Genomic DNA, 57,671 nt, shown 5'->3' on the forward strand with positions numbered 1-57,671 from the left:
GCCTGGCCGAGAAGCTGGCCGAGATGACCCCCGAGGGGCTGAACCGCGCCTTCTTCACCAACTCGGGTTCCGAGGCCAACGACACCGTCATCAAGATGGTGTGGTTCATGAACAACGCGCTGGGACGGCCGGAGAAGAAGAAGTTCCTCGCCCGCAACAAGGCCTATCACGGCATCACCGTCGCCTCCGGCTCGCTGACCGGCCTGCCCGCGAACCACAAGGATTTCGACCTGCCGGCGATCCCGGTCACCCACATGACCTGCCCGCATTTCTGGAAGTTCGGGCTGGACGGCGAGACCGAGGCCGAGTTCACCGCGCGCCTGCTGAAGGAGCTGGAGGACACGATCCTTGCCGAGGGCCCCGAGACCATCGCCGCCTTCATCGGCGAGCCCTGCATGGGCGCGGGCGGGGTCATCACGCCGCCGGAAGGCTACTGGCCGGGCGTCGCCGAGATCTGCGCGAAATACGACATCCTGCTGGTCTCCGACGAGGTGATCAACGGTTTCGGCCGTCTCGGCACGCCCTTCGGCTGCCAGAAATACGGCTTCATGCCCGACATCCTGGTGACGTCGAAGCAGCTGACCTCGTCCTACATGCCGCTCGCCGCGATCATGGTGAACGACAAGGTCTACAACGCGATCGCGGATCACACCGCCAAGCTCGGCACCTTCGGCCACGGCTACACCGCCTCGGGCCATCCGGTGGCCTGCGCCGTGGGCCTGGAGAACCTCAAGATCATCGAGGAGCGCGATCTGATGGGCAACGCCGCACGGCTGGAGCCCATCTTCCAGGCGGGCCTGCGCGAATTCGGGGATCATCCGTTGGTCGGCGAGGTGCGCGGCACGGGCCTGATCGGCGGGCTGGAACTGGCCGACAAGACGACGAAGCAGCCCTTCGGCAAGTCCGGCGCGCTCTGCGCCCGCGTCGCGAAGGCTGCGCAGAATGCCGGGCTGATCTGCCGCAACGTCTACGACACGGTGGCGCTCTGCCCGCCGCTGATCGTCACCGAGGACGACATCGCCCAGATCTTCGCCCGGCTGCGCGCCGCGCTCGACCAAGTGGCCGAAGAAGCGAAGGCCGAAGGTCTGCTCTGACTTGGCGCCGGTGCTGTCCTGCGGCAGTGCCGGAACCTGACATTTGCAGCGCGGAAATCCGCCGCGCTGCATCTCTGCTTGATGGATGCCAGCCTCGACCTGCCGGGGCGGGCCCCCGCAGTTCTGCCGGTCCTGCCCCAGCATCCGGCGGCAAGCCGGAACGACATGCCGGCCAGCGCACATCCTGCGCCACGCCGGTCCTGCCGTCCGTGCAGCTGCATCCCAACTTCGTCCGGTAGACCGGCAGGGTGCCGCGCGAAGTCATGCTGGCCTGCTCCGCCCCAGCGGATGGCCTCCCGCACGTTGCGGACGACGGTGGTGCCGTTGGCGTATGTCCACGCGATCCTGCCCCGTCCTGTTCTGTGCAGGGCCGGGCTGGGACGCGTCGGCCAGCCTGCAGGAACCGCTTCGCTGCCTCGGCATCGTCCGTTGCGATGCCGTCGCCATGGCGGTTCATCGGGCCGATATTGCATTGTGTCCGCGAGCCGCCCGAGCGGCGCGGCAGTCCAGTGTTCCGGCGCGGCGGCGGAATCTCGGCTCCGGTCCGCTTCGGAACCCACGCCAGAGATGTCTGGCGCGGTCTCCTGAGCCGTCAGCGCGGGCGCGGCGTCCGGGTTGCCGCCGTTGCCGCTGCCTGGCACCGGCAAGGAGCCGCGATCTCACAGGCGTTCCAGTACGGCATGTTTTGCAGAAGTCCCCGACGTTCCGGATTCACGTCGTGAATCCGGTCGGTGAAGGCCCCGCCTTGACGCATCCTGAGCCTGCCCGCCACCGCACTGCCGTCCGGAAATCCTGCAATGCCGCGCGGAAGCGGCGCGGCTCGCTGCTTGTCTGGCTGGAAAAGGACATGGCCTGGCTCGCGCAGGAGGCCTGCAAGCCCCGGCGCCCGCCTGTCTGCTCTCAATGAGGCGGATCGGCAGACGGTCCGGGGAGTCCGGACCGGTCTGCGCCAGCGGGAAATCCTCCGGGGGAGGCTCTGAGGGCCGTTCGGGCGGAACCTTGCCCGGCGAATGCCATCCAGGTTTGCCTGATGGCGAAGGTCCTCTTCGGCCTGCCGCTCCGCCAGGTCGGGCTATGGGAACGCCACCGGTCCGTGCGACCACGGCGCGGCGGCATGGAATCCAGCATCCTCGCAATGGCGGGGCTGGACTGGCCGCTTGCCGACTTCTCCATGCTTAGCCGTCGTCTGAATGAGACGCGACCGTGGCCCTGATGGCGCCACGAAAGCCCGGTCAAAGAGTGGCTGGCCGGGAAGCACGGCACGCACCGCTACCGCAAGTGCCGCGGAGTCCATCTGGCGATGGGTACCGACACAGGCGACATCCGGGCGGTGGAATTCACCTCCAGCCGGGCGGAGGACTGCCCCATGCTGACCGGGCTGCTGGGCGGGATCCCGGCAGGCGGGGAAATCAGCACTGTCACCGGTAACGGCGGCTTCGACACCCGCGGGTGCCGCTCGGCGATCTTCGCGCGCGGCGGCTAGAGGCGCCCGGGCATTCCTCCGGAGTTGCCAGCGGATGCGCCATCGGTTCGAGCACCGCTGGCGACGGCAGTCATGCCCTTGCTCCGGTCCGCCGCAACGACCGCCTCCGGAAGGAGGACTGCCCCGAAGCCCTGGTCCGCAACGACATCCTGCGGGCGGCCCGGCGCGTGGGCCGCGCTCACTGGGCTTTCGCGGCGCCACTGGCGCTACGGTTCCGGCTTACTCCGGAAACATTGGTCCGGCTGCCATGTCCGGAGCAGGATCGGGGCCAGGATGAGGGACCTGAAACCCTCCGGCGACCGGATTGCCTCCAGGTGCCCTGCCCGCCGGACCGCCGGGTTCCGCATCGGCATCATTCGCGGCTGCGCTCGGACCGATGGCTCTGGCCGCTCATTCATGAACCGCCTCGACGCCTTCGGCACCGCCGGGATCCAAGGCGTGGTCCGACTTCGGCCAAGGAAAAGGAGCATCACGTCCTCACGTCGGCTTCTGCAAGAACGCGCTCCGTGGCTGTCGCGCTACACTGCCTCCGATTCCGCCAGTCCGCCAGTTTCCGTGCGGGACCTGCCCTTTCGGGACGCAGCGCGCAAACGGCCGTCAGGGCAGCCCTTCGCCCGGCCCGAAGGCATCGCGCCACTGCGCCGCGAACTGCGCGCGGCGCTGGCGGTCGATCCCGACGAGCAGCGTCGGCGACAGCGCGATAGGGCGCATCGCGCTCTGCTGCAGGCCGCTTTCGGCCGGGGCAGCGGCATGGATCAGCCCGGCCCGCGACAGGGCAGTCTGGCCCTCGGGCGAGAGCAGGAAATCGAGCAGGGCCGCGGCGGCCTCGGGATGGGCGGCATGGGCCGGGATCATGTAGCCGCGCGACAGGAACAGCGTGTAGTCCTCGGGCAGCACCACCCCGACATTGCGCGGCGCCGCGGCCGCCACGTAGGAGCCGAGCACGTTGTAGGCGATCAGGAACCGGCCCGCGGAGACGTCGCGGATCAGCTCCGCCGAGCAGCAGGTCGCCACCCCGCCGGTGCGCGCGAAGGCTTCGAGCAGCGCGCCGTAGGTGGTCGCCTGCAGGCTGTCGGTGAAGGCGAAGAGATAGCCCAGCCCCGAGGCCTCGATGTCATAGGTGGCGATGCGTCCGCGATAGGCGTCGGGCTTCTGCCGCATCAGGTCCAGGAGCGCGAAACGGTCGCGGGGCACGTCCGCGGGCGGCACCAGATCGCGGTTGTAGATCGTCACCGCCGGTTCGCGGGTCAGCCCCCAGAGCTGGTCGCGCCAGCGCAGCGACGGCGGCAGGGCGGCGGTGAGCGCCGAGCGCCGGGTCGCGGCGCAGGCCCGGTTGACCAGCTCCACCATCTGCTGCACCGCGGAGGAGAACACCGCATCCGCTCCCGCCCGGCCCGCGGCGCAATCGGCGCTCGACTGCGCATAGAGCGCGTTCGAGCCCCATTGCTCGTAGCGGACCGACAGCTCGGGATGCCCGGCAAGGAAGGCCTCCAGAACCGGGCGGAAGATCCGCGCATCGGTGGTCGAGCGCAGCAGCATCCAGGTCGCGCCGCTGCCGACCTGCATCACCGCCTCCTGCGCGCGCAGGGGCAGCGCCAGACAGGCCAGGAGAAGCGCCAGCCGGATCATGCGTCCGCCTCCGCTAGCGGCAGCACCAGCGCTACGCGGAACCCGTCCGCGCCGCGCGCCATCTCCACCCGGCCGCCGAAGGCCCCGGCCACTGCCTTGACGATCGACAGGCCCAGCCCGGCGCTCTGCCCGCCCGAGGCCGCGGCGCGTTCGAACCGGCCGCCCAGCCTGTCCATGAGGTCGCCGGGCGGACCCTCCCCGGCATCGCCGACCCAGAGCCGGGCCTCGCCGTCCGCCGCCTCGACGCCGATCCGCACCGGCGGCTTGCCGTGGCGCAGCGAATTGGCCAGCAGGTTCTTCGCCGCCTCCTGCAGCGAGAAGGCATCGGCCAGAACCGTCACCGGCGCCTCGCCGATCAGCAGCGCGACCTCGGCGCCGGGAGAGAGCAGCTCGGGATCGGCGCTGTCGAGCACGTCCAGCGCCACGTCGCGCAGGTCGACCGGCTCGCGCGCCACCGCCTCGGTGCGGTGGATCACCAGCGCGCGGGACAGCATCTGGTCGAGCAGCCCGCCGAGGCTGCGCGTCCGCGCCAGGAGCTTTGCCGTGGCGCCGCGCAGCCGCTCGGGGTCTTCCTCCTCCACCGCCAGCTCGGCCTGCGCCCGGATCGCCGCGACCGGCGTCCTGAGCTGGTGCGCGGTGTCGGAAATCAGGCTGCGCATCGCCTCCAGCTGCCGGTCGAGCCGCGCCATGAAGCGGTTCATTGCCTCCAGCACGACCGCGACTTCGGCCGGGACGCCGGCCGGCTCCATCGGCGTCAGGTCATGCGGGTCGCGCGCCGAGAGGTCGCCGGCCATCGCCACCAGCGGCCGCATGGCCGATCGGATCACGAAGACCGAGATCAGCAGCAGCGCCAGCCCGGCCGCGCCCACGGTCAGCAGCGCGCTGCGGCTGAGATCGATCGCCATAGCGTTGCGCGCGCGCATGGTCTGCCCGACGGTCACGGTCACCCCGCCCGAAAAGTCGCGCTCGGCGAAGCGGCGGGTGACCTCGACGAAGCGCGCGGGCTCGCCCTGCATGTCGGCATCGAAGAAGACCGGCTCCACCCCGCGGCTGCGCAGCCGCGGACGCGGCGCGTCCTCCTGCCCGGTCAGCAGCTCGCGCCCAGGGCCGCGCACGGCATAGGAAATCCGGTCGTCGGGCGCCTGCGCCAGCAGCTGGAAGGCCGAGACCGGCAGCGCGGTCAGCGGCACCCCGTCCTGGATCGAGATCGATTCCGCGATGTCGTTCGCCGCGCCCAGCAGCAGCCGGTCATAGGCGGTCCGCGCCGCCGCCCGCCCGTTCGCCCAGGAGACCAGCGCCACCAGGATGCCGCCGACCAGGAGCAGCGACAGCACCGCCCCCGTGACCCGCGTCAGCAGGCTCTGCGGCTCAGCCATCGAGGCAGATCCGGTAGCCGAGCCCCCGCTGGGTGACGATCGCGACGGCGGAGCCGGCCAGCCGCTTGCGGAGCCGCGCGATGTAGAGCTCGATCGCGTTCAGCCCGACATCGGCATCGTCGAAGGTGAAGAGCTGGCCGTAGAGGCGTTCCTTGCTCTGGACCTGGCCCGGATGGCGCATCAGCACGCCGAGCAGCACCGCCTCGCGCCGGGTCAGCTGCAGCCGCTGGCCGTCGAGTTCCGCTCCGAGCGTGGCCGGCGAGTAGCGCAGCGGCCCCAGCACCAGCTCGTCGGATTTCTGCTCCGCCTCGCGGCGGACGATGGCGCGCAGCCGCGCCTCCAGCTCGCGCTGGTCGAACGGCTTCACCAGGTAGTCGTCGGCTCCGAGATCGAGCGCGCCGACCCGGTCCTCCACCGCGCTGTTCGCCGTCAGCATCAGCACCGGCGTGCGGTCGCCGCGCCCGCGCATCGCGCGCAGCAGTTCCGTACCGGTGCCGTCGGGCAGGTTCACGTCCAGCACCATCGCGTCATAGGACTGCACGGCAAGGAAGTCCTCCGCCTCGTCCACGCAATGCGCCAGGTCGCAGGCCACGCCCGAGCGCCCCAGCTGCGCAGCGACCGCCTCGGCCAGATCGGCGGCATCCTCGACCATCAGCACGCGCATGGCGGACCGTTTCCCTTTCCAGAACTGAACAGGTTTTTCACACGTGACAGGTTCACGACAGGTTCATCCCCTAGTGACCGCATACCCCGGTGTCGCGCAACCGCAAAGCGCATGGACCGGGGAGGGAGCGGGGAGAGGACCCCGCCCCGGAGAAAAGAGTTCGGAGGAGGACACCATGACTCTCGAAAAACTGCGCCTGTCGGCGGCCGCCCTTCTGATCGGGACCGTTGCGGCCCTGCCCGCCATCGCCGACGATTTCGCGCCGGAAAACCCCGAGTGCATCGCGCCCGCCAACCCGGGCGGCGGCTGGGACTTCACCTGCCGCCAGGTCGGCAAGGAGCTGCAGGATCTGGGCCTGATCTCCAAGACCATGCAGGTCGTCAACCTCGCCGGCGGCGGCGGCGGCGTGGCCTTTGCCGAGGTGGTCAACAAGCGCGGCGACGACAATGACCTGATCGTGGCCGCCTCCTCGGCCACCGCAACCCGCCTGGCGCAGGGTGCCTATCCGGGCAACAGCATCGACCAGGTGCGCTGGCTCGCCTCGATCGGCGCCGATTACGGCGTGATCGCGGTTGCCAAGGACAGCAAGGTCCAGACGCTGCCCGAGCTGCTGGACATGATCAAGCAGGACCCGCGCTCGGTTTCCGTCGCAGGCGGCTCGGCCGTGGGCGGCTGGGACCACCTGAAGGTCCTGATCGCCGCGAATGCCTATGGCATCGAGGACGTGCGCAAGGTGAAATACGTGGCCTTCGACGGCGGCGGCGAGGCGGTGACACAGCTGCTGGCCGGGTCGGTCCAGGCCTTCACCGGCGACCTGTCGGAAGCCAAGGGCTTCGTCGACTCGGGCGACATCCGGGTGATCGCGGTGCTGGCGCCGGAGCGGCTGGACGGAGAATTCGCCGAGTTCCCGACCGCGCGCGAGCAGGGCGTCGATGCGCTCGGCGCCAACTGGCGCGGCTTCTACGCGCCGGGCGGCATGTCCGACGCGGCCTATGACGGCTGGGTCAAGATGATTGCCGACCTCTACGCCTCGGATCAGTGGAAAGAGACCATGGCAGTCAACGGCCTGGCGCCGCTCGACCTGCAGGGCGCGGATTTCCAGGCCTTCGTCTCCGACTCCGTCGCCCAGATCCAGTCGATCTCCCGCGAGATCGGCATCATCAAGTAAGCGCTCTCCTCCCCTAGCCTAGCTTGCTTGATCCCAGGGGGGCGGCTTCATCCCGGCCGCCCCCCGCTTTCCATCCAACCGTCGCACAGGAGATCTCCCATGAGTGATCGCATCTTCGGCGTGTTCGGCGTCCTTCTGGCCATCGGCTTCGCCTTCGCAGCGCTGCAGATCGAGGAAAGCTTCCTTTCCGATGCCGTGGGCCCGAAGGCCTTCCCCCTCATCATCGCCGCCATCCTCGGCATCAGTTCCGCCGTGATCGCGCTGAAGCCCGATGCCGAGCCGCACTGGCCCGCCCTGCCGCGCCTGGCCGAACTGGCCGCGGCGGTGGTCATGATGCTCCTCTACGCGCATTTCCTGCCCGTGATCGGCTTCGTCTTCGCCACCGCGCTTGCCGCTGCCTACCTGTCCTGGCGGCTGGGCAACACGCTGCTGCTCGCGGCCGCCACCGGCATCGGCACCTCGGTCGGCATCTACGTGATCTTCCACCTCGTCCTCGGCCTGTCGCTCGCGCGCGGCCCGCTCGGCTTCTGAGGAGACCCCGATGGACATGCTTTCCCATCTGGCCGACGGCTTCGGCGTCGCGCTGACCTTCCAGAATATCGGCCTGGCGCTGCTGGGCTGCTTCCTCGGCACGATCATGGGCGCGCTGCCGGGCCTCGGCCCGTCGAACGGCGTCGCCATCCTGATCCCGCTGGCCTTCACGCTGGGCCTCGGGCCCACGCCGTCGCTGATCCTGCTGACCAGCGTCTATTACGGCGCGATGTACGGCGGCCGGATCTCCTCGATCCTGCTGGGCATTCCAGGCGACGAACCGGCGATGATGACGGTGCTCGACGGCCATCCGATGGCCAAGAAGGGCAAGGCCGGCGAGGCGCTGAGCCTTTCGGGCATCGCCTCCTTCGTCGGCGCCTTCATCGCCACCTGGGGCCTGATCCTTCTGGCGCCGCAGCTGGTGAAGATCGCGCTGCTCTTCGGACCGGCGGAATATTTCGCGCTCTTCGCGCTGGCCTTCATGACGCTGGGCGGCGTGAGCTCGACCAACCAGGCGAAATCCGCCTTCGCCGCCATGCTGGGCCTCGGCCTCGCCATGATCGGCGTCGACACCCAGACCGGCGTGCCCCGCTTCACCTTCGGCGAGGTGCATCTCTATGACGGGCTCGACTTCCTCGTCGCCATCGTCGGCCTCTTCGCCCTGTCGGAAGTCTTCATCTTCCTCGAGGAGCGCCACGGCAGCTCGGACGCGGCCGGCAAGAAGCTGGAGATCGGCCGCCTGACCCCGCCGATGTCGGTGCTCAGGGCCTGCACGCCCACCATGCTGCGCACCTCGGTTCTGGGCTTCATCGCGGGCGTTCTGCCGGGCGCGGGCGCAAGCCTCGGTTCCTTCATCAGCTACTCGATGGAGAAGCGGCTGGTCGACAAGAACAAGACCTTCGGGACCGGCGATCCGCGCGGCGTCGCAGCGCCGGAAGCGGGCAACAACGCCGCCGCAGGCGGCGCGCTGGTGCCGATGCTGGCGCTCGGCGTTCCCGGCTCGGGCACGACCGCGGTGCTGCTTGCGGTGCTGCTGAGCCTCAACATCACCCCCGGGCCGCTGCTTTTCGCCAACAACCCTGACGTGGTCTGGGGCCTGATCGCGGCGCTCTTCATCGCCAACTTCATGCTGCTGGCGATGAACATCCCGATGGTCGGCATCTTCACCCGCGTGCTGATGGTCCCGCCGAAGGTGCTGATGCCCATCGTGGCCATGGTCAGCTTCGTCGGCATCTACGGCATCTCGGGCTCGACCTTCGACCTCTATGTCATGGTGGCCTTCGGGGTTGGCGGCTGGCTGCTGCGCAAGTTCGACGTGCCGCTGGTGCCGATCATCCTCGGAACCCTGCTGGGCAACGCGATGGAGAACAACTTGCGCCGCGCCATCACCATCGACGACGGCAACTGGTGGACCCTGGTCGACAGCCCGCTGGCCATCGCGCTCTGGGCCATCGCCATCGTCGGCTTCGTCCTGCCGCTGGTCATCGGCGCCCGCGTCAAGGCGAAGATGCACGAGCGCGGCGACGAGGAAGGCGCGATCGCCGACTGACGCAGATCCGCTCCCGCGGAAACGGGAAGGCCCCGGAGCGCTGCCACGCTCCGGGGCCTTTTTCGTTCCGGGCCCGCGCCAGGTCAGAGCGCGATGCGGTAGCGGTAGAAGCCGCCCTCGGCCGCGCCGACGGGAGAGATCTTCACGCCTTCGACCTTGTCCGCGAATTGCTGCCCCGCAGGGCCGGTATCGAAGACCACGGTCGTGTCCTTCAACGGCAGGAAGGACCAGTTGCCGTCGGCCTCGGGGCTAACCGTGCCCTGCTCCACGATGTAGCGCACGATGACGTCGCGGTTGGTGTCGGGCGCCTCGAAGACCACGTTCTCCTGCATCGCGCCGGGGAAGTTGCCGCCGCCGCCCGCACGGTAGTTGTTGGTGGCGACGATGAAGTCCTGCGCCGGATCGATCGGTGCGCCGTTGAAGGACAGCTCCGCGATGCGGTTCGCCTCCGGGTTCTCCAGCTCGCCCTTCGGGCCGTATTTCGATGGCTGGCTGAGGTCGATCCGGTAGGTGACCCCGTCGATCACGTCGAAATTGTAGCTGGGGAAGGACGGGTTCAGCAGCGCCGCGTCCTTCGAGCCCGGCATCACCCGGTTGAACATGCCCGCGCTGCGCTCCAGCCACTCCTTGACCGTGGCGCCGTCGACCTTCACCGCCCGCACCGTGTTCGGGTAGAGGTACAGGTCCGCCACGTCCTTGATGGCGATGTCGCCCGCGGCCACGTTGGTATAGTAGTCCGGGCCGCCGCGCCCGCCGGCCTTGAACGGGGCCGCCGCCGACAGGATCGGCAGGCCCTCCCATTCGGTGCCCTGCATCATCTGCGCGATGTACCATTCCTGCGCCTTCGACACGATCTGGACCGAGGGGTCGTCGGCGACCAGCGCGAAATAGGAATAGAGCGGCGCATCGGTCTTGCCGACAGGGCGGCGGATGTAGTCGAGCGTGGCGGCATGGGAATTCTCCACCGCCTCGAGGATCGCCGGATCGCTCTCCACCGTGGGGGTGACGGTGCGGTCCTCGCCGCGCAGGTAGATCGGCCGCGCCTCGGCCTGTGCCTCGGCAATGCTCCATCCGTCCTCGCCGCGTTCGAGCAGCAGATCGACCAGCCCCATGTGCGAGCCCCAGAACCCGGCCATCACCGCGGGCTTGCCGTGGATCGTGCCGGCTGCGGCATCGACCGCTTCGAAGCCCTCGAAATCCGCGCCCGGGAAGACCAGGTGGCTGTGGCCGGTGAAGATCACGTCGATCCCCTCCACCGCCGCGAGCGGCACGGCGGCGTTCTCCATCCCCGGCTCGTGCTGCGCCGGCCCGATGCCCGAATGGCACAGCGCGACGACGATCTCGGCGCCTTCGGCCTTCATCACCGGCACCCAGGCCTCGGCCGCCTCGACGATGTCGCGGGTCTGCACCTTTCCTTCCAGATGGCCGCGGTCCCACTGCATGATCTGCGGCGGCACGAAGCCGATCACGCCGATGCGGATCGGCTGGGTCTCGCCCGCCCCGTCGGTCAGCTGGTGGTCGAGGATGACATAGGGCGGGACCAGCGTCTCGTCCTTGTCAGGGGTCTCGCCCAGGGCGGTGGCGACATTGGCCGAGACCACCGGGCAGGCCGCGCCCGCCAAGGCCGCCTCCAGGAAGGGCAGCCCGTAGTTGAACTCGTGGTTGCCCAGCGTCGAGGCATCGATTCCCAGCGCGTTGAAGGCATCGATCGCCGGATGGGTCTTGCCGCCGTCCATGCCGCGTTCGTAGGCGATGTAGTCGCCCATCGGGTTGCCCTGAAGGAAATCGCCGTTGTCGAAGAGCAGCGCGTTGGCGGCCTCGGCCCGGACCTCGGCGACCAGCGACGCAGTGCGCGCCAGCCCGACCGTGTCCACCGGCTTGTCGGCGTAATAGTCGTAGGGAAACACGTGGACATGGATGTCGGTGGTTTCCATCAGCCGCAGATGCGCCTGGTTCGACTGGGCGCGCAGCGCGAAGGGATGCAGCGCTATGGCGGCTCCGGTCGAGGCAAGGAAGGTTCGGCGGGTCAGGCGCATGTCGGGCTCCTCTTTCGGGAATCGCGTCGGTCCCGGCGCGGCTGCGGGACCTGCGCGCAGAGTCCCCCGGCAGGCCGCCGCTGTCCAGAGACCCTGTCGCCACGTCCGGTCGCGGATGCGCGGGGAGCCCCGGCTGCGGCCCGGCCCGGCCTTCCGCGGCGGCAGGAAAATTTACAAATTAGCATAATTTGATACGTGTCATGGCATCGCGATTTTAAAATGTGTTTACTCGGACTGCGCATTTCCCCGCGGCAATCGTGCTGCGGAGCGCTGATTGCTTGAGGGGGGATAGGACAATGGCAACCTATGCATCCGCACTACATACATTTTCGGTCAATGACCTGACCGCCACATTTTCGGGGCTGCAGTATCTTGACTATATGTCGATGCTCGACAGCTCCGGATCGGCAGTGGTCCCGTTCGTCGACCATGACGGCGACATCCTGTACGGAATCGACAACGAATTCGGCTTCTACGTCAGCGACTTCATCGGCGCCGAAGCCAAGGAGCTCGACGGCGATTTCGGCGAGGGCTACGCCGGAAACATCTACGACATCGACGGCAACACGGTCGGCCTGGCGGTCCATAACGCGCCGACAGACGTGTTCCTGTCGGGTGCGCCGCTCGGCACCTGGTCGATGGGCCTCGGCGGCGTGACCGTGAAGGCCTCGACCGAGCACTACGCGACGATGGTCTCCGTGCTCTCCGACCAGACATATCCCGACGATCCCGACGCGCTCGGACCGCTCGACAACGATCTCAAGCTGCTCGACCTGAAGCCGAACGAACTGGGCGTCTTCGAAATGGGGCCGCTGCACGAGCTCTACCTGAAGGAAGTCGTCACCGCGCTGCAGGGCGCGATGGACAGCACAGACCCCGGCCTGAACGCGGTGATGGCCGACCTGGACTTCGACCGGGACGGCGTGATGGACACCTACCGCATCACCAAGGCCGCCGTGCAGTATGACGCCGACGGCGACGGCACCGCCGAAGAGCACCTGGTCGGTGCGGTCGACCTGGGCAATGACGGCACAATCGACCTGCAGGACAAGGTGCTGAACGGCTATGGCGGCGATGCCGACATCGCCGACGTGCTGGAGGCCAACGAGTCCAGCGTCACCTACAACATCGCCTACGGGCAGGACTATTCCGTCACCGTCAAGGATGACGGCAAGCTGCTCTACCGCTGGGGCGAGGCCGTGAAGCGCCCGAACGACATCCGCATGGAGGTCGACATCGCGCTGCCCGAGGACTGGACGCGCGACGAGGACGGCAACGGCGTGGCCGACAGCCTGGAGGACGGCTCCGGCGGCTACGTGATCACGAAGGCCGAACTGGTGGTGACACATACCATCACCAACAACCCCAACGACCAGATCCGGCCGGAGGATTTCGAGAACGAGGCCGCCACCGGACGCCTGCCCTCCTACTACGTGGTGACCGATCCGGACGACGCGGCGAACACGCTCTGGGTCTCGCCGGTCGACAGCTATGACGGCACGGGCGCCGCGCTGCCGAGCTACTTCGTGCTCGACGCCGGCGGCCATATCGACCTGGCTGCCGGCGGCACCGCCGTCTACGATCCGGCGGGCGTGCTGGTCGGCTACCGCAACGAGGATGCCGAGGGCAATGCGATCGGCACCGTGCTGCGCGACCTGTCGCTTGCCGCGCTGGCGGCGGCGGCGGATCTCGACTTCTCGACCGCCGACATGGAGCAGGGGCTTACAGCGGCCTGGTACACCACGATCGACCGCGAACCCTTCGAATGGTCCTATGACGTCTATCCGGACAATCCCTATGCGAATGTCTACGAGAGCTTCCGGACCGCCGAGGATGCCGCTGCCGCGGGCTTCGACGAGGATGCGCTTGTCTCCGGGCCGCGCTGGCGCCTGACCCCGAACAAGTTCGGCCAGGATCTGCCGGGGCTGGAAATCCCGCTCGAGGAGAACAGCGAGCCGCCGTTCCAGTCCGACAACATCAAGTATGACACCGGCGACCTGACCACCACGACGATCAACCTGCTCGACTGGGCGGGCGACTCGCCGCTGGCCAGCAGCGCAGGCTGGATGACCATTGCGCCGGAGACGCTGGACGTCGATGCCGACGGCATCATCGATGCGGGCTGGTCGATGGTGAACGGGATGTACGGTGCCGGCGATGCCGTGCCGGACGGCCTGATCCTCTCGGCGGTGACGCCGAACGGGGTCAACCTGGAGCAGGACTGGCTCGACACCGCGATCTACATCAAGGGCGACCAGCAGGATGCGGCCAAGCTCTATGACATGCAGCTTCTGGTCGAATACCAGACGGCCTACTCGTTCAACGAGGACCAGATCGGCGCCGTGCAGCGCGTGACCGGCCTGGACCACAATGTCAAGACGGTGGCGTTCGAGGGGGCGGGCAGCTTCCTCAACCCGGTCGTCTTCGCGACACCGGCCACCATGCACGGCCAGCAGGCCGCGACGGTGGAGTTCACCGAGATCACCTCGACCGGGGCCAGCTTCTACATCCAGGAGCCGGACGGCTATGACGGCATCCACAACCCCGAGACCGTGACCCTGCTGACCCTCGAGGAAGGTGCCTGGTCGCTCAGCGACGGCAGCCTGCTGCAGGTCGGCACGACAGTGTTCGAGGGCGGCGCGACCGACGAGTTCCACTGGGTCAGCTTCGGCACGGCCTTCGAGGAAGCGCCCGTCATCATGCTGCAGGTTCAGACCGACAACGGCGTTCAGTGGGACATCGCCCGGGTGGGCAATGTCACCGAGACCGGCTTCAGCTATGCCATCCAGGAGGCCGAGGCCTATACCGGGCGGCACATGCGCGAAATCGTCGGCTGGGCGGCGCTCGACGCCGCGGATGCCGGCGGCGTGGTCGACTGGGGCGGCGTTGCCGTCCAGGCCTTCGACACCGGCAAGGCGGTCTCGGCCACGCCGACGGACTTCGCCTTCGACGCGGAGGTCGGGACCGATCCGCTGGTGGCCGGCATCCTGGCCAGCTATTTCGGCCCGGACACGGCGAACCTGCGGCTTGCAGGCCTGACCGACGACACCGTCGTTGCCACGGCCCAGTTCGTCGTCAGCGAGGAAACCACCCTCGACGACGAAACGGCCCACCTCGCCGAGACGGTCAACGGCTTCGCCTTCGAGATGGACGGGCTGCTGACCGGAATGGCCTACGGCGCGGACGAACTTGTCTTCGCCTGACGCCGGCCAGGCCGGAAACCGGAAGGGGCGGCTCCGTGCCGCCCCTTTTCCATGCCGGGGTCGCGGCGGATCACCAGGGCCGGAAGGTCACGATGGTATGGGTGCGCTCGATGCCGTCGATGCCGAGGATCTGCTCGTTGATGAACTTGCCGATATCGGCATCCTCCGGCGGGTAGAGCTTCATCAGCAGATCGTATTCGCCGCTGGTCGAGTAAAGCTCGGAATGCAGTTCCTTGAGCGCGATCGCATCCGCCACCTTGTAGGTGGTGCCGGGGCGGCAGCGGATCTGGATGAAGAGCGCCTGGGTCATGTGTCCTGTCCTTCCATTGGGCGGCCGGCCGGTCCGGCCCCGCGCCGCGGCGGCGCGCCTGCCCTCCTCCCCTATCGCAGGAGAAGCCGGTCGATCCAGCGCCTTCTGGCGGCCGGCTGCGTCCCGGCCGGAGTTTCGGGGCGGCACCTGCGGGCCCCCGGTTCCCCGGGGGCGAGGTGCAGTGCTTCCGGACGGCAGGCGCCGAGATGAACCTGTCCCCTGCCTCCCCGCCAAGTCCCGGCAGCTTCCCGCCGCCATCTGACCCTGCCGGGACCGGCGCGGCACGCGCCCCTGGCGCTACATGCTCGCGGCCTCGCTGAGTTTCGGGTCGCGCAGCAGGTCCAGGGCCGCGGCGTGGCCCATCGGTCTTGCGTGCAGGAACCCCTGCAGCCGCTGTGCCCCGAGCCCCAGAGCGAATTGCCGTTCCCGTTCGGTCTCGATCCCTTCCATGGTCACCGCCAGCCCGAGATCGGCGCCGAGCCGCGCGAGCGAGCCGACGATCGTGGCGGCCTTGGGATCGGCCAGCGGGTCGCCGGCAAAGCGCAGGTCGATCTTGATGCCTTCGAACTTGCACAGCGGCAGCAGCCCGTGCGCCGAGAACCCCTTGCCGAAATCGTCGAGATGGATCGCGATGCCCGTCCCGGCGAGCCGCGAGAGCGTATCGACCGCCAGCCCGTGCCGGTCGTGGAAGATCGTCTCTGTCACCTCGACGGCGATGTCGCGGGGTCCCAGCCCCGCCTGGTCCAGATCGGCGCGGAAGCGGTCGAGGAAATCGGCGCGCGCCAGGGCCGGGGCGGTCACGTTGACCGAAACCTGCACCGGCGAGCCCTGGTCGCGCAGCGCCCGGGCGAGCGCGCAGGCCTGCCGGCGGATGCAACAGTCGAGCTCGTTCAGCAGGCTGGCGTCGCGGGCGAGGCCGAGGAATTCCTGCGGGGGGACGGCGACGAACCCGCTGTCCTGCCACCGCGCCAGGGTCTCGAAGCCGACCGGCGCGCCGGTCCGGGCGCAGAAGACCGGCTGGAACACCGCGCCGACCTTCGCCTCCTCGACATCCCGCTTGAGCAGGGCCGAGAGGCCGAGGCGCCGCTGCGTGCGTCCGTGCATGGCCGACTGGTAGACCTGCAGGCCGGAGGCGCGCTCCTTGGCCAGGTACATCGCCTCGTCGGCGCGGTTGACGAGCTGCTCGAGCGCGGCGGCCGGTCCGGGTCCGGAATGGGCGACGCCGATGCTGCAGGCGACCTTGAGCACGCCCGCGACATCGGGGCCGATCTCCACCGGGAGACCCGAGACGAGCGGTGCCAGCTTGCGGCGCAGCGCGAAGTGCTCCTCGCGCGGGCCGAGCACCTGGAATTCGTCCCCGCCGGCCCGCGAGACCAGGCAGGGCGGCGGAAACGCCGCCTGCAGGCCGCGGGCGACCGCCTCGATGGCGCTGTCGCCGGCGGCATGGCCGTAGACGTCGTTGATGGTCTTGAGATTGTCGAGATCGAAGAGCAGCAGGCTCAGTTCGCCGCCCTGCCCCGCCGTGTCCAGCCAGCGCCTGGCGGCCTCCTCGAAGGAACGCTTGTTCAGCAGGCCGGTCAGCGGGTCCTGGCGGGCCAGGCTGGTGACCCGTTCCAGCGTGCGCTCGATCCGGCGGGCCATCCGGTTGAAGGACACGCCGAGGGCGCGCAGCTCGGAGGGCGCGAAGCGGGACATCTCGCCGACGGCGATGCCCTCCTCGCCTGCCGCCATCTTCTCCGCGGCGGCCGCGACCTCGTTGAGCGGGCGCGAAATGAAGGCGGCGGCGGCGATCGCCACCAGCGCGGACAGCGCCAGGCCGGACGAGAAGACGAGGATGGCCGATTTGCGCCCGGCGACGATCGTGGCATGGACCTCCGAGACCGGCTGCGGCACCAGCACATGCCAGCCCGAGCCGCCCACGGAGGCGACGCCGGCCACGACATTTTCGTTCAGCGCAGGCGAGAAGAAGACCCGGATCCCGGGCGTGCGCGCATCGAGGAGCTGCCGGATGCTCTCGACCCGGCCGAGATCCCTGGCCTCCCGCACCCAGGCCGGGTTCGGATGGGCGATGATGCGTCCGGCCGCGTCGATGATCGCCATGTGGCCGCCCTGGCCGAAGACGATCTTGTCGGCGATGCGCTTGAGGAAGCTGCCGTTTACGCTGGCAAAGACGATCCTGTCCCCCAGAGCCTGCGCCAGCAGGAACTGCGGATCGCCGCCTGCCCCGATCCAGACCTCGGACAGCGGCGGAGTGCCCTCGGCGATGCGCCGCTTCAGTTCGTCCAGAAGCTCCGGGGGCACCCGGTCCGGCAGCTTGACGCCGGCCGGGCTGAAGCCGCGGAGCAGCTGCCCGGTCTCCGCGTCGATCACGCAGAAATGCGAGAAGGCCTGCGACTCCAGAAGGTCGCCCGCGAAGGACAGGTCGGCGCCGCGGTCGATCGAACTCACGATGGCGGCAAAGGTCGCCGTGACGTTTTCCTGGTAGACCGAAAGCGTTTCGGCCGCCGCCTGGGCAAGAACCAGGTGCCGTTCGCGGGCGCGCTCCAGCTCGGCCTCGAGAGCTGTCGAGTGGGGCCAGAGCCAGAACACGAGCAGCGGCAGGCCGCAGGCGAGGAGGAACGACAGCGCCAGGATTCTCCGGAGGGTCATGGCGCATCTCCTCGTGGCCGTTCGATCTGCTCCGGATGCGAAATTCCTCCAAACTGGTTAACCGAATGTTTACGGAACTTGCCGCAACGGCAAGAAATCCTGCTGCCGCGCAACCTTGCGCCGGTTGGCCGGACGTCAGTGGTCGCCCTCAGCCCTCAGCGAGCTGCCAGAACCCGTATTTCCGGCCATGGTCCTGCCGGAGCCCGGCGACATAGGCCGCGTGATCGGGGAAGGCGCCGAAATCGCCGACCGCCGCAGCCGCGGCGGCGCAGTCGGCCAGGTGGCGCGCGGCGTGGCGGTAGCGCTTCGACTTGCCGCCCGCCAGCGTGTCGCCGATCATCGCGCGGCGCAGCAGGGTTGCGGCCAGCGGATGCTTCGGCTCCAGCGCGTCGGCCGCCGCCGAACAGGTGTCCCAGGCATTGCCGTCAAGCTCCGCGGCGCGCGCGACCACCAGCCGCGCGGCCCGGTCATGGGCCGGCCAGCGCACCAGGAAATGCAGCGCGCCGCCCAGATGCGGATGCGCCTCCGCCAGGTCCAGTGCGGCCTCCTCGGCCTCGATATCGTCGAAATCGGGCAGCAGCTTCAGGTATTTCCGCAGGCAGCGCGCATTCAGCCCGGCGGCGAATGACTCGCGCAGATGCGCCTTCAGCTCCTCGGTCCGGCCCAGCGTCTCGAGGCAGTCCTCGTAGACCTCGTCCAGCTCGTGGCGGAACAGCTGCAGCCCCTTTCCGTCTTCCGCCGCCCGCGCCGCGGCCACGATCCGCTCCGCCTCCGCGGCGCGCCCGGCCTCCAGCAGGCGGCGGGCGACATCCGGTGCGATCGTGCCGTAGGTCAGCTGTTCCGGCGTGTAGCGCGCCATGTAGGCATCGACATCGCCCTGGGCATCGGCGACATCGGCCAGGATGATCGAGCCGGCCAGCTTGCGATGGCGCCGCGCGGTCTCCGCCGGTGCGGACAGCCCGTAGCCGCGGTAGCGCTCCAGCTCGGCGCGCTCCGGCGGCGCTGCCTGCCATTCGGTGGCGATCGCCTTGAGATGGGCCAGCCCCGCCTGTCCAAGCGCTTCGGAGAGCGCCGGGATGATGCCGTCGAACTCGCCGAAATCGGCCCCGGCCACGGCGTCGAGGATGCGCTCCGCCAGGGTTTCGGGGTCGGCCGAGATCTGCGGCGCCAGCGCGCCGATCATCTCCACGGCGCTGCCCATGACCTCGCCGAGCGCGCCGTTGCTGTCATCGGTGCGGGCATGGATCGAGGGGGCGAGCTGCAGGAAGGACCACAGGAGCTCGAAGGAGGCGTCGGGATCCTCCGGCGAGACGGAGCCGCCGATCATGGCGAGCAGCCAGTTCAGGTCCTTGACCAGCGCCTTCTGCTTGCGCCAGTCGACCCAGGAGGTCGCGCGGCGCAGCGAGGCCAAGCGCTTGCGGATGTCGGCGGCCACCTCGTCGGCCCCCTGCGCGGCGGCAAGCTCCATCCGCGCCCGGCGCTTGAGCGCGGCGCTTCCCTGGACCAGTTCCATCACCAGCGCGGCGAGCGCCTCGGCTCCGAGCTTTTCCAGATTGGCCTGGTTCAGGGTTTTCTTCGACATGGAGACGGCGCCGCGCTTGCTTCAGAGGATGCGGGGCGACCCTGACCCATCCGGCCGACGGGGGCAACCGGGCAGAGGGCGCCCCGCGCGAGGTTGCAGCGACGGAACGGCCGGACTGCCGCGGCCGCCACCGCAAGGCATGCGCCGCCATGGCCGCCGCGGCCGCTTGCAGGGGCGGCCCGGAGGCTGCCGGGCGGCGGGCGAACGCCGGAATATCCGGAGGCCCGGGGCTGCCGCTCCGAGTTCGCCGCGCGGGAGCAGGGCCCCGGCCACGCAGGTCGAAAGCTCCGCACGGCGAAGCCGCCGGTTCCCGCGAACGGCCACGCCACACGCCGGCAAGCGGGGCCGAGGGCCGGGACGGCCGTCAGGCCGCAGTCGCAGGCCCCGGGCTGCGCTGCCGTCAGCGCGAAGACCCGTGCCGCCGCGCCCGGGCCAGCGGCGGGCGATGCCGCGGGCCGGGCGGAGCAAGCGCAGCCGTCACGCGGCCGTCCGGTAGTCGCGCGCGATCCGGCCGTCCTTCACGACCAGCATCAGATGCGCCTCGGGCTTCCCGAGCAGCGCGATGTCGGCGAAGGGGTCGCCGTCGACCGCGATCAGGTTCGCCCGCGCGCCCGGCGCGATCACGCCGATCTCGCCCTCCATCCGGCACAGCTTCGCCCCGGTCTCGGTGACCGAGCGCAGGATCTCCGCCGGGCTCAGCACCTTGGCGAGCAGCTCGAATTCCATGCCGCCATACTTGCGCAGCTGGCCCAGCAGGTCGGTGCCATAGGCCATCGGCAGCCCGGCCCCGCGCATGACCGCAAGCGACTCGATGCCCTTGTCGCGGACGATGTCGATCTTGGCCTGCTCCGCCGCGCCGAGGCCGAGCGCCGCGCCCTCGAGCTTCAGCCCCTCATAGGCGACGAGCGTCGGCACCGCGATGCAGCCCGCCTCGGCCGCCATCCGCGCGGTTTCGGGGGTGATCAGGTTGCAATGCTCAAGCGAATGCACGCCCAGCTCGACGCAGCGGCGGATGGCGGCGTCATGGTAGACATGCGCCGAGACGTAGCTGCCCGCGTTCTCCGCCTCCTCGACCATGGCGCGGATCTCGTCGGCGGAGTACTGGATCGAATCGATCGGGTCGTTGGGCGAGGAGACGCCGCCATTGGCCATGACCTTGATGAAGCGCGCGCCCTCCTTCAGCATCTTGCGGCAGGCGCGGCGGATTTCGTCGACGCCGTCGACCAGCACGCCCATGTTGCCCAGCCGCCAGCCCATTGCGTCGGGGCGGATGTCGGTGCGGGCGCGCAGGTCGGTATGGCCGCCGGTCATCGACAGGCCCTTGCCGCAGATCACCAGGTCCGGCCCGTCTACGAATCCCTCCTCCACCGCACGCACCAGGCCGATATCGGCGCCGCCCAGGTCGCGCACGGTGGTGAAGCCCTTGTCCAGCAGCTCCTCCATCACCCGTCCGGCGCGGAAGGCCGCCAGCGAGTCCGGCGCGGTGGCGTTGTCCCAGAGATCCAGCGAATGCGCCACGACGTGGAAATGGCAGTCGATCAGCCCCGGCATCAGCGTCAGCCCGCCCAGATCGACGGTCTCCGCGCCCTCGGGCGGCGTGCCCCCGATCCGGGCGATGCGGCCGTTCTCGACCGTCACCGAGCCCGGCGCGCCGAGTTTCTCCGCGCCGGGCAGGGCGAGGCGTGCATTCGTGTAGACCGTGGCGGCCATGATCCTGTCTTCCTCTTCGGCATCGCGCGCGGACCCGGCCGCGGCGGTCAGTTCGTTCCGGCCAGCGGCGCGGTCAGCGCATGGGCGGTGTCCAGCTGGCTGGGCCGGGACATCGGCACCGTTAGCCGTTCCGGCAGGCGGCCGAAACCCGCCATCGCGGCGGCAGGCCCGGTTCCGGGCGGCCGGCCGGCGCCGGTTCGGCTGCCTCCCGTCCAACGGCCCGCCCGGGAGCGGGCCGACGCGGCCCATAGCGGCCAAGCCGCTGCAGGCCCTGCCCAGGCAGTGCCCGGTGGCCTCCCCCCGTTTCCGGAAACCCCAGATGCGCGATCCCGGCCGGCAGACGGGCCGGGCTGCGGTTGCCGCACTGGACGGCCCGGATGTGGAGACGGTCCCGGGTTGGGTCCGGAGGCGCGCATAGCTGGTCTGGCGGTTGCAGGCGGCGGGTGTCCTCGACGGGGGCTCCGGGATCGGGCCGGGGCAAGTCCCGTGCCGCATGGTGCCACCTGACGGAAGCGGCGGCATTCATCCGTCCGGCGGTCTGCAGGTTCCTGCCCCTCGTTCCGGCTCGTGGGCGCGCTCGGCGCGGGCATCGGGCTGGGCGCCAGCAGCACCCCGGGACGGGCGATGTCGATCCCGGCCGCGCGGTTCTGCCCGGTCCGGTGGCCGGGCGCACGCGGCCCGCTTTCCCGGGATGGGCACAGCCCCTCCGCAGCCATTGGCTGGCCGGGATCGCCCGCCAGCCGTTCCGCGGAGGCCAAGTCCTGCCCCGCCGAGGCATGCGGCAGAGGCAGGCTGCGCCCTTTGAAAGCGCTTCCGTCGCAAGCCGTGCAGGCCGTCGCCCTGGCGGTCTGGCGCGGCGGACAAAGGAGGTCGGCGGGATGCGGCGGGCGTCCCGGAACGCATCCGGCCCCAACCGCGCCGGAACGCCCGACCTCGCGGCGTTTCTGCTGCCTGGCGGGGATGCGGCTGCGCAGCGTCTTTTCCCGTTCCGTGGCGGCTGGCACCGCGGGTGAGTTCTACCTCGGTTGCGGCACTGGCTCCGGTTGAGATTGGTTTGGCGAGTACTTCGCGGAAAGCCGCGACCGGGGTCCGGCAGCCGGAGCACTTGCTCGGCTCGGCGTCGAGGCGGTCGCAAATCGACCTCATGGATCGATTTGGGAGTGCCGACACCGCGGTGTCCCGGGGCAGATGGCGGTGCCCGCGGTGGTCTCTGGAAGCCTGCGCGGGGCTCGGTGCTGACGCGGCCGGGCGGCGCCGGAAAGCTGTCCTGTTCCGGCACGTCGCGCGCCTGGATCGGATCGTGGGGCTCGGCCGCCCTGAGGGCGCGGGCCAACTTCCGGGCAAAGGCGATGCACGGCCTCTCCCCTGCCGATGGCGGGACGGGCCGTCGCTGCGCCATTTCCGGAGCGGTCCTGGCATCCGCGCCTCGCGCCCGGCTCGCGGGACGAATTTCGCATTTGCCGTGCAGGTGCCGTGCCGAGGCGCCGATGCCGCCGCGGATATTCGGTAGCGGGGTCGGGATCCGCCGATCCGGCGGGATGCGCTTCCCGAGTGCCACCCGGCATTGGCCGTCCGTCGCCTCCGCATCTCCAGCGCCCATCCCGACTATCTGCTTCGGGCGCTGCCGAAAGGCCGACCGGACCGGCGCCGCGTCAGGCTGGCGGGGCCATCATCCGTGCGCCGTCGAGGATGGAGAAGACCGGCACAGGCAGTGCCTGCCGCAGCGCACCCGCATAGGGCGGCAGGTTCCCGCATTCCAGGACCAGCGCCCCCGCCCCGGGATGCTCCGCGATCAGCCGGCGGGCGCGGGCGAGCACGGCCGCCTCCATCTCGCCGCGGTCGAACCCCCGGCGCTGCGCGGATTTCGGGGCCAGGAAGGTCTCGCGGAACAGCGTGCTCTCCGACATGCCGCCGATCCGCACCGCTCCGGCATCCGTTCCGGCGGCGGCGAGGATGCGGGGTCCCAGCGCGGCCTCCGAGGCGGTCAGCACCGCGACCGGCCGCCCGCCAGTCATCGCCTGCACCAGGGGGATCAGGCAGAGGCCGGAGAGCAGGCAGGGAACGCGCACCGAGGCCGCGATCTCGGCCTGCACCGACATCAGGAAGCCGCAGGTGGAGGTGATCAGGCAGGCGCCCTCGGCCTCCAGCTGCCGGGCCGCGGCGATGAAGCCTTCGACAAGGTCCGGCACCGGCTGCCCGTCCTGCACGATGCGGGTCGGATCGGCCCCCTCCACCAGCGCGACGCGGGTCGGCAGGTGGTAGCTCTCCGGGTTGCCCGCATCGCCCGGGATGCGCGGGAACACGGTGTCGAGGCTCAGGATGCCGATGAAGGGGGCGGGACGGGACATGCGGAAGGACGCTCCGGACGGGACACGGGACGGAAGCTGCCTAGGGCGGCGGCGCGGCCGACGCAATCCGCTTCGCTGCCATGCCGGGCCCCGTCCCCTGCCCCGGCTTGTCCTGCACAGGCGCCCCCCCGGTCTTCGCGGCGTCCCGGAGATCTGCATCGGCCGGTGATGTCCATGTGCCCTGCCGGGTCCCTCGGGGCGCGTTCGGCCGTGCATGCGGCAGGTCCCCGTTTCCGAGGACGGTCCGGTCCCTTGACGAGGCAAAGCCTCCTGAGGTCGAGGCGCGTCCCGTGCCGGCGGGCCGCAGGGGCTCCTTGTCCGGCAAGCCATGCCGGATCAAGAGGCAGGCCCGGCCGATGCCGGGCCGGTGCCGGAGGCAGCGCGGATCGGCAGGGGCCGCGCCGCCCGGCCGGTCACTCCGGCAGCTGCACCGGGCCGCAATCCGCCCAGAGATCGCCGGGACCCGGGTTCTCCGCGTGGCTGCCGCCGCCGAGATGCGCCATGATCCCCCAGACCGCGTTCAGCGCCGTTTGCACCGCGCCCTCCACCCAGGCCGGGGTCCAGCTGACGCCGTCGCCCGCCAGGAACAGGCCGCGCTCCGCCGCGGGCAGGTCCGCTTGCATGAAATGGCCGTAGATGCGGTGGTTGTAGCGGTAGTGCCCGGGCAGCGCGCCCTTGAAGGCGCCCAGGAAATCCGCATCCGCCTCCCAGCTGACGCAGATCGGGCGGCCCCGGATATGCGAGGCGATGTCGACGCCGGGATAGATCCGGGCCAGCGCCTTGAGCGCCAGCTCGACCCGCTTCTCTTCCGGCAGCGGCAGCACCTTCAGCGCGTCGGTCATCCAGGAATAGCTCAGGCAGATCACGCCCGGGCGGTCCGGACCGTTGTCGAAGAAATAGGTCCCCCGCGTCAGGCGGTCGGTCAGGGTCATCGACAGCAGCGGCCGACCGGTCGCCGGGTCGATGTCCTTCCAGAACGGCCGGTCCACCATCACGAAGGTCTTGGCCGCCTGCATGTAGCGCGTCCGGTCGAGCGCCATCCACAGCTTCTGGCCGAAGAGCTCCTCCTCGGTGTCGATCGCCGTGGTCAGCAGGTGCGTCTGGCAGGTGGCCAGCACCGCGGCATAGCTTTGCTCGTTGCCCCATTGGTCGGTCACGGCGATCATCTCGCCCGCGCGGTGCAGCCGGGTGACCCGGCTGCGCGTCGCGCCGCCGTTGAGCGAGGCCAGCGTCGTGCCCTCCGGCCAGTGCGCGCAGGGCGGGGCCGCATGCCAGAGCCGGTGCAGCACCTGCTCCGCCCCGCCGACCACATAGCGCTGCTCGTCATCGAGGCCGAGCAGGTTCACCCGCAGGATCTCCAGCATCGAGTTCGGGAAATCGCTGTCCCAGCCGCCGGTGCCGAAACCGACCTGTCCGAACACTTCGCGGGCGCGGAAACCGAGGCTCTGGAAGGCGCGCGACCCGGCGATGAAATCGTAGAAGGTCCGCTCGTCCCAGAGCTTCACAAGCGGATCCCAGATCGCCTTGATCCGGGTGACGTCTCGGGCGCGGATCGCCGCCTGCAGCTCGGGGAAGGCCGCCTGCTCGGCCAGGGCGGCGTCATAGGCGGCGGCGATTTCGGCATAGAGCGGCGGCAGGTCGGACAGCGTGCGGGCGAAATGGGTCTCGCCCTCCAGATCGACGACGGTGGAGCCCGCCGCGGCGGTCAGAGGGTTCGGGAAGGGCCGGGTCTCGCAGCCGGCCAGGCCGAGATAGTGGTAGAACCCCTTGGAGGAGACCGGGAAGCGCATGCCGCCCAGCTCGGCCACGATGCCGTCGGAACCCTCGAAGGTTTCGGACCGCAGCCGCCCGCCGAACTTTCCCGACTCGTGGATCACCGGGCGCAGCCCCAGTTTCATCAGTTCGTAGGCGGCGATGATCCCGGCGGCTCCCGCGCCGATCACCGCAACCGGCGTGCCCGCCATGTCGCGCGGCACCTGTCCCAGCCCGGCGGGATGGGTGATCCAGCCGTCATGGGCGAAGGGGAAGTCGGGGCCGAAGGCGGACAGGTCGGACATGGGCGGGTTCCTCTGGGGACGGGGGTCAGCCGCCGGCCCGGTAGACGGCGGCGATCAGGAGCGCGCCGCAGGCCATCACGGCCAGGGCGAAGCGCAGGTTCCAGCGATGGGCGACCCGCGCCGCGGAGACGCCGCAGAGCCGCCCGGTGATCAGGGTCATCGCGCTGATCGGGTTGACGCAGATCGCCACCGCCCAGCCGATGCACAGCGCCAGGCCGAGCGCGGTCGGATGGTGTTCCCCCAGAGCGGTCGGCCCCAGCACCTGCGCGGCCATCACCACGAAGATGCTGTTGGGCAGGTAGAGCGAGGCGGCCAGCGGAATCGAGGCGAAGGCCGCCAGCAGCACCGGCAGAGAGGCGAAGCCGCCGGACATCAGCAGCGGCCAGAGCGGGCTGGCCTGGATCGCCGCCGAAAGCGCGGCGCCGATGACATTGGCTGCCATGAAGAGCGCGCTTTCCGAGCGCAGGTCGCCGAGCGCGGCGAGCCCCTCGCCCAGCCTCCGGCCGAAGCTTCCGCGCGGCCCTTCCAGCGCCAGCCAGCCAAGGGTGAAGACCGGCAGCACGGTGACCGCCGTCAGGGTGAAGCCGAGTCCGGTCGCGCGGTGCAGCAGGATCGTCGCGGCCAGGAGCCCTGCGCTGGCCGCCAGCACCAGCGCCAGCGCGGCCGCACGCCCCTGCCCTGCCGGGCCTGCATCCCGGCCGGGGCGGGCCTCGGCGGGCAGGAGCGGCCAGCGCGCCGTCGCGGCCAGCATCGCCATGGTGAAGCCGAAGGCGATGGCGATCAGCCGCAACGGCTCCAGCGCGGGCAGGCCGGTGGTGACGATGGCAAAGCCCAGCGACAGGGGCGACCAGATCGTCACCAGCGCCGCGCCGCGCATCGCCGCCGCCACCATGGCGCGCCGCGCCGGGTCCGCGCGCGCGTCTCGGCCGTCCGCGGGCTCGGTCAGGTCGCCGATCATCGGGATGATGCCGACATTGAACATCAGCGCCATCGCCTGCGCGCCGGACAGCACCGCGCCGTAGCGGCGCCCGGGCGGCAGGCCGAGCAGGTAGCCCGCGGCATCGCGGGTCAGCGCGGCACGCTTGACCGGCTGGCGCAGGAACCCCAGCACCATCATCAGCGCGGCAAATCCCGTGCCCTGGACCACCGCCCGCCACAGTCCGGGCAACGCGTCCGGCAGCAGCACCGCGGCGGCTGCCACCCCTGCGGCTGCCAGCGCCACGAAGAGCCGCGCCATCGGGATCAGCAGCGTCCACTGGGTCGCGATCCAGATCAGCGCCAGCCCCGCCGAGGCATCGCCGAGCCAGGCCCGCCCGGTTGCCGCGCCCGCCACGAGGCACAGGATGATGCCGGCCTGCATCGCCGCGACGGCGGGCATGGCGGCTTGGCGGAACGGGGCGGCGGCGTCGCTCATTGGTCACTCTCTCGTGCTCGGACTGGTACGGACGGCGGCGCGGCACATGGGGAACGCGGCCGCCGCGCAGGCCGGAGCGTAGGACATGCGGAAGACCGGCGAAATGCCGAATGGCGCTCCGGGAGGCACTGCCGCAGCCGCGTTTCCTGCCGCGCGGGCTGCGGCGTGCGCCTCGCGGAGCGTTCCGCGGACCATGCCGCAGGCGAGCAGGACAGTGCTGCAGGACGGTGGCATGGCCGTCATGGCAGACGTGCTCCGCCGGGAGGCGGCCCGGACCTTCGGCTGCAAGGGGGGCGGGCGCGGCACCATGGCCATCCTGCACGTTCCGCCGGGCAGGCCGCTTCCTTTCTTGGAGGGCGGCACCGGTTTGCCGGGCGGGAGGGCAGCGGCATGCCTCCTCCCGGTCCCGGCGCGGGGCCGCACGCGTTCCGGCCGGCCGCCGTGCCGGAAACGATGTGGCCGCGGACCGCCCGTGCGCCGCGCAGCCGACGCTTGCCGGTCGGCGCGCTGGTCCATCGGGCCGAAAACCGTTCCATGGCGCGGAAGATCTGCGGTCCTCGCCGCAGCGTTGCCGGAAAGCCTCCTGCCTCCGGGCCGCGGCCGGCCGTGCGGGCAACGATCTCGCTCCCGACCGCCTGCGTGCCGGACGGACGGGGCAGCGAGCAGCCGCAGGTTCCGATGCCGTGCTGCGCCGGGTGCAGAAACATCTGGCCGGAATCCGGGCCGCGGAGCGGCCATCGCAATGGCTACGGGATGGCGCTGTGGCCATAGATGCTCCGGCCTGCCGCCTGCTTGCGCTTGGAGCCGCGATCGCCGCGCCCGCGGCGGGGATACTGCAAGCGTTCCGCGCGAAGGTCCGGGCGGCAGGCCGGGCGCCGCATGGGCCGCGCTGCAACTCCGTCGGCCGGAAGAGGGCCGGAATGACCCTGGATGCTGCGATGTCGCGGCGGGATTCCGGCGGCCGCGCGACTGCCCCGGCGCAGATGCCGCGCGGCTGGCGGCAACCGGCGCCAGCAATCGTCCTGGCCGGAGCGGGAATGCCGGAACCGCTTTCGGCAGGACTCCCGGCGCAGGAGGTCGCCGCGACGCTCTGCGCCGTCCCTTCCATGTCCCGTCGGGACGGGCCGCCGCGGCAGCTGGCAGAGGCCGGAGGAGGGCCAAGGGCGTCCCCTGTGACGATGGCAACGCGGTCCGCCGGCAGAGCTTCGGTCTGTGCAGGCTCGCGGCGGCTGGCGCGCGGGTTGCGGTGCGATGCCGGACGGTCTCGTCGGTTCCATCCGTGCGGTGACGGCCAATCCCAAGGTGCTTCAAACTGGCCGGTCCTTGCAACCGGCCCGGCAGTTGCGGCGCGCGGAGACTGGACTGCTTGGCGCTCCGGGCCTCCGGCGCACCCTGCGGCGGGGTCCTGTCCGCCAGCGGGAGGCCGATCGCCACCTGCCGGTGCCCCTTCGCCTGGAACGCGCGGAACGGGTGCCGGGCATCCGGCTTCTGCGCTGGATTCAGGCGGCCGCGGGGGCCTGTGCCCGGGGCCTCGCCGCCCTGCCATGGGCATGCCGGAGCGCCGGGCCGGGGCAGCCTCCATTGGCAGGGCTTGCCGGGGCATCGATGCTCTCCCTTGGCCAGGTTGCAGCGGAGCCTGCTTCAGGCGAAGCGGCGGGCGGAGAATGGCGCCGCGGCGATCTCGGGCTCCCGCCCGGCGATCAGGTCGGCGACCAGCGCGGCTGTCGCCGGGGCGGAGCAGAGGCCGATATGGCCGTGGCCGAAGGCGTAGAAGACCCCCGCGCAGCCGCTGGCAGGGCCGATCACCGGCAGCCCGTCCGGGGTGGAGGGCCGGTTGCCCTGCCAGCGCGTTTCGGTCACGGCCGCCGTCTCCAGCCCGGCAAAGCACGAGACCAGCGCCTCGCGCAGGATCTCGGCCCGGTCCCAGTCGGGGGCGGCATCGGCGGTGGCAAATTCCACCTGGCCCGCGATCCGCAGGCCGCTTGCCGTGCGGGTGATCCCTGCCTTCAGGTCCTGCGGCATCACCGGAACCGGCAGCTCCGGGACCGGCCCGGAGAGCTCGACATGGTAGCCGCGCTCGGCCTCCAGAGGGACGCGGTCGCCGCAGGCGGCGGCAAGGCGGGCGGAGCGGATGCCCGCGGCCAGCACGGCGGCGTCGCAGGCGATCTCGCCCTCCGCGGTCTCGACCGCGGCGATCCGGCCGCCTTCGCGGCGGAACCCGGTGGCGCGGGTGGCCGCCCGCGCCATCCCGCGGTTTCCGCACCAGGCCGCAATCGCGGCAACATAGCCGCCCGGATCGGTGCAGTGGCCGCCGCCGGGAAGCAGCACCCCGAAGCCGTAGCGCGGCGCCAGCCCCGGCACCCTCGCTTCGATCTCCGCGCGGCCGAGCTCTTCCATCTCGACGCCGTTCATCCTCCGCAATTCCCAGCCCAGCCCGTCGCGGCCATGGGCCTCGCGGTCGGCATAGAGGTAGAGCAGCCCGGTACGGCGGATGAACTCCGGCGCGCCGATCCCGGCGGCAATCGCGGCATGCCGGTCCGGCGCGCCGCGCAGGAGCCCGGCAAGTGCCGCGGCGGTGCGCTCCACCTTGGCGCGGCTCCGGCCCGCGGCGAGGAACTTCGCCAGCCAGGGCAGCAGCCGCGGCAGGTGGCGCCAGCGCACGGTCAGCGCGCCGCGGCGGTCGGCAAGGTAGCCCGGCACCTGCCGCCAGAGCCCGGGCATCGACATCGGCACGATCGAGGCGGGGCTTAGGAAGGCGGCATTGCCGAAGCTCGCGGCCTGCGCGCCGCCGGGCGCCTCCGGCTCGACGAGGGTGACCCGGTGTCCGTCGGCCAGCAGCGCGCGGCAGACCGCAACGCCGACGATGCCGCCCCCGATCACCACGACATGCCTGGTGTTCCTCTCCTTCATGGGTCTCCCTGCCTTCCGTCCCGTGCGGCCGCCGATGCCATGAGCGGGGCTCATGTGCCCTGCGGCGGCCGCGCCGCGGGGCGGTGGATCTTGTTTGCACGTGTTTTCGGCAGCCAGCGCACCGGACGCCCTGATTCAGCTTGCCAGAGCTGGCGTTCCGGGCGAACTCCTGAAATTCTCCGCGCGTCCTGAGTTTTTGTCATGCCGGAAAGGGCCAATGCGCCGCTTCGTTCCCTCCCATTCCGCCCTGCTGGCCTTCGAGTCGGCCGCGCGCCACATGAGCTTCACCAAGGCCGCCGAGGATCTGGCGATCACCCAGAGCGGCGTCAGCCGCCAGATCGGCAGCCTGGAATCCCTGCTCGGCGTGCGGCTGTTCGACCGCATGGGCTCCCGGCTGGTCCTGACCGAACCCGCCCGTGCCTATCTGGAGGAAGTGACCGAGGCGCTGGACCGGCTGGAGCGCGCCTCGGTGAACTGCGTGCGCGGCGCGGCGCTGGACGAGGCGCTGACGGTCTGCGTCCACCCGACCTTCGCCTCGCGCTGGCTCGCGCCGCGGCTGGCGGGTTTTCTCGCCGGCCATCCCGAGACGGTGGTCGACCTGCACGCCGCCACCCAGGATCCGGATTTCTCCGAGATGCGCGTCGACCTGGCGGTGCTGCGCGGGCGGGGCACCTGGGCGAAGGCGCGCGCGCAGGAGCTGTTCCGCGAGCAGCTGGCCGTGGTCGCGGCGCCGGGGGTCTATCCGGGCGGGGCGCCGCGGGGCGTGCTGGATTTCGACACCTTCCCGACGCTGCAGAATGCCAGCCGCCCGGATCTGTGGCTGACTTGGCTGCGCGGCGCGGGCCTGTCGCATCGCGGGGCGATCCGCGGGCCGCGGTTCCCGCAGAGCGGCATGCTGATCGCGGCCGCGCGCAACCGGCTGGGGCTGGCGGTCGTGCCGCGCTCCTATGTCGAGGCGGAGCTGGCCTCCGGCGAGCTGGTGGAGCCGCTGGGCGGGCCGGTGCTGACATCGGACAGCTACTGGATGGTGCAGCCCGAGGAGCGGACCGTCTCCCCCGCGGCGCGCGCCTTCATGGCCTGGCTGGCCGAGGAAGCCCGCCGCGACCGCCGCGCCCTGTCCGGAGGGGCGCCGCCCTGAGGCAGGCTACCGCGGCAGCAGCCGGGTGACGGCCGCTCCCGGCCCGCCGCTGCCGGGATCGAGCGCCATCGGCAGGTAGCGGCCCTCGCGCCAGAGCGCGGAGAGATCGCGGTAGTGGCGCGACAGAGGATGGCCGGACTGGCCGGTGGAGATCACGAAGACCGAGCTTTCCGGATCGCCGAGATCGATCGCCTCGCGATAGACCGCGCCGTGCCGGTTCTGCAGCGGATCCGGGCCGCTGCCCCTGGTCAGTCCCCGCAGCAGGGTGTTGTCGCCGCCGCCCGAGGCGTGGCGCAGGTTCACGGCCCAGCCGAGCAGCGGCAGGCCGCCGAGGACGGGATGGTCATGGGTCGCCAGGTGGACGCCGCCCCAGCGCATCTCCGCCAGCGGGCCGCCCGGGTCGCGTGCGAGCGCGTCGAGCGTCCGGCCAAGGGACGCGGCGGCGGCATCGGCGCAGGTCTCGGGCCGGGACGTCGAGATGTCGTCGCACCAGGCCGCGGCGCCGCCGGTGCCGCGCAGCACGCGCTCCAGGAAGACCGGATTCGCATGTGTGAATTCCCCGGCCAGAGCCCCGAGCTCGTCCCCGGCCAGCGCCTGCTGGAACGCCCGCATCCAGGCGGCGAAAATCAGCGGCTCGGGACGGTCCGGCAGCATCGCGCCGTCCCAGGCCGACAGCAGCGCCATCGCCTCGGCCTGCGGGCCCTCCAGCGGTCCCAGCGTCCGGGCGAGCAGCGGGACCAGCACCTGCGCCGGGACGCTGACTGCGTCGCCCTGCGCCGCCGCGAAGCTCGCCAGGTCGTGCCGCCCCCGCGCGGCCATCACGTCCTGCAGTCGCAGGATCCGCTGCGTGTCGCCCCAGTCGAAGGAGATGTGCCACGGAAACGGCCGGTCGACCGTCTTGTTGTTGGTGTTGCCGAGAATGCCGCTTTCGGGATCGGCGAAGCGCGGGTTGCGCGCATAGTCCAGCATCCCGTCCCAGCGGTTCTCTTCCACCCAGCCCGGCGCGGGCATCCGGCCCAGCGTGGCATGGCCCGGCCGCCGCTTCGGCACCCGCCCGACCAGCTGCAGCGCGATGCCGGAGCCATCGGCCAGCATCAGGTTCTGGGCCGGGGCGACGAAGCCTTCCATCGCTCCGATCGCTTCCGCGGCCGATCCCGCCTGCATCAGCCGGTGGACCGCGGTCATCGATGTGTCGGACGGATCGTAGAGGGTCCTGGCGATCACCGCGACATGGCCCGCGGGCGTGACCGCGGCGAGATCGTGGTAGCGGCCGGGAATGACCGGGCCGTTCGGCGACCATTGCAGCTCCAGCTGCACCGGATCGCCGCCGCGGACCTGCACCATCTCCGTCCGGATCCGCAGCGGGACATGGCCGGTCCCGGACAGCACCTCGCGCGGGTTTTCCGGGTTGAGCCTCTCGATGAAGACGTCCTGGTCGTCGGCATTGGCCGCGGTAAGCCCCCAGGCGAGCCGGGCGTTGCGCCCGGAAAGGATCACCGGCAGCCCCGGGATGGTCGCGCCGATCGCCGGTCCCGCCGCCAGCTGCAGCCTCGCGAGATAGAAGACCGAGGGCGCGGTGAAATCCAGGTGCGGGTCGTTGGCCAGCAGTGGCATGCCGCTGGCCGACCGTCCGGGTCCCGCCGCCCAGGCATTCGATGAGGCCGAAAGCGACAGGCTCGGCACCGGCAGGGCGGCGCGGCTGCCGGGCCCGGGCAGGCCGGGGAAGAGATCGGAATGTCGCGGCATCCGCGCGATCCCTCCGGCAGGATCGTCGGGCAGGATGTCCGCGAGCCGCTCCGGCGGCACCGCCCCGGAGACGCGGGCGCGCAGCACCTCGCGGTCGACATGCGAGGCCAGCTGCAGCGCCAGCAGCTTCATGACCGCCAGCGAATCCGCCGGGCGCCAGGGCGCGATCTCCGCCGGGAAAAGCAGGAATTCCGGCGCAGCCCCGCCCCAGTCCGGCACCTCTGCGAGGCGAGCGTTGATCCCGGCGGAATAGGCGTCCAGCGCGCGGCGGGTGTAGGGAGACTGCACGGCCACCGAGCTCTCGGCGGCGCCGTAGAGGCCGAAGCGGCGCAGCAGCTCGTCCGCGTCCAGCGTCGCCGGGCCCAGCAGTTCCGAAAGGCGCCCCTGCGCGGTGCGGCCGAACAACTCCATCTGCCAGAACCGGTCCTGGGCATGGGCATAGCCGAGCCCGAAGAAGACATCCGCGTCGCTTTCCCCGAAGATGTGCGGTACGGCCGCCGGGGTCCGGCGGATCTCCACCGGTGCCGCGAGCCCGGCCACCTGCAGCTCGGCGCCGTAATCGGGCAGCGAGCGCTGCAGCAGCACCCAAGCGGCGGCGCCTGCCAAGCCCGCGGCCGCAGCCAGAAGGGCGAGTGCCGTGGCGGCCCTGCGCATGACGTCCTCCTTTCCCGGCCCTCCATGCGTCCCGGCCGGGATCTCCGGTCCCAGCCTCCCATGCCGCCGCGCGGCTGCACCTTGACCGGAATCAAGGCGGGCCATCTTCAGGATCGCCGCGGCTGGGGCGCGCGGCACTTCCGTGGCAAGAAAAAAGCTTCAATCCGGCCGCATCTGGGCGAAAAGTGTCCAAAATTTAACCAATGAATCGTGGACATGGCGAAATCTGGGGCCTAGCGTCGAAACATATTGCCACGGGCCGCTGGGTCCGGGCCCGGTGATTTTTTAGCGATGGCAGCTCAGTTGGCCTTGGGGAGTCCTCCCCGTTCCTTTTCGCGGAGTCGCATATGACCTCCCTCCAGATTGTCCGGAACCCCCGTTTGCGGCGGGCACTTGCCGCCGCCTGCATCATCGCCCTGCCTGCGGCCCCGGTCCTGGCGCAGGATGAAGGCTGCGCCATCCCGCCGGACTGGATCAGCCAGGGCATCCCCGACCCCACCATCCTGGCGAAGGGCGATTTCACCAAGAGCTTCTGCCAGTTCCACACCTGGGCGTGGAATGCCTTCCTGTGGTCGATGGAGGAGGTGGACGGCGCGCTGCGCTTCGAAGGCTTCCCCACCCAGGACCAGACCATCGGCGGCTCCTATTCCGGCGCGGGTGCCCCCGGCACGCCGGTGCTGAAGCTCAGGGTGGGAAAGGAGGACCACGCCATCGACTCGATCGCCCAGGCGGGGACGGACGGCTTCCTCGTCGCGCAGAACCACAGGGCGATCTATTTCAGCCAGTACGTCAATCCGCAGATGTATGACGAGATCCTCGCCAAGGACTGGAACACCGCGGCGGGGCTGGAAGCCGCGACCAGCGCCGATCCCAGCCCGCTCTTTACCATCGGCGACATCGAGTACAAGGCGGCCTGGGCGGTCGTGGATGACGGCTTCTCCGTCCCCGGCGCCTATGTCCGCAAGGCGCAGATCCCGCTGCTGGCAACGTTCGAACATGTCGGCAAGCAGGTGATCGGCGTGCCGCCCGACCCGACCTATGCCGAGGCGCAGGTGGCGCTGGTCGCGCTGCATGTCGTCGGCTGGGTCAACGGCCATGCCGAGGCGATCTGGGCCAGCTTCTCGCCTTCGGGCCTCGCGCCGGTCGTGCCGCAGGACGGGTCGGTCAAGCCCGGAGACCCGGTCTCGGCCGGCTCGACGCCCTTCTATGCGGGCGGCACGACGCTGGCGGACTGCAACCAGGCGCAGATCCCGGTCCAGAAGCTCGATGCCGCGACCCAGAAGCTCGCCCTGGCCACCCAGGTCTGCCAGATCTACGCCCAGGGCTCGCTGGAGGCCGGCTCGCCGCCTGCGCCGGACGACAATGCCGAGGCGATCCTGCAGATCAACGCCTCGGCCGCCGCCACGCTGCCTTCGGACAATCCCGCCAAGGGCTACGAGGAGGTCGGCGCGGTCTGGTCGGTCAAGGACGACGCCTCGGACCCGTCGAAGGGCAAGGTGAACACCACCTTCCAGGACGCGCTGATCGGCTCGACGCTGCTGTCGAACCCGGTGGTGGAGACCTTCACCCAGACCAGCGCGTCGCAGGACAACTGCTTCTCGTGCCACAACACGATCCAGTACCAGCCCTCGGACCCGGCGATCACGCCGCTCGATCCGTCGATCCTGAATCTCAGCCACTTCCTGATGCAGATCTACGAAAAGACCTTCACCGCCGCCAAGTGAGCGGCGCAGCGGGCGCGGCCGCGCGGGCGGCGCCCCGACCGGATTTCGGGAGTTTCCCCAATGGCCACCACGCTTCGCATCCATCCGTCCATCGGCGTGTCCCGCGTCGGCAATTCCCCGGACTTCATCCTGTCGCCCGAGACTTCGGCCGGGATGCCCGGGCCGGACAGCCCGATCTCGGGCGGGCTGCCGATCCGGCCCGGCACCGAAGCCGATCCGATCTCCGACGCCGACCTGCGCGACGCGCAGGGCGCGCTGAAGCCTCATGCCCAGAGGTTCCGCATCTTCGCCTATGATCCGCCGCCTGACGGCACCTATCCCTACAAGGGCAATGTGACCGAGGTGACGGTCGGCAGCCAGGTCGACGGCAAGACCGTGGAAAGCATCGCCTGGATGGTCCACATGGCCAACAAGAAGGCGAACAACTGGATCATCCCCGAGAACCCCGCCGAGGACCAGTCGTCCAACCCGGACGCGAATTTCGGCGTCGGCGGCATGGCGCACTACTTCAACGGCGCCACGCCGAACGTGCGCAACGGCAATTTCGGCAAGGATGCCGATCCGATGGCAGGCGGCGGCGACGGGCTGCCCCCGGACCAGGTCGACCTGTCCGATCCGATGCGGCTCAAATCTCTGGTCCTGGATGCCGGGCCGAAGGTGATCTGCACCAGCCAGGGCGCCGGGACGCGCGCGGGCTTCGACGCCGCCACGCCCTGCCGCTATCTCGACGGCACGGGCACGGTGCAGGATGTCTCCTACCCGGTGCAGTTCCCCGCGCAGGCCTTTTCCGGACTCTACCAGCCGGCCGGGCCGTCGCTGGGCAGCATGGGCGGGATGGAGACCGACGCGCAGGGCCGCCTGCTGGTGATCGGGTCGCCGGGCTATGCCGCGGGCTGGATGCAGAACGAGAACAACCCCGGCGGCGCGGTGCCCCCCGGCACCCCGGCCGAGCCCTTCCCGCTCGACAGCGACATCGACAACAACGGCTGGTTCGACGATGCGGGCGACGGGCCGGTGCAGGCGGCGCTGACCTTCGGGGACGGCAGCACGCGGCTGATCGAGGTGCCCGCCTGGTGCATCTGTGCCGACCCGGCCTATGCCCCGCAGGTCCGCAATGTCGTCAACATCTGGGACGAGGTCTACAACGCCTGGCTGCGCGCGCCCGAGCTGGCGCTCGACACCGGCATCTACGACCCCGCCAAGGGCAGCTACGAGCAAAGCTATGTCGTGCCCTTCACCGAGGGCGTCTGGACCATGTTCCGCGCTGCGCATCTGCAGATGTTCACCACCGACCTGAACCAGAAGGGCATCGGCGTGCACCAGCGGCTGAGCAATGTGACCGCCGCCGACGAGCCGTCGAAATTCCTCAACATCAAGAGCTTCATCCGCAATCCCAGCGCCGCGCCGGGCAGCGGCAACGAGCTGCAGACCGGCGCGCCGCTGATGCCGCTGGCGCTCGGCGATACCGGCGCGTCCTTCCTGACGGTGACCGAGACCCAGTATTTCTTCCTCGAACAGTGGTTCGCGGGCACCTATGACGACGCCGCCGAGAGCCTGACCGAGGGCGAAAAGCTCGACAAGGTGACGCTGACCAACCTGCTCGGCGGGCGGTTCAGCCCGGGGATCGACCTGACCTTCATCGTCCGCGACCCCTATCTCTACGACCAGTCCTGGACCGATGCCGATACCGGCCCGTTCCGGATCGGCGCGCGCAAGCTCGACTACGGGACCGCCGCGTCCGGGACGCCTTTCCTCACCGTGGGCTACACCCCCAACCGGACCGTGCAGAACCCGGTGGAGCCGGGCGACCTCTGCAAGTTCATGGCCCTGCCCTGGCACACGGACTACAATTCCTGCGCCACCCATTCGCCCAGCCCGAACCCGCAGAAGCCAGTGCCCAACACCACGCTGTTCTGGTCCTGGCCCGCGCAGCGGCCGGTCTCGGTCTACACCTATGACGACTACGTCGCGAACGGGAACGCCTTCTTCGGCGAGCAGCATTTCTCGGTGCGCGGCACCGGCACCCAGGTGGAAAGCGGCGACACGCTGGAAGGCAGCGCGGCGACCGAGAATGTCGGCCGCTACCAGGTGCGGCTCGACATGCTGTCGAACTGGTTCAACATCGGCGTCGTGATGCAGGGGCCCGCCATCGCCGGATTCGAGGGCAAGAACGACGACCTGTTCCTGGAGGTGCAGAGCCTCCTGGCCGGGCCGTCGGACTGGTCGCAGCCCTGGCCGATCCTGACCACCGACAAGGTCTATCCCGACACCGCCAAGCCTGCCGATGACAGCTGAGCGCTGGCAGGCCGTCATCGTCGGCGGCGGCCCGGCCGGCAGTGCCGCCGCCCTGGCGCTGCTGGCCGGCGGCATGACCCGGGTGGCGATGGTCGAGCCGTCGGATTTCGCGGACTTCCGGATCGGCGAGTCGATCCCGCCCGACACCAACCTGCTGCTGCACCGGCTCGGCGTGCAGCAGGCCTTCGCCGCCCAGGGCCATCTGCCCTGTCTCGGCAGCCGCTCGCTCTGGGGCAGCAACCGGCTGGGGCACAACGATTTCCTGACCTCGCCGCATGGCCATGGCTGGCATCTCGACCGCAGGGCCTTCGACCGCATGCTGTTTGGCCGGGCGGTGGAGGCCGGGGCCGTTCCGGTGCGCGGCCGCTGCACCGCGGTCCGGGCATGCGGCGGCCGCATCGAGGCGGTCGAGGCCGCGGGGCAGCGCCTTGCCGCCGACGCCTATGTCGACGCGTCCGGGCGCAGCGCGGTGCTGGCCCGCGCCTGCGGCAGCGCGCGGCAGTCCGGCGGCCGGCTCGGCGTCTGCTGGGCGCGGTTCTGCTCCGATCCGGAGGCGCTCGGCCGCAGCACCTGGCTGGAGGCGGCGCCGCAGGGCTGGTGGTACGCTGCGGCAATCCCGGGCGGCGAGGCCGTGGCCGCGCTCGGCACCGATCCGCAGATCTCGAAATCGGCCGGTCTCGCCGGCCTGCGCGGCTGGGCCCATGCGCTTTCAGGCACCGCGCTGATCGCGCCCCGGCTGGCCCGCGCCGCGCTCGTTCCGGGCAGCTTCGCCATGGCCGCGGCCGGGTCCGCCCTGACCGATCCGCCCGCCGGACCGAACTGGGCGGCGGCAGGCGACGCGGCCTGCAGCTTCGATCCGCTCTCCTCGGCCGGGATCCACAAGGCGCTGGCGTCGGGCATCTCCGCGGCCGAGGCGCTGCTCGACGGCGGCCCGCAGGCGCTGCTCCGCCATGCCGGACAGGTGCTGGCAGAGTATCGCGGCTACCTGGAGCAGCGCGCGGATCTCTACGCGCAGGAGCGCCGCTGGCCGGATTCGCCGTTCTGGCGCCGCCACGCGATGCCCGCCCCTGCCTGAGCGCGGCCATCCCGGCGAAACCGGCCGCGGCCTCGTCCCGGCGGGCCATGCTCCGGGAGCCATGAGGCGCCGCCGCCCGGAGGTCATGGCTGGCCCGACCGCGGCCGGCCGGGAGTGGCGCGCAGCGGCAGCCGGGTCGGGCCTTCTTCGACCGCCGGGTCGGCCCCCTTGCAACCCGCCGGAACCCGCCCCAAGATGCCGCTCGCGCTGGTCAGAGGAGGCGACCGATCCATGCCCGAATTGCCGCTGCTCCCCGAGCCCGGAGACCCCCGCCTGACGCGGCGGATCCGCGGCACCGACCAGACCGGCGCCGGAACGGAAATCGCCGTGGTCGAGGAACGGCCGCTGACGATCTACCTCAATCGCCAGGAAATCGTCACCGCCATGACGATCGGCGACCATCCCGAATACCTGGCGCTCGGCTTCCTCAGGAACCAGGGCATGCTGCGTGCCGATGACGTGGTGACCGGCATCGACTACGACGGGGAGATCGAGACTGTCGTCGTGCGCACCGCGCGCGAGACCTCCTACGAGGAGAAGGTACAGAAGAAGACCCGCACCTCGGGCTGCGCCGTCGGCACCGTCTTCGGGGACATGATGGAGGGGCTCGAAGGGCTGGTCCTGCCTGCAGCGGAGCTGCGCACCAGCTGGCTCTATGCGCTGGCCAAGGAGATCAACACCACGCCGTCCCTCTACCTGGAGGCGGGCGCGATCCATGGCACGGTGCTCTGCCGCCAGGACCGGCCGCTGGTCTACATGGAGGATGTCGGGCGCCACAACGCGGTCGACAAGGTGGCGGGCTTCATGTTCCGCCACGGGATCGGCGCGCAGGACAAGATCCTCTACACGACCGGGCGGCTGACGTCGGAAATGGTCATCAAGACCGCGCTGATGGGCATTCCGGTGCTGGCCTCGCGCTCGGGCTTCACCGCCTGGGGCGTCGAGATCGCCCGCCAGGTCGGACTGACGCTGATCGGCCGGCTGCGCGGCCAGCGCTTCGTCTGCCTCTCGGGCGAGGAGCGGCTGGTGCGCGACGCCGATCCGTCGGCCGTGGCAGAGGAAGACGGGCGCGCGCGCCGGAAGGCCGCGTCATGAGCCGCCGGCTGCAGCAGCCCTCCGGCGTCATCCTCGCGGGCGGGCTCGCCACGCGGATGGGCGGCGGCGACAAGGGCCTGCTGGAAATCGGCGGCGCGCCGCTCCTGCAGCGCATCATCGACCGGATCGAGCCGCAGGTCGCGGAGCTCGCGCTCAGCGCCAACGGCGATCCGGCGCGCTTCGGCGCCTATGGCCTGCCGGTCCTGCCGGACACGGTGCCGGGCTTCCCCGGACCGCTCGCGGGCGTTCTCGCCGGTCTGGACTGGGCGGCAGACCAGGGGGCCGACAGCATCGTCACGGTGGCCGCCGACACGCCGTTCTTTCCCTGCGACCTGGTTCCGCAGCTGCTGCTGGCGGCCGAGGACCGGCCGCACCTGCTGGCGCTGGCCTGCACGCCGCGCGACGGCGGCGCCGTGCTGAAATCCGGCGGCAAGCTGAACCGCCATCCGACCTTCGGCCTCTGGCCGGTCGCGCTGCGCCACGACTTGCGGGCCGCGCTGGAGGAGGGGCTGCGCAAGGTCGTGCTCTGGACCGACCGGCACGGCGCGGGCGAGGCGGTCTTCCCGGCCGCGCCCTTCGACCCGTTCTTCAACGTGAATACCCCCGAGGATCTGGTCCGCGCGCGGGAGCTGGCCTCGTGAGGATCTACGGCGTCACCGGGACCAAGAATTCCGGCAAGACCGGGCTGATGGAGCGGCTGGTGGCCGAGATCACTGCCCGCGGCGTCAGCGTTTCCACCGTCAAGCACGCCCATCACGAAGCGGATATCGACCAGCCCGGCCGCGACAGCCACCGCCACCGCGTGGCCGGCGCGCGCGAGGTGCTGCTGTCGACGCCGCATCGCTGGGCGCTGATGCACGAGCTGCGCGGCGCGCCGGAGCCGCCGCTGGCCGAGCTTCTGGCGCGGCTCTCGCCGGTCGATCTGGTGCTGATCGAGGGCTACAAGGGCGCGCCGCATCCCAAGATCGAGGCGCACCGCGCCGCCACCGGGCGGCCGCTCCTGTCGCCGGAAAACACCTCGATCCGCGCGGTGGCCTCGGATTGCGGCGTGCCGACGGCCCTGCCCCGATTCCATCTCGACGACACCGCCAGAATTGCCGCGTTCATCCTCCGCGAGGCCGGCCTTTGAACTTCGACACCATTGCCGTCATCGACTGGTCCGGGGCGTCCTCGCCCTCGCCCGCCAAGCCCTCGAAGGACGCGATCTGGATCGGCACCGCGCGGGACGGCACGGTCGGCGCCAGCTACCACCGCACCCGCCATGACGCCACGGAGGCGCTCGCCGCGCTGTTCGAGGCCGAGATTGCCGCCGGCCGCCGGGTGCTGGCCGGGTTCGACTTTCCCTTCGCCTATCCGGCGGGCTTCGCCCGGGCGGTCTGCGGCACGGAGGACCCGCTGGCGCTCTGGACGGCGATGGCGGCGCGGATCGAGGACGGGCCGGACAATGCCAACAACCGCTGGCAGGCCGCAGCCGAACTGAACGGGCTCTTCCCCGGCATCGGCCCGTTCTGGGGCTGTCCGGCCTCGGTGGACGACCCGCGCCTGCCCGCGAAAGGCACCGCGCGGCAGGGCCATGGCCAGGCCGAGCGCCGTGGGTGCGAGCAGCGCCTGAAAAGCACCCAGCCCTGCTGGAAGCTCTACACCACCGGCTCGGTCGGCTCGCAGGCGCTGCTGGGCATCGCCCGGCTCCAGGCGCTGCGGCAGCGCTTCGGCAGCGACCTCGCCGTGCGGCCCTTCGAGACCCATGACGCGCCCGTCACCCTGGTGGAGCTTTTCCCCTCGCTGATCGCCCGCACCGTGGCCGAACTGGCGCAACCAGGTGAGATCAAGGACCGCGCGCAGGTGCGCATCCTTGCCGGCGCGCTGGCGCGGCTGGGTCCGGGGCGGCTCGATGCCATGTCCCGGGAGGGCGACCAGGAGGAGGGCTGGATCCTCGGGCTCGGCCACGAGGCGGAGATCGGCGCTGCCGCGCGGGGGGCGTTCGCCGCGCCGGAGCTGATGCCGCCGCGGCTGCGCGACGACTGCTTTGCCATGCCGCAGGGCGTTGCCTGGGTGCCGGTGGAGGAGGCGCTGTCTCGGCTGCGCGCCGCGCTGCACCCGGTCACCGGCACGGAAACCTTGCCGGTGGCGCAGGCGGCCGGGCGGGTGCTGGCCGAGGACGTGGCCGCGCGCCGTTCCAACCCGCCGATGCCGAATTCCGCGGTCGACGGCTACGGCTTCGCCCATGCCGCCACAGGGACGGGCGTGCAGCGCCTGCCGCTGCTTGCGGGCCGGGCCGCGGCCGGGCAGCCCTGGCCATTCCCGGTGCCGCCGGGCCATGCCATCCGCATCCTGACCGGCGCGATCCTGCCCGATGGGGTCGATACCGTCGTGCTGGAGGAAGACACCGCCACGGACGGCGCCACCGTCGTCTTCGACGGCCCGGCGAAACCTTTCGCCAATACCCGCAGGGCGGGGGAGGACGTGGCGGCCGGAGCGCCCGCGCTGGCGGCGGGGCAGAGGCTGCGCGCGCCGGAGCTGGCGCTGGCTCCGGCGCTGGGGATTGCCGAGCTTCGCGTCCGCAGGCGGCTGCGCGTCGGCGTGCTCTCCACCGGCGACGAAATCGTCGCGTCGCCCGCGGACCCGGCCGAGCCGCACCAGATCTGGGATGCCAACCGGCCGATGCTTCTGGCGCTGGCGGCAGGCTGGCACTGCGAGCCGGTCGATCTGGGCCACGTCCGCGACGATCCGGGCCGGATCGCGGCGCGGCTGGACGAGGGCGCGCGTGCGGCGGACGTGATCCTGACCTCCGGCGGCGCCTCGGCGGGGGACGAGGACCATGTCTCGGCGCTGCTGCGCGCCAAGGGCACGCTGTCGAGCTGGCGGATCGCGCTGAAGCCGGGCCGCCCGCTGGCGCTGGCGATGTGGCAGGGCGTGCCGGTGTTCGGGCTGCCCGGCAACCCGGTGGCGGCGCTGGTCTGCGCGCTGGTCTTCGCCCGCCCGGCGCTGTCGCTGATGGCGGGGGCGGGCTGGTGCGAGCCGCAGGGTTTCATGGTCCCGGCTGCCTTCTCCAAGCGCAAGAAGCCCGGCCGCCGCGAATACCTGCGGGCGCGGATGGATTCCGAAGGTCGGGCGGAGGTCTTCGGTTCCGAAGGCTCGGGCCGGATCAGCGGGCTGTCCTGGGCGGACGGGCTGGTGGAGCTTCCGGACGGTGCCGCCGACGTCGGTCCCGGCACGCCGGTGCGCTACATCCCCTATGCGTCCTTCGGGCTGGGCTGAGCGGGATCAGCCCTTGCGGATCAGGTAGACCTGCGCGCCGCCTTCCTCGCCGGTCCCGGCCAGCTCGTGCCCGGCCTCGCTGCAGAAGAACGGCACGTCGACCACGGCCGCCGGATCGTCGGCCAGCAGGCGCAGCACCTGGCCAGCCGCCATGCCCGACAGGCGCTTGCGCGCCTTTAGCACCGGAAGCGGGCAGATCAGCCCGCGCGCATCGAGGTCCAGATCCCAGTCCATGCCCCCGTGATAGGCCGTGGCCCGGCGCCTGTCCATCCCGGCTCAGCCCGGCGGCGCGGCGGGCAGCCAGACGGCGAAGACCGCGCCGCCGCCGTCCGCGTTCGCCGCGGCGATGATGCCGTCGGCGCGCTGCACGATGCTCTGCGAGATCGACAGGCCCAGCCCCGTGCCCTCGCCGCGGCGGGTGGTGAAGAACGGATCGAACAGCGACGGCAGCGCCTCGGGCGCGATCCCCGGCCCGCTGTCCCGGATCCGCAGCACGATCCCCGCGGCGCCGTCCCGCATCTCTTCCGCCAGCGACAGTTCCAGCCGTCCCGGCCCGGCCATCGCCTGCACCGCGTTGAGGATCAGGTTGATGGCGACCTGCTGCATTTCGCCGGCATCGATCGCGGCATGCGGCAGGGCCGGCAGATCCGCCGCGACCTCGATCCCCGCCCTGCCGAGCGCATGCTCGGACAGCAGCAGCGCATCTGCCGCCACCGCCGCCAGGTCGGCGGTCCCGCCGCTGCCGGAGAAATCCGAGGGCCGGGCGAAGGTCAGCAGCTTGCCGACGATGGATTGCATCCGCGCCACCTGCCCGTCGATCAGCGACAGCTCGGTCTCCACCAGCGCGGCATCGCTGCCCAGCTCCATGCGGATCACCTCGACATTGCCCTGGATCACCGCCACCGGGTTGTTGATCTCGTGCGCCACGCCGGCCGTGATCTCCCCGATCGAGGCCAGCTTCTCGCTCATCACCAGCTGGCGGAAGGTCTCCTCCAGCCGGGCATTGGCGTCGCGCAGCTCGGCGGTGCGCGCCTCCACCCGGTCCTCCAGCTCCTCCGCCCAGGCGCGCAGCTTGCGGTCGCGGTCCTGCACCTGGCTGAGCAGCCCGTCGAAATGCGCGGCCACCTCGCCGATCTCGTCCCGCGCGCCGACCGGGCCGATCCGCGCCGCAAGATCGCCCTGCCCGACCTTCCGCATGGTCGCGGTCATCCGTTCGAGCGGCGCGAAGATGCCCTTGGCCAGCGCCAGGAAGACCGGCACCGAAAGCGCCAGCACGCCCGCGAAGGCCGCCAGCATCCACAGGTAGGCATCGCGCTTGGCTCGGGCGAAGGGCGCTTCCAGCATGCCGACATAGAGCATGCCGACGCGCCTGCCGAAGCTGTCGTCGAGCGGCAGGTAGCCCGAGACGTACCAGTCATTGACCACGAAGGCGCGGTCGAGCCAGGTCCGGCCCTCGTCCAGCACAGCGCGGCTGACCTCGGCGGAGACGCGGGTGCCGAGCGCGCGGACATCCTCGAAGAGCCGGACATTGGTGGAGATCCGCACGTCGCCGAGGAACAGCGTCGCCGTGCCCTGCCGCGCGCCGCCGGTCACCGGATTGAGATAGACCAGCGCGTTGATCGCGTCGATGAAGCCGAGATTTGCGTTCAGCAGGATGCCCCCCACCAGCACCCCGCCATGTCCGGGCAGGTCAACCGGGGCGGCGGCATGGACCACCATGCCGCGGTCTTCCGCCATCCGGGTGTCGGGCAGCGCGGCCCTGGTCTCGATCAGCTCGATCCGGGCACGCCGCTGCAGGTCTCCGGGCAGCGCGGCCAGCACCGCGGGCGGAAAGACGTCGATCGCGGTTCCGGTGCGGCCCTGCAGCGCGGCGGCGATAACCGGCCAGCGCGCGGCCGCCTCCGCCGCCTGCCCGGCAGGCAGGTAGTAGAGGAAATCGAGCCCGAGCGCGGCGCGGCGCTCCGCCAGCGTCGGCGGATCCGGCACCTCGCCGGCGAAGGAGCGGGAGAATGCCAGCGAGCCCGCCACCCCGCCCAGCTCGTCCCCGGTGCGGGCGAGCAGACGCGACAGGTACTGCTCGGCGATGCGCAGGTCGCTCTGGACATTGGCGGCCAGCACCTTGTCGTAATCCCCGGTCCAGCGGGTCATGCCGAGCAGCAGCAGGAAGGGCATCAGCAGGACCAGCGGCGCGAGCGCCAGGATCAGCAGCCGCAGCCGGACGGGCAGCGCCGGGCGGGACCCGCCCGCTATGCTGGCGTGCGCCCGCCCCAAGGCTCAGTGCGGATCGCCGGGCGCGCCGTGGACGGCGAACTGCGCGAGCCCGGCGTCGCTGGACTCGATCGTCCGGTAGCGTTCGCGCACCCCTGCCCCGGTCAGCTCCCGCGCCACCGCCAGCAGGGTGTTGGGCGCGTGTTCCTCGCAGAGATCGGCCATCTGCGCCAGCTCCTCCTCGGCGACCGGACGGGCGGCCGCGGCGGAGGGGGCGCCGTAATAGGTCACGAAATGCCCGGCCAGCCGGTCGGCCAGCGCCTCCATCTCGGCGGGCTCGACCTGGGTGACGGCGACGAAGGTCACCCGGCCGAAGGTCTCCAGCCCGAGCCAGCCGTTGGCGAAGGCCTGCCGGGCCTTGCCGGCGAGGTCGCCCTCGGTCCAGTCGGAGAATTCGAACCCCCCGGCGATGCACCATTCGCCGGTGCGGGCCGGGGAGGCGAAGACGCGGGTGTCGCTTTCGTCGAAATGGATGGCGCGGGCAAGTTTCACGGGGCAGGCTCCAGAAGCGTTGTCAGCGGGATCAGATGGGTGGTGTCGCCGTCGCGCAGCAGCATGCCGAAATCCTCGTCGACGCCCAGGAAGGTGCCGGACCGGCCGCCCTGCTGCACCTCCTCGCCGATATCCTGGGCAAGGCCGCGCCATTCGGCATGCAGCGCGCGGGCATCGCCGTCCTCCCAGCGGTTGATCCAGTTCAGGCTGTGCCGAGCCCAGGCCTCCAGAAGCGCGGGAGGATCGACATCGGCGCAGCCCTCGGCAAAGAGCGAGGTCCGCCCGGGCGTGTCGCCGGGGCTGTCGCTGTCGGGGATCAGCGGCAGGACGAAGCCGATGGCCAGCCAGTCGGGCACAGCCTGCGGATCCCCGGCCGAGGCCATCGCGCGGAAGCGGCCGCAGGCGGCGCCGTTGACGCGGATGCCGCCGTCCCAGTCCAGATGCACCGAAACTTCGGGCGGGGCCATGACGCCGAGCGCGTTCTGGAAGCCCACGCCGCAGAGCGGCAGCATCGCCATGGCGCGGCCGAGCGGCACTTCGGGGGCCAGCACCAGCGCGCCTTCCAGCCGGTCCGCCGTCACCCGCCAGGACACCAGCCCGGCATCGCAGCCGAGCAGTGCCCGGCGGCAGGCATGCTCGAAGGCATCCTCGGCCGCCTGTTCGCCCCAGAGCAGCGGCGGGAAAGCCAGGGCGGCGCCGGCGCTCATGCCACCCCCTGCTCTACCAGCGCCGCGGCGATGGCGCGGAAGGCCCGGGCCTGCGCGCTGTCGGGACTGCTGGCCGTGATCGGCGCGCCGCCGTCGGAGGCGATGCGGATCTGCAGGTCGAGCGGCACCTCGGCCAGCAAGGGCACGCCCAGCTTCGCCGCCTCGGCGGCCACCCCGCCATGGCCGAAGAGGTGCTCCTCGTGGCCGCATTGCGTGCAGACATGGGTCGACATGTTCTCGATCATGCCCAAGAGCGGCACGTCCAGCTGGCGGAACATGTCGATCCCCTTGCGCGCATCCAGCAGCGCCACGTCCTGCGGCGTCGAGACGATGATCGCGCCGTCGATCCGCGCCTTCTGGCTCAGCGTCATCTGCACGTCGCCGGTGCCGGGCGGCAGGTCGACGAGCAGCACGTCGAGCGCGCCCCACTGCACCTGGGACAGCATCTGCTGCAGCGCCCCCATCAGCATCGGTCCGCGCCAGACCACCGCCTGGTCGTCATTGGTCATCAGCCCGATCGACATCATGGTGACGCCGTGGTTTCTCAGCGGCAGGATGATCTTGCCGTCGGGCGAGGCCGGGCGGCCCGAGACGCCCAGCATCCGCGGCTGGCTCGGCCCGTAGACATCGGCATCGAGCAGGCCCACGCGCCGCCCCTGCTGCGCCAGCGCGCAGGCGAGGTTCGCGGAGACCGTCGACTTGCCCACCCCGCCCTTGCCGCTGGCAATGGCGATGATGTGGTCGATGCCGGGGATCTTCTGCGGTCCCTGCGGCGCCGGGCGCTGGGGGCGCAGGTCGGGCGGCGCTTTCCCGGTGTGGCCGGTCAGAACGATGGAGACGGCCGAGACACCCTCTGCCGCCTTGAGCGCCGCCTCGGCCTGCGCCCTGGCCGCGCCATAGGCCTCGGCCTGAGAGGGATGGATGTCCATGACGAAGCGCACCGCGCCGGCAGGGTCGACATTCAGCGCGCGGACCACGCCGCTCGACAGGATGTCGCCGCCCTGCACCGGGTCGGCGATGCCCCTCAGGACGGCCTGCACCGCCGCCCGGTCCGCCACCGCGCCTGTTCCGTTGCCGTCATGCATGGGCTGGCCCTTCCCGTCCGTCAGTGATCGCGCCGCTTGGGCAGGTAGTCGTCGGTCGTGCGCGGCCGCCGCGGCCCGCCCATCGAGAACGGGTTGCTCTCGGAATGGTACTGGGCGTTCACCCGGCAGTCGTCGCACATCTGGATCATCCGCAGCTTGTCGCCGCCGAACATCGCGTGGTCCCGCAGCTTCTCCGTGATCCGGTCGATGGTGGATTTCACCCCGAAGAGTTTGCCGCATTCGACGCAGGCGAAGGGCTCCTCCTCGTGCAGCACGCGCTGCTCCAGCGCCTCGGGCGTCAGCAGCAGCCGCGGCGCGAGGGTGATCGCGTCCTCCGGGCAGACCGTCGCGCAGAGCCCGCATTGCAGGCAGGCATCCTCCTGGAAGCGGAGCTGCGGCAAGTCGGGATTGTCGCCGAGCGCGCCGGAGGGGCAGAGCGAAACGCAGGACAGGCAGAGCGTGCAGGACTCCGTGTCGACCTCCACCGCGCCGTAGGGCGCGCCAGCGGGCAGCTCCAGGCTTGCCGTCTCCGGGGCCAGCGCGCGCGCCGCCTGGCGGGCGATCTGGCGGCGGGTGCCGATCGGCCGGACCGGTGCTGCGACCGGCGCGGGCGCGGTTTCGGCATAGAGCGCGGCGGACATCGCGTCCGGGTCGGGCGTGTCGAGGATCATCACGCGCGCCTGCCCGGCGATGGCCGCGGCCAGCGCGGCCTGTGCCGCCAGCGCGTCCCGGTCGGCGCCCGGCCCCGGCAGCAGCGTGACCGAGGCGAAGCCCGCCGCCAGCGCGGCCAGCGCCTCGGCATGGCCGAAGGCGCCGATCGCCGCCATTTCCAGCGGGACCGCATCGGCGGGCAGCCCGTCGCCGTGGCGCGCCGACAGCCGGATCATCTCGGCGCCGCGGGCATCATGCACCAGCAGCCGCGGCGCGGTTCCGCCCGCCGCAAGATAGGCCTTCGCCAGCGTCTGCACCCGGCGGAAGGTCAGGTCCACGGGCGGCGCGTCGTAGCTGACCGCGCCCGAGGGACAGGCCGAGGAACAGGCGCCGCAGCCCGCGCAGATCATCGGATCGACCGCCACATGGTCGCCCGCGGGCGAGATCGCGCCGGTCGGGCAGAGGTCAAGGCAGCGCGTGCATCCGGTCTGCCCGGCGCGGGAATGCGCGCAGAGCAGCGGTTCGGAGCGGATGTAGAGCGGCTTCTCGAAGGTGCCGACGAGATGCGAGGCCTCCATCACCGCCGCGGCCACCGCCGGCAGACTGCCCGGATCGGCGCGCAGGTAGCCCTCGCGCTTCTCGTGCGCCGGGAAGAGCGGCGGCGCGCGGCGCAGGTCGAGGATGATGTCGCAGTCCGAGATGCCGCCGTCTTGCGGTGCGCCCAGGGCGAAGCTGCCGCGGCCGCCGGGCTCGATCTGGCGCAGCGCGTCGATGGTCACGCGGAACTGGCCGAGGGCGCCCTGCGCCTTGCGCAACCGGCCCTCGATCACGTCGAAGCTGCGGGCGTCGGGCAGCTCGCCGGCCTCCTCCAGCAGCACGGTCACCCCGAGATGGGGGGCAAGCTGCGCTGCCGCGGCCAGCGCCGCCTCCGGCGCGCCGAGGATCAGGCACAGGCCCTCCGAGACCACATCGAGCGATTTCTCCGGTGCAGCGGGCAGAAGCGCCTCTGCCGCCAGGGCGGACATTTTGGGTAGTTTGGAAGCAGGGTCCGCGCTCCACCCGGCCCGGTCGCGCAGGTCGAGAAGCGGCGCCGGTGCGGTGCCCAGCTCGTCGGCGAGGGCCTCGAAGACCCGCGACTCCTGGGTGCAGCAGAGCACCGCATTCCCTTGCGTCAATGCCTTTGCCGCCAGCGCTGCCTGGTCGGTGCAGAGTGCCTTGCACGGGGGGGCGACCTCGAGTCCGGTCGCCGCGGACAGCGCCGCGGCATCGATCGTTTGGCTGCCCATGCAATCGCACGTTATCAGGGTCTTGCTCACGGTTTCCTCCCTGGCAAGCGGCATCGGATCCTCCCCTCCGCCGCCCGGCTGGACCACCAGCTATCCCCGATTCGCCCTCGCCCACAACTCAATTCCTGGCCCCGGGCCGATGCGCAGCCGCGCGCTGCACGGCCGCGCCGGTGGCGGTGATTCGGATGCCGCGGCGCAGCACCCGCAGCGCGGCAAATGCTTGCCTTGGACAGTTTGTCCCTGCCGGAATCCGCGCTTGCGGCGGACTGGTCAAAATGTCCCTCCGCAGCCCGGGAAAACCGGTTGGCGCGAATTGCCGCTTCCCAGGGCCGAATTACCTGCTTCTATCGGAAAGGGAGGAAGGACATCGTGACAGGCCATCCGAGCAACGACCAGTTCATGCCGGTCGGCGTCGTGCTCCGCCGCACGCCCGGGGTGACCCGATGGGCGAAATGGGCGTGGCGCGCAGTCGCCGTGCTGCCGGGCGCGGGCCCGGCGCAGTGGCGCGAGCTGCGCCGCCAGGGCGACACGGTCGAATACCATGCCGCCACCGTGCCGCTGGAACTCTACCGCGCCGAGACCGAGGCCTATCTGCACGGAATCGCCGCGCGCGCGCCCGCCGTCTACGTCGTGATGCGCAAGGTCACCGGCGAACATCCGTTCGAGGTTCTGCTCGTCACCGCCTCGCCCTACGAGGCGCAGGACTACTGCGACAGCGGCGAGGACATCGTCGAGAAGGTGCCGATGCCGCCCGGGCTGCTGGCCTGGGTCGGCGATTTCGTCGGCCGCCACCACCAGGAGGAGGAATTCGTCAAGCGCCGCCGCGACCGGGCCAAGGTGGACGGACGCCAGGACGGGATCGGCGATCCGCGCATCCCCAAGCCGGGCGACATCTATGCCTCGCCCGCGCTGAAGCGGGAGCGCCTGCAATGACGGATTTCTGGTCCCGCCGGAAGGCCGCCGTGGCGGCCGAGGCCCATGCCGGGGAGGAGGCGCTGGAAGCGGCCCGCCGGGCGGAAGCCGAGGCCGCGCTCGAGGCGCGCAGCGATGCGGAGCTGCTGGAGGAGGCCGGGCTGCCGCAGCCCGAGGAGATCACCGGCGGCGAGATGGCCCGGAAATTCCTGGAGGCGCAGCTACCGCGGCGACTGAAGAACCGGGCGCTCCGGGCGCTGTGGCGGTCGAACCCGGTCCTGGCCTGCCTCGACGGGCTGAACGACTACGACACGGATTTCACCGACGCCGCGACCTGCACGCCGGATCTGAAGACCACCTACCAGGTCGGCAAGGGGATGCTGGCGCATCTCGAACATGCCGGCCGTGCCAAGGAACCGCCCGCCCCGGCCGCAGCCGTGCCGCCCGGCGACGCCGCGGGGCCCGGCATGGCGGAAGCGGAGGAGAGCCCCGCCCCCGCGGCGCCTGACCTGGCCGCGGAGGCGGTCCGCGACGAGACCGATCCCGAAGGACCCGCGCTGCCGGCCAGTTCGCGCCGCATGCGGTTCCGCTTCGAGGCCAGCTGAGTATGGAACGCACAGACATGACCGCCGCCCCCGACCTTGCCGCCGCCCCCCCGATCGCCGGGGAGGACCGGCTGCGCGCCGATCTCTACAATTTCCTCGGGCTGATCCTCGCCCGCCCTGCAGACGGCCTGCTGATCGGCCAGGCCGCCGGGCTGACGGGCGGAGGCGGTCCGATCGGCGAGGCGGTGTCCGTGCTGGCCAAGGTCGCGCGGATCTCCAAGCCCGCGGCGGTGGAAAGCGAATACAACCGGCTGTTCATCGGTCTGGGCCGGGGCGAGCTGCTGCCCTATGCCTCCTACTACATGACCGGCTTCCTCAACGAGAAGCCTTTGGCCGCCCTGCGCCGGGACATGGCGGCGCTGGGACTGGCGCGCGCCCAAACCGTCTTCGAGCCCGAGGACAACATCGCCTCGCTGATGGAGATGATGGGCGCGATGATCGCCGGGCGCTTCGGTCCGCCGGTGCCGCTGGCCCGGCAGAAAGACTTTTTTAACCGTCACATCGCTCCATGGGCGGGGCATTTCTTTTCGGATCTCGAAGGCGCGAAGAACGCGGTCTTCCATGCTCCGGTCGGCCGGCTCGGCCGCGCCTTCATGGAGATCGAGGCAGAGGCCTTCCGGATGAGCGCGGAGTGATCCGCAGGACTGGCGGGCGACCGCCGCAACGAGGCAGAGGAGGACGTTTCATGTCGGAGAAAGACGGGGAGGCGCCGAGCCGCCGCGGCTTCCTGAAGGCGGCCGCGACCGCGGCGCCGCTGGCCGCGGTGGCCGTGGCCACCGGTTCGGGGGCCGAGGCCGGGCCCGCCGCGCCCGATCCGGAGTCGAACCGGATCCAGGATACCGCGCATACCCGCGCCTATTACGACGCCGCCCGGTTCTGACCGGACGGAGGCCGACCCGCCGCGGACGACTGGTTGCGTGACGCCCGACTGTCCGAGGCACCCAATAACGCCGAGCAAGCAAGGCACCATGGGGGGCCGCGCACGCTAGGGAGGAGAAACACATGCTGAGGAAAAAGACCAACGGGGTTGCGCGACGCCCCCAGCGGACAAGTATCCTTTCCGAAGCCGCGAATGCTTCGGTCGACCGCCGCGCCTTCCTGCGCGGGTCCGGGCTGGCGATCGGGGGGCTCGCGGCGGTGGCCGCAACGGGCGGCACCGTGACCCGGGCCGATGCCGCGGAGACGGCCACCGGAGACATCAAGGTCGTGAAGTCCGTCTGCACCCATTGCTCGGTCGGCTGCACCGTGATCGCCGAGGTGCAGGGCGGCGTCTGGATCGGGCAGGAGCCCGGCTGGGACAGCCCGTTCAACCTGGGCGCCCATTGCGCCAAGGGCGCGTCGGTGCGCGAGCACGCCCATGGCGAGCGGCGGCTGAAATATCCGATGAAGAAGGTCGGCGGCGAGTGGCAGCGGATCAGCTGGGAGCAGGCGATCGACGAGATCGGCGACCAGATGATGGCGATCCGCGACAGCTCCGGCCCGGACTCGGTCTACTGGCTGGGCTCGGCCAAGCATTCCAACGAGCAGGCCTACCTGTTCCGCAAGTTCGCCGCCTACTGGGGCACCAACAACGTCGACCACCAGGCGCGGATCTGCCATTCGACCACAGTTGCGGGCGTGGCGAACACATGGGGCTACGGCGCCATGACCAATTCCTACAACGACATCCACAAGTCCCGGGCGATCTTCATCATCGGCGGAAACCCGGCCGAGGCGCATCCCGTGTCGCTGCAGCATGTGCTGAAGGCGAAGGAGCAGAACAACGCGCCGCTGATCGTCTGCGACCCGCGCTTCACCCGCACCGCCGCCCATGCCGACGAATTCGTCCGCTTCCGTCCCGGCTCGGACGTCGCGCTGGTCTGGGGCCTTCTGTGGCATATCTTCGAGAACGGCTGGGAGGACAAGGAGTTCATCCGTTCCCGCGTCTGGGGGATGGACGACATCCGGGTCGAGGTCGCGAAATGGACGCCCGACGAGGTCGAGCGCGTCACCGGCGTGCCCGGCAGCCAGCTGGAGCGCGTCGCGCGGACGCTGGCCAACAACCGCCCCGGCACGGTGATCTGGTGCATGGGCGGAACCCAGCACACCAACGGCAACAACAATACCCGGGCCTACTGCATCCTGCAGCTGGCGCTGGGGAACATGGGCATGGCAGGCGGCGGCACCAACATCTTCCGCGGCCATGACAACGTGCAGGGCGCGACCGACCTGGGCGTGCTTGCCGACACGCTGCCCGGCTACTACGGCCTGACCGCGGGCGCCTGGGCGCATTGGGCGCGGGTCTGGGACGAGGATCTGGACTGGCTGAAGGGCCGCTTCGCCACGATGAAGGGCAAGGACGGCAAGGACAAGGAGATGATGGGCCTGACCGGCATCCCGGTCAGCCGCTGGATCGACGGGGTGCTGGAGGCCAAGGAGAACCTGGAGCAGCCCGACAACACCCGCGCGATGGTGTTCTGGGGCCATGCGCCGAATTCGCAGACCCGCCTGCCCGAGATGAAGACGGCGATGGAGAAGCTCGACCTGCTGGTCGTGGTCGATCCCTATCCGACCGTTTCGGCGATCCTGCATGACCGCACCGACAACACCTACCTGCTGCCGGCGTCGACCCAGTTCGAGACCTACGGCTCGGTGACGGCGTCGAACCGCTCGCTCCAGTGGCGCGACAAGGTGGTGGAGCCGCTCTTCGAGTCGCTGCCCGACCACGTGATCATGCACAAGTTCGCGGTGAAGTTCGGCTTCGACGACCGGCTGTTCCGCAACATCGAGGTCAATGGCGAGGAGCCGCTGATCGAGGATCTGACCCGCGAATTCAACCGCGGCATGTGGACCGTCGGCTATACCGGCCAGTCGCCGGAGCGGCTCAAGCTGCACATGGAGAACCAGCACACCTTCGACCGCACCACGCTGCGCGCCGTCGGCGGCCCGGCGGACGGCGATTTCTACGGCATGCCATGGCCCTGCTGGGGAACGCCGGAAATGAAGCATCCGGGATCGGCCAACCTCTACGACACGTCGCTGCCGGTGAAGGATGGCGGCCTGCCCTTCCGCGCCCGCTACGGCGTGGAGAGGAACGGCGAGAACCTTCTGGCCGAAGGCTCCTGGACGGCCGGGTCCGAGATCGAGGACGGCTATCCCGAATTCACCATGCAGATGCTGATCGACATGGGCTGGGACGGCGACCTGACGCCCTATGAACGGCGGATGATCGAATGGGTGGCGGGCTATGCCGATGCGCGGCCCGAAACCGATACCGACCTGGGCGAACAGTCCCATACCGGGCCCTACCCGTCGGACTCAGCCGAGAAGGTCGGCGCGGTGAACTGGAAGACCGACCTCTCTGGCGGCATCCAGCGCGTCGCGATCGAGCACGGCTGCGCGCCCTACGGCAATGCCAAGGCGCGCTGCGTGGTCTGGACCTTCCCCGACCCGGTGCCGATCCACCGCGAGCCGCTCTATACCAGCCGCCGCGACCTGGTGGCCGACTACCCGACCTACGAGGACAAGACCTTCTGGCGGGTGCCGACCATGTATGCCTCGATCCAGAAGAACGACTTCTCGAAGGACTATCCGATCATCCTCACCTCCGGCCGCCTGGTCGAATACGAGGGCGGCGGCGACGAGACCCGGTCGAACCCCTGGCTCGCGGAGCTGCAGCAGACCATGTTCATCGAGATCAACCCGCGCGATGCCAACAACCTGGGCGTCCGCGACGGCGCGGATGTCTGGGTGGAGGGTCCCGAAGGCGGCAAGGTCAAGGTGATGGCCATGGTCACGCCGCGGGTGGGCGAGGGCGTGGCCTTCATGCCCTTCCATTTCGGCGGCTATTACGAGGGGCAGGACCTGCGCTCGAAATACCCCGACGGGGCCGATCCGATCGTGCTGGGCGAGTCCACCAACACCGCGCAGACCTATGGCTACGACTCCGTCACCCAGATGCAGGAGACCAAGGCCACCCTCTGCAAGATCATGCCGGCGTAAGGAGCGAAACCCATGGGAAGAGCCAAATTCCTCTGCGATGCCGAACGCTGCATCGAATGCAATGCCTGCGTCACCGCCTGCAAGAACGAGAACGAGGTGCCCTGGGGCATCAACCGGCGGCGCGTGGTGACGATCCAGGACGGCCAGCCGGGCGAGCGGTCGATCTCGGTCGCCTGCATGCACTGTTCCGACGCGCCCTGCATGGCCGTCTGTCCGGTGGACTGCTTCTACCAGACCGAGGAAGGCGTTGTGCTGCACTCCAAGGACCTGTGCATCGGCTGCGGCTACTGCTTCTACGCCTGCCCCTTCGGCGCGCCGCAGTATCCGCAGGCGGGCAATTTCGGGTCGCGCGGCAAGATGGACAAGTGCACCTTCTGCAACGGCGGCCCGGAGCCGAACGGCTCTGCCGCAGAGTTCCAGAAATACGGCCGCAACCGGATCGCGGAAGGCAAGCTGCCGATCTGCGCCGAGATGTGTTCCACAAAGGCGCTGCTGGCGGGAGACGGGGACAAGGTGTCCGAGATCTACCGCGAGCGCGTGGTGGCGCGCGGCTTCGGCTCGGGCGCCTGGGGCTGGGGCACGGCCTATGACGAGAAGGCGAACTGACGCCTTTCAGGCGGGCCTGCTGGCCTGCCGCTGACGGAACACCCCGCGCGGGGCGGCGCAGCCGCCGGTCCGCGCGGGCATCCCGTAACGTCCCAACCGGGAGATGACCCATGCTGCGCCACCTGCTGGCCGTTTTCGCGCTGGTCCTCATGGCCGCCGCGCCCCTGGGCGCCGTGGCGCAGGAGACCGGCGACGCCGTCCGCCTCGACAGCACAGGAGGCTCCGCCACCGGCGGCGCCCAGACGCTGGACGACATCCTGCGCCGCCAGGAGGGGCTGAAGGTCGACGACACGCTGCGCCGCGAGGAGATCGGCGGCCCGCCCCCCGAAGTCCCGCAGCTCGGCACGCTCGGCGGCGCCTCCGATCCCGACCTGTGGCGCGCGCTGCGCTATGACGAGGCCGACGTCCACGCAACGACCCTCAATCCCAACGGCAAGGTGCTGATCCAGGACGGCGGCATGTGGTGGCTGGAATTCCGCCAGGGGCCGCTGGCCACCTATGGCGGCTGGCTGCTGATCGGCACGATCGGCCTGCTGGCGGTATTCTTCCTGCTGCGCGGCCGGGTGCGGATCGAGGGCGGGCGCAGCGGCTATACCGTGCTGCGCTTCCAGTGGATCGAGCGCTTCGCCCACTGGATGCTGGCCGGGTCCTTCCTGCTCCTGGCCTTCACCGGGCTGTTCACGCTCTTCGGGCGGAAATACCTGATCCCGCTGCTCGGCCACGATTTCAACTCCGCTCTGCTGACCGGATCGAAATTCATCCACAACAACGTGTCCTGGGCGTTCATGGCAGGGCTGGCGATGGTCTTCGTCATGTGGGTCTGGCACAACCTGCCCGACCGCACCGACCTGACCTGGTTCGCCCAGGCGGGCGGCATCATCGGCAGCAAGCACCCGCCGGCTAAGAAGTTCAACGCGGGGCAGAAGATCATCTTCTGGTCGGTCATCGTGCTCGGCGCGTCGATCTCGGTCTCCGGCCTGTCGCTGCTCTTCCCCTTCGACATGCCGCTCTTCGCCCATACCTTCGAGGTGCTCAACGGCTGGGGCGTGCCGGGATGGTTCGGGATGGATCCCTTCCCCGTCCAGCTCGCCCCCCAAGAGGAGATGCAGTTCGCCCAGCTATGGCACGCGATCGTCGCCTTCCTGCTGATGGCGGTGATCATCGGCCACATCTACATCGGCACGCTCGGCATGGAGGGCGCCTATGACGCGATGGGCTCCGGAGAGGTGGACGAGAACTGGGCGGAGCAGCATCACTCGATCTGGTACGGCAAGGTGAAGGAACGCGAAGCCGGGGCGGCCGGGGAATCGGCCAGCCCGGCCGAGTGACCGCCATGGGCCGCCGGGCCCTGCTCTGCGCGCTGGCCCTCTGCGCCGCCCCCGCGGCGGCGCAGGACTTCGCGACGCTTAAGGGGCATGGCGGGCCGGTGATGGCCATCGCGGTCTCGCCCGCGGGCCAGGTCGCCACGGGGAGCTTCGACAATTCGGTGGGACTCTGGTCCGGCGGCGCACCGCGATGGCTGGACGGGCACGAGGCCGCGGTGACGGCGCTTGCCTTCGGCCCGGACGGCGCGCTGGTCTCGGGCGGCGACGATTTCGCGGTGCGGCTCTGGGCAGAGGCACCGCGGCTGCTCGGCCGCCACCGCGGCAAGGTCGCCGCGCTGGCCGTGTCGCCGGATGGCGGCACCGTGGCCAGCGGCAGCTGGGACGGTTCCATCCGGCTCTGGCCGCTCGACGGCAGCGGCAGCCGCGCCCTGCCGGCGCCGGGGTCCGGCGTCAACGCGCTGGCCTATGAACGGGATGGCAGCCTCCTTGCCGGGACAATGAAGGGCGCGCTGCTGCGCTATCCGCCCGACGGCGGCGCGCCGGTTCCGCTGGCGCAGCACGGCTTCGGGATCAACCGGATCGTGCGCGGCGGCGGCTGGATCGCCTATGGCGCGGTCGATGGCGGCACCCGCGTGCTCGATCCGGCCAGCGGCGCGCAGATTGCCGACCTGACGCTGGAGCGCCGTCCGATCCTGGCCATGGCGCATCACCCGGCAACGCACCAGCTGGCGGTGGGCGACGGCGAAGGCTTCATCATGATCGTCGACACGCGGAGCTGGCGGATCACCCGCGACTTCCGCGCCACGCGGCAGGGCCCGGTCTGGGCGCTGGCCTTCTCGGCCGACGGACGCGTAATCCATGCCGGCGGGCTGGACGACATCGCCTATTCCTGGCCCGTCGACATGCTCGACGCGTTCCAGCCGGGCATCTCCGGCGCGCGCAGCTTCCTGCGCGAAGCCGGCACCATGCCGAACGGCGAGCGGCAGTTCATGCGCAAATGCTCCATCTGCCATGCGCTCGGTCCCGGCCCCTCGCGCAAGGCGGGGCCGACGCTG

General features: G+C 70.7%; 40 protein-coding genes and 2 pseudogenes (2 of these 42 only partly in view). 23 read left to right on the top strand and 19 right to left on the bottom strand.

Annotated elements, in window-relative coordinates:
* From HCC78_RS03415 to HCC78_RS33535, 3 genes and pseudogenes are all read left to right on the top strand, one after another.
* Positions 1-1,094 carry the 3' portion of an aspartate aminotransferase family protein gene (locus HCC78_RS03415; protein ID WP_172327338.1) on the top strand. Its footprint begins 286 nt before the window's first position, so only the last 1,094 of its 1,380 coding nucleotides appear in the window; its start codon lies off the left edge, out of view; it ends in the stop codon at positions 1,092-1,094.
* 745 nt (positions 1,095-1,839) lie between these two features.
* Positions 1,840-1,998 (top strand): annotated as a pseudogene (locus HCC78_RS33530) (IS5/IS1182 family transposase); the annotation flags it as partial.
* A gap of 108 nt (positions 1,999-2,106) precedes the next feature.
* Positions 2,107-3,018, top strand: a pseudogene (locus HCC78_RS33535) (transposase); the annotation flags it as partial.
* A 156-nt stretch (positions 3,019-3,174) separates the two neighbouring features.
* Here HCC78_RS33535 and HCC78_RS03430 read toward each other — a convergent pair.
* From HCC78_RS03430 to HCC78_RS03440, 3 genes are read right to left on the bottom strand one after another with little or no spacing between them, the layout of a single operon-like run.
* Entirely contained in the window at positions 3,175-4,206 is a 1,032-nt protein-coding gene (locus tag HCC78_RS03430) for an ABC transporter substrate-binding protein (protein ID WP_172327339.1), read from the bottom strand.
* Positions 4,203-5,582 carry a sensor histidine kinase gene (locus HCC78_RS03435; protein ID WP_172327340.1) on the bottom strand — a complete coding sequence of 460 codons (1,380 nt, stop codon included), beginning with the start codon at positions 5,580-5,582 and terminating at the stop codon, positions 4,203-4,205. The genes HCC78_RS03430 and HCC78_RS03435 overlap by 4 nt, the downstream gene beginning before the upstream one ends.
* A complete protein-coding gene (locus tag HCC78_RS03440; protein ID WP_172327341.1) occupies positions 5,575-6,246 on the bottom strand; it encodes a response regulator transcription factor in 672 nt (223 codons plus the stop codon). Before HCC78_RS03440 ends, HCC78_RS03435 begins: the two co-directional genes overlap by 8 nt.
* Before the next feature lie 175 nt (positions 6,247-6,421).
* Between HCC78_RS03440 and HCC78_RS03445 the strand changes: the two genes are divergently transcribed.
* The 3 genes from HCC78_RS03445 to HCC78_RS03455 all read left to right on the top strand — a co-directional run bounded on the left by HCC78_RS03445 (position 6,422) and on the right by HCC78_RS03455 (position 9,494).
* Positions 6,422-7,414: a tripartite tricarboxylate transporter substrate binding protein gene (locus HCC78_RS03445; protein WP_172327342.1), complete on the top strand. Its 993-nt coding sequence runs from the start codon at positions 6,422-6,424 to the stop codon at positions 7,412-7,414.
* A 99-nt stretch (positions 7,415-7,513) separates the two neighbouring features.
* Positions 7,514-7,945, top strand: coding sequence for a tripartite tricarboxylate transporter TctB family protein (locus HCC78_RS03450; protein WP_172327343.1), 432 nt, complete (start codon positions 7,514-7,516; stop codon positions 7,943-7,945).
* Positions 7,946-7,955: 10 nt separating this feature from the next.
* Positions 7,956-9,494, top strand: a complete 1,539-nt coding sequence (locus HCC78_RS03455) for a tripartite tricarboxylate transporter permease (RefSeq protein WP_172327344.1) — start codon at positions 7,956-7,958, stop codon at positions 9,492-9,494.
* An 83-nt stretch (positions 9,495-9,577) separates the two neighbouring features.
* On the opposite strand, the gene HCC78_RS03460 is transcribed toward HCC78_RS03455, so the two are convergent.
* Positions 9,578-11,530 carry a bifunctional 2',3'-cyclic-nucleotide 2'-phosphodiesterase/3'-nucleotidase gene (locus HCC78_RS03460; RefSeq protein ID WP_172327345.1) on the bottom strand — a complete coding sequence of 651 codons (1,953 nt, stop codon included), beginning with the start codon at positions 11,528-11,530 and terminating at the stop codon, positions 9,578-9,580.
* 296 nt (positions 11,531-11,826) lie between these two features.
* Here HCC78_RS03460 and HCC78_RS03465 point away from each other — a divergent pair, with 296 nt between their 5' ends.
* Entirely contained in the window at positions 11,827-14,733 is a 2,907-nt protein-coding gene (locus tag HCC78_RS03465; protein ID WP_172327346.1) for a hypothetical protein, read from the top strand.
* A gap of 70 nt (positions 14,734-14,803) precedes the next feature.
* On the opposite strand, the gene HCC78_RS03470 is transcribed toward HCC78_RS03465, so the two are convergent.
* From HCC78_RS03470 to HCC78_RS03505, 8 genes are all read right to left on the bottom strand, one after another.
* Positions 14,804-15,043 (bottom strand): Lrp/AsnC ligand binding domain-containing protein, encoded by a 240-nt coding sequence (locus HCC78_RS03470; protein WP_108262133.1) that lies wholly within the window; start codon positions 15,041-15,043, stop codon positions 14,804-14,806.
* Between the two features lie 297 nt (positions 15,044-15,340).
* A complete protein-coding gene (locus tag HCC78_RS03475; RefSeq protein ID WP_172327347.1) occupies positions 15,341-17,692 on the bottom strand; it encodes a bifunctional diguanylate cyclase/phosphodiesterase in 2,352 nt (783 codons plus the stop codon).
* A gap of 148 nt (positions 17,693-17,840) precedes the next feature.
* Positions 17,841-19,274, bottom strand: coding sequence for a DUF6880 family protein (locus HCC78_RS03480; protein WP_172327348.1), 1,434 nt, complete (start codon positions 19,272-19,274; stop codon positions 17,841-17,843).
* Positions 19,275-19,751: 477 nt separating this feature from the next.
* The gene (locus HCC78_RS03485; RefSeq protein ID WP_172327349.1) at positions 19,752-20,984 is read right to left on the bottom strand and encodes an amidohydrolase family protein; all 1,233 of its coding nucleotides are present in this window, start codon (positions 20,982-20,984) and stop codon (positions 19,752-19,754) included.
* 1,652 nt (positions 20,985-22,636) lie between these two features.
* Positions 22,637-23,332, bottom strand: a complete 696-nt coding sequence (locus tag HCC78_RS03490) for an aspartate/glutamate racemase family protein (protein WP_172327350.1) — start codon at positions 23,330-23,332, stop codon at positions 22,637-22,639.
* A gap of 413 nt (positions 23,333-23,745) precedes the next feature.
* Positions 23,746-25,389 (bottom strand): NAD(P)/FAD-dependent oxidoreductase, encoded by a 1,644-nt coding sequence (locus HCC78_RS03495; RefSeq protein ID WP_172327351.1) that lies wholly within the window; start codon positions 25,387-25,389, stop codon positions 23,746-23,748.
* Between the two features lie 25 nt (positions 25,390-25,414).
* Positions 25,415-26,803: a hypothetical protein gene (locus HCC78_RS03500; protein ID WP_172327352.1), complete on the bottom strand. Its 1,389-nt coding sequence runs from the start codon at positions 26,801-26,803 to the stop codon at positions 25,415-25,417.
* Positions 26,804-28,444: 1,641 nt separating this feature from the next.
* Entirely contained in the window at positions 28,445-29,713 is a 1,269-nt protein-coding gene (locus HCC78_RS03505; RefSeq protein WP_172327353.1) for an FAD-binding oxidoreductase, read from the bottom strand.
* Between the two features lie 217 nt (positions 29,714-29,930).
* Here HCC78_RS03505 and HCC78_RS03510 point away from each other — a divergent pair, with 217 nt between their 5' ends.
* Positions 29,931-30,851, top strand: coding sequence for a LysR substrate-binding domain-containing protein (locus HCC78_RS03510; RefSeq protein ID WP_172327354.1), 921 nt, complete (start codon positions 29,931-29,933; stop codon positions 30,849-30,851).
* A gap of 6 nt (positions 30,852-30,857) precedes the next feature.
* Here the strand turns inward: HCC78_RS03510 and HCC78_RS03515 are convergent, their stop codons facing one another.
* Positions 30,858-33,251, bottom strand: a complete 2,394-nt coding sequence (locus HCC78_RS03515; protein ID WP_172327355.1) for a penicillin acylase family protein — start codon at positions 33,249-33,251, stop codon at positions 30,858-30,860.
* Between the two features lie 347 nt (positions 33,252-33,598).
* Between HCC78_RS03515 and HCC78_RS03520 the strand changes: the two genes are divergently transcribed.
* The 7 genes from HCC78_RS03520 to glp all read left to right on the top strand — a co-directional run bounded on the left by HCC78_RS03520 (position 33,599) and on the right by glp (position 42,698).
* Positions 33,599-34,975 carry a hypothetical protein gene (locus HCC78_RS03520; protein WP_172327356.1) on the top strand — a complete coding sequence of 459 codons (1,377 nt, stop codon included), beginning with the start codon at positions 33,599-33,601 and terminating at the stop codon, positions 34,973-34,975.
* 60 nt (positions 34,976-35,035) lie between these two features.
* Positions 35,036-37,270, top strand: a complete 2,235-nt coding sequence (locus tag HCC78_RS03525; protein WP_172327357.1) for a LodA/GoxA family CTQ-dependent oxidase — start codon at positions 35,036-35,038, stop codon at positions 37,268-37,270.
* On the top strand, positions 37,260-38,345 hold the full coding sequence (locus HCC78_RS03530; protein WP_172327358.1) for a tryptophan 7-halogenase: 1,086 nt from the start codon (positions 37,260-37,262) through the stop codon (positions 38,343-38,345). The genes HCC78_RS03525 and HCC78_RS03530 overlap by 11 nt, the downstream gene beginning before the upstream one ends.
* A 231-nt stretch (positions 38,346-38,576) precedes the next feature.
* Positions 38,577-39,440 (top strand): formate dehydrogenase accessory sulfurtransferase FdhD, encoded by an 864-nt coding sequence (locus HCC78_RS03535; protein ID WP_172327359.1) that lies wholly within the window; start codon positions 38,577-38,579, stop codon positions 39,438-39,440.
* On the top strand, positions 39,437-40,081 hold the full coding sequence (gene mobA / locus HCC78_RS03540; RefSeq protein ID WP_172327360.1) for a molybdenum cofactor guanylyltransferase MobA: 645 nt from the start codon (positions 39,437-39,439) through the stop codon (positions 40,079-40,081). Before HCC78_RS03535 ends, mobA begins: the two co-directional genes overlap by 4 nt.
* Positions 40,078-40,569, top strand: coding sequence for a molybdopterin-guanine dinucleotide biosynthesis protein B (gene mobB, locus HCC78_RS03545; protein ID WP_172327361.1), 492 nt, complete (start codon positions 40,078-40,080; stop codon positions 40,567-40,569). The genes mobA and mobB overlap by 4 nt, the downstream gene beginning before the upstream one ends.
* On the top strand, positions 40,566-42,698 hold the full coding sequence (gene glp / locus HCC78_RS03550; protein ID WP_172327362.1) for a gephyrin-like molybdotransferase Glp: 2,133 nt from the start codon (positions 40,566-40,568) through the stop codon (positions 42,696-42,698). Before mobB ends, glp begins: the two co-directional genes overlap by 4 nt.
* Positions 42,699-42,704: 6 nt before the next feature.
* On the opposite strand, the gene HCC78_RS03555 is transcribed toward glp, so the two are convergent.
* The 6 genes from HCC78_RS03555 to HCC78_RS03580 all read right to left on the bottom strand — a co-directional run bounded on the left by HCC78_RS03555 (position 42,705) and on the right by HCC78_RS03580 (position 49,217).
* Positions 42,705-42,932: a sulfurtransferase TusA family protein gene (locus HCC78_RS03555; protein ID WP_172327427.1), complete on the bottom strand. Its 228-nt coding sequence runs from the start codon at positions 42,930-42,932 to the stop codon at positions 42,705-42,707.
* 42 nt (positions 42,933-42,974) lie between these two features.
* A complete protein-coding gene (locus tag HCC78_RS03560) occupies positions 42,975-44,870 on the bottom strand; it encodes a cache domain-containing protein (RefSeq protein ID WP_172327428.1) in 1,896 nt (631 codons plus the stop codon).
* 102 nt (positions 44,871-44,972) lie between these two features.
* Positions 44,973-45,458, bottom strand: coding sequence for a DUF6505 family protein (locus tag HCC78_RS03565; RefSeq protein ID WP_172327363.1), 486 nt, complete (start codon positions 45,456-45,458; stop codon positions 44,973-44,975).
* Positions 45,455-46,165, bottom strand: a complete 711-nt coding sequence (locus HCC78_RS03570) for a DUF4444 domain-containing protein (RefSeq protein WP_172327364.1) — start codon at positions 46,163-46,165, stop codon at positions 45,455-45,457. The genes HCC78_RS03565 and HCC78_RS03570 overlap by 4 nt, the downstream gene beginning before the upstream one ends.
* Complete coding sequence (locus tag HCC78_RS03575; protein WP_172327365.1) at positions 46,162-47,250, bottom strand: Mrp/NBP35 family ATP-binding protein; 1,089 nt, start codon at positions 47,248-47,250, stop codon at positions 46,162-46,164. The genes HCC78_RS03570 and HCC78_RS03575 overlap by 4 nt, the downstream gene beginning before the upstream one ends.
* Positions 47,251-47,270: 20 nt before the next feature.
* The gene (locus HCC78_RS03580) at positions 47,271-49,217 is read right to left on the bottom strand and encodes a 4Fe-4S binding protein (protein WP_172327366.1); all 1,947 of its coding nucleotides are present in this window, start codon (positions 49,215-49,217) and stop codon (positions 47,271-47,273) included.
* Between the two features lie 369 nt (positions 49,218-49,586).
* Here HCC78_RS03580 and HCC78_RS03585 point away from each other — a divergent pair, with 369 nt between their 5' ends.
* The 8 genes from HCC78_RS03585 to HCC78_RS03620 form a co-directional block, all read left to right on the top strand.
* A complete protein-coding gene (locus HCC78_RS03585) occupies positions 49,587-50,120 on the top strand; it encodes a DUF3305 domain-containing protein (protein ID WP_172327429.1) in 534 nt (177 codons plus the stop codon).
* Complete coding sequence (locus tag HCC78_RS03590) at positions 50,117-50,704, top strand: DUF3306 domain-containing protein (protein WP_172327367.1); 588 nt, start codon at positions 50,117-50,119, stop codon at positions 50,702-50,704. The genes HCC78_RS03585 and HCC78_RS03590 overlap by 4 nt, the downstream gene beginning before the upstream one ends.
* Positions 50,705-50,706: 2 nt before the next feature.
* The gene (locus HCC78_RS03595; protein ID WP_371743773.1) at positions 50,707-51,339 is read left to right on the top strand and encodes a molecular chaperone; all 633 of its coding nucleotides are present in this window, start codon (positions 50,707-50,709) and stop codon (positions 51,337-51,339) included.
* 50 nt (positions 51,340-51,389) lie between these two features.
* Positions 51,390-51,584: a twin-arginine translocation pathway signal protein gene (locus HCC78_RS03600; protein ID WP_172327368.1), complete on the top strand. Its 195-nt coding sequence runs from the start codon at positions 51,390-51,392 to the stop codon at positions 51,582-51,584.
* A 122-nt stretch (positions 51,585-51,706) separates the two neighbouring features.
* On the top strand, positions 51,707-54,685 hold the full coding sequence (locus tag HCC78_RS03605; protein ID WP_172327369.1) for a formate dehydrogenase subunit alpha: 2,979 nt from the start codon (positions 51,707-51,709) through the stop codon (positions 54,683-54,685).
* 12 nt (positions 54,686-54,697) lie between these two features.
* On the top strand, positions 54,698-55,291 hold the full coding sequence (fdh3B, locus tag HCC78_RS03610; protein ID WP_172327370.1) for a formate dehydrogenase FDH3 subunit beta: 594 nt from the start codon (positions 54,698-54,700) through the stop codon (positions 55,289-55,291).
* 110 nt (positions 55,292-55,401) lie between these two features.
* Positions 55,402-56,619, top strand: a complete 1,218-nt coding sequence (locus HCC78_RS03615) for a formate dehydrogenase subunit gamma (protein WP_172327371.1) — start codon at positions 55,402-55,404, stop codon at positions 56,617-56,619.
* A 5-nt stretch (positions 56,620-56,624) separates the two neighbouring features.
* Positions 56,625-57,671, top strand: the 5' portion of a protein-coding gene (locus HCC78_RS03620) for a c-type cytochrome (RefSeq protein ID WP_172327372.1). The gene runs 234 nt beyond the window's last position; only the first 1,047 of its 1,281 coding nucleotides appear in the window; the start codon lies at positions 56,625-56,627; its stop codon lies beyond the right edge, outside the window.

Source organism: Mangrovicoccus sp. HB161399 (genome assembly GCF_013184745.1).
Taxonomy (GTDB): Bacteria; Pseudomonadota; Alphaproteobacteria; order Rhodobacterales; family Rhodobacteraceae; genus Mangrovicoccus.

Excerpts from the sequence above, each read along its gene's own strand:
- HCC78_RS03430 (WP_172327339.1), bottom strand. The coding sequence starts at position 4,206 with ATGATCCGGCTGGCGCTTCTCCTGGCCTGTCTGGCGCTGCCCCTGCGC.
- HCC78_RS03435 (WP_172327340.1), bottom strand. The coding sequence starts at position 5,582 with ATGGCTGAGCCGCAGAGCCTGCTGACGCGGGTCACGGGGGCGGTGCTG.
- HCC78_RS03440 (WP_172327341.1), bottom strand. The coding sequence starts at position 6,246 with ATGCGCGTGCTGATGGTCGAGGATGCCGCCGATCTGGCCGAGGCGGTC.
- HCC78_RS03445 (WP_172327342.1), top strand. The coding sequence starts at position 6,422 with ATGACTCTCGAAAAACTGCGCCTGTCGGCGGCCGCCCTTCTGATCGGG.
- HCC78_RS03450 (WP_172327343.1), top strand. The coding sequence starts at position 7,514 with ATGAGTGATCGCATCTTCGGCGTGTTCGGCGTCCTTCTGGCCATCGGC.
- HCC78_RS03455 (WP_172327344.1), top strand. The coding sequence starts at position 7,956 with ATGGACATGCTTTCCCATCTGGCCGACGGCTTCGGCGTCGCGCTGACC.
- HCC78_RS03460 (WP_172327345.1), bottom strand. The coding sequence starts at position 11,530 with ATGCGCCTGACCCGCCGAACCTTCCTTGCCTCGACCGGAGCCGCCATA.
- HCC78_RS03465 (WP_172327346.1), top strand. The coding sequence starts at position 11,827 with ATGGCAACCTATGCATCCGCACTACATACATTTTCGGTCAATGACCTG.
- HCC78_RS03470 (WP_108262133.1), bottom strand. The coding sequence starts at position 15,043 with ATGACCCAGGCGCTCTTCATCCAGATCCGCTGCCGCCCCGGCACCACC.
- HCC78_RS03475 (WP_172327347.1), bottom strand. The coding sequence starts at position 17,692 with ATGACCCTCCGGAGAATCCTGGCGCTGTCGTTCCTCCTCGCCTGCGGC.
- HCC78_RS03480 (WP_172327348.1), bottom strand. The coding sequence starts at position 19,274 with ATGTCGAAGAAAACCCTGAACCAGGCCAATCTGGAAAAGCTCGGAGCC.
- HCC78_RS03485 (WP_172327349.1), bottom strand. The coding sequence starts at position 20,984 with ATGGCCGCCACGGTCTACACGAATGCACGCCTCGCCCTGCCCGGCGCG.
- HCC78_RS03490 (WP_172327350.1), bottom strand. The coding sequence starts at position 23,332 with ATGTCCCGTCCCGCCCCCTTCATCGGCATCCTGAGCCTCGACACCGTG.
- HCC78_RS03495 (WP_172327351.1), bottom strand. The coding sequence starts at position 25,389 with ATGTCCGACCTGTCCGCCTTCGGCCCCGACTTCCCCTTCGCCCATGAC.
- HCC78_RS03500 (WP_172327352.1), bottom strand. The coding sequence starts at position 26,803 with ATGAGCGACGCCGCCGCCCCGTTCCGCCAAGCCGCCATGCCCGCCGTC.
- HCC78_RS03505 (WP_172327353.1), bottom strand. The coding sequence starts at position 29,713 with ATGAAGGAGAGGAACACCAGGCATGTCGTGGTGATCGGGGGCGGCATC.
- HCC78_RS03510 (WP_172327354.1), top strand. The coding sequence starts at position 29,931 with ATGCGCCGCTTCGTTCCCTCCCATTCCGCCCTGCTGGCCTTCGAGTCG.
- HCC78_RS03515 (WP_172327355.1), bottom strand. The coding sequence starts at position 33,251 with ATGCGCAGGGCCGCCACGGCACTCGCCCTTCTGGCTGCGGCCGCGGGC.
- HCC78_RS03520 (WP_172327356.1), top strand. The coding sequence starts at position 33,599 with ATGACCTCCCTCCAGATTGTCCGGAACCCCCGTTTGCGGCGGGCACTT.
- HCC78_RS03525 (WP_172327357.1), top strand. The coding sequence starts at position 35,036 with ATGGCCACCACGCTTCGCATCCATCCGTCCATCGGCGTGTCCCGCGTC.
- HCC78_RS03530 (WP_172327358.1), top strand. The coding sequence starts at position 37,260 with ATGACAGCTGAGCGCTGGCAGGCCGTCATCGTCGGCGGCGGCCCGGCC.
- HCC78_RS03535 (WP_172327359.1), top strand. The coding sequence starts at position 38,577 with ATGCCCGAATTGCCGCTGCTCCCCGAGCCCGGAGACCCCCGCCTGACG.
- mobA (WP_172327360.1), top strand. The coding sequence starts at position 39,437 with ATGAGCCGCCGGCTGCAGCAGCCCTCCGGCGTCATCCTCGCGGGCGGG.
- HCC78_RS03555 (WP_172327427.1), bottom strand. The coding sequence starts at position 42,932 with ATGGACTGGGATCTGGACCTCGATGCGCGCGGGCTGATCTGCCCGCTT.
- HCC78_RS03560 (WP_172327428.1), bottom strand. The coding sequence starts at position 44,870 with ATGCCCTTCCTGCTGCTGCTCGGCATGACCCGCTGGACCGGGGATTAC.
- HCC78_RS03570 (WP_172327364.1), bottom strand. The coding sequence starts at position 46,165 with ATGAGCGCCGGCGCCGCCCTGGCTTTCCCGCCGCTGCTCTGGGGCGAA.
- HCC78_RS03575 (WP_172327365.1), bottom strand. The coding sequence starts at position 47,250 with ATGCATGACGGCAACGGAACAGGCGCGGTGGCGGACCGGGCGGCGGTG.
- HCC78_RS03585 (WP_172327429.1), top strand. The coding sequence starts at position 49,587 with ATGCCGGTCGGCGTCGTGCTCCGCCGCACGCCCGGGGTGACCCGATGG.
- HCC78_RS03590 (WP_172327367.1), top strand. The coding sequence starts at position 50,117 with ATGACGGATTTCTGGTCCCGCCGGAAGGCCGCCGTGGCGGCCGAGGCC.
- HCC78_RS03595 (WP_371743773.1), top strand. The coding sequence starts at position 50,707 with ATGGAACGCACAGACATGACCGCCGCCCCCGACCTTGCCGCCGCCCCC.
- HCC78_RS03600 (WP_172327368.1), top strand. The coding sequence starts at position 51,390 with ATGTCGGAGAAAGACGGGGAGGCGCCGAGCCGCCGCGGCTTCCTGAAG.
- HCC78_RS03605 (WP_172327369.1), top strand. The coding sequence starts at position 51,707 with ATGCTGAGGAAAAAGACCAACGGGGTTGCGCGACGCCCCCAGCGGACA.
- fdh3B (WP_172327370.1), top strand. The coding sequence starts at position 54,698 with ATGGGAAGAGCCAAATTCCTCTGCGATGCCGAACGCTGCATCGAATGC.
- HCC78_RS03615 (WP_172327371.1), top strand. The coding sequence starts at position 55,402 with ATGCTGCGCCACCTGCTGGCCGTTTTCGCGCTGGTCCTCATGGCCGCC.